The organism is Pseudochelatococcus sp. B33, assembly GCF_053570585.1.
Map to the genome: position 1 here is coordinate 1 of NZ_JBSEFH010000005.1, position 56673 is coordinate 56673.

At 66.0% G+C, this 56673-nt stretch carries 56 protein-coding genes and 1 tRNA gene (1 of these 57 only partly in view); 22 read left to right on the forward strand and 35 right to left on the reverse strand.

Going from position 1 to position 56673, the window contains the following annotated elements; translation table 11 throughout:
* The 27 genes from ACUSIJ_RS06395 to ACUSIJ_RS06525 form a co-directional block, all read right to left on the reverse strand.
* On the reverse strand, nt 1-670 hold a 670-nt coding region (locus tag ACUSIJ_RS06395), incomplete at its 3' end, for a hypothetical protein (RefSeq protein ID WP_449307551.1).
* Between the two features lie 319 nt (nt 671-989).
* On the reverse strand, nt 990-2195 hold the full coding sequence (locus tag ACUSIJ_RS06400) for a hypothetical protein (protein ID WP_449307552.1): 1206 nt from the start codon (nt 2193-2195) through the stop codon (nt 990-992).
* Between the two features lie 86 nt (nt 2196-2281).
* Nucleotides 2282-3574 carry an adenylosuccinate synthase gene (locus ACUSIJ_RS06405; RefSeq protein WP_449307553.1) on the reverse strand — a complete coding sequence of 431 codons (1293 nt, stop codon included), beginning with the start codon at nt 3572-3574 and terminating at the stop codon, nt 2282-2284.
* 140 nt (nt 3575-3714) lie between these two features.
* Nucleotides 3715-5298, reverse strand: coding sequence for a phosphoglycerate dehydrogenase (gene serA, locus ACUSIJ_RS06410; protein ID WP_449307554.1), 1584 nt, complete (start codon nt 5296-5298; stop codon nt 3715-3717).
* A 142-nt stretch (nt 5299-5440) separates the two neighbouring features.
* Nucleotides 5441-6613, reverse strand: a complete 1173-nt coding sequence (locus tag ACUSIJ_RS06415; RefSeq protein WP_449307555.1) for a phosphoserine transaminase — start codon at nt 6611-6613, stop codon at nt 5441-5443.
* A gap of 337 nt (nt 6614-6950) precedes the next feature.
* Complete coding sequence (locus ACUSIJ_RS06420) at nt 6951-7982, reverse strand: hypothetical protein (RefSeq protein WP_449307556.1); 1032 nt, start codon at nt 7980-7982, stop codon at nt 6951-6953.
* 235 nt (nt 7983-8217) lie between these two features.
* Nucleotides 8218-9588: an MBOAT family O-acyltransferase gene (locus tag ACUSIJ_RS06425; protein ID WP_449307557.1), complete on the reverse strand. Its 1371-nt coding sequence runs from the start codon at nt 9586-9588 to the stop codon at nt 8218-8220.
* A gap of 221 nt (nt 9589-9809) precedes the next feature.
* Nucleotides 9810-10640 (reverse strand): CheR family methyltransferase, encoded by an 831-nt coding sequence (locus ACUSIJ_RS06430; protein WP_449307558.1) that lies wholly within the window; start codon nt 10638-10640, stop codon nt 9810-9812.
* Nucleotides 10637-11872: a chemotaxis-specific protein-glutamate methyltransferase CheB gene (gene cheB, locus ACUSIJ_RS06435; RefSeq protein ID WP_449307559.1), complete on the reverse strand. Its 1236-nt coding sequence runs from the start codon at nt 11870-11872 to the stop codon at nt 10637-10639. Before cheB ends, ACUSIJ_RS06430 begins: the two co-directional genes overlap by 4 nt.
* Before the next feature lie 62 nt (nt 11873-11934).
* Nucleotides 11935-12411, reverse strand: coding sequence for a chemotaxis protein CheW (locus ACUSIJ_RS06440; RefSeq protein ID WP_449307560.1), 477 nt, complete (start codon nt 12409-12411; stop codon nt 11935-11937).
* Nucleotides 12408-15137 carry a hybrid sensor histidine kinase/response regulator gene (locus tag ACUSIJ_RS06445; protein WP_449307561.1) on the reverse strand — a complete coding sequence of 910 codons (2730 nt, stop codon included), beginning with the start codon at nt 15135-15137 and terminating at the stop codon, nt 12408-12410. The genes ACUSIJ_RS06440 and ACUSIJ_RS06445 overlap by 4 nt, the downstream gene beginning before the upstream one ends.
* A 209-nt stretch (nt 15138-15346) precedes the next feature.
* Nucleotides 15347-15799 carry a hypothetical protein gene (locus ACUSIJ_RS06450; protein ID WP_449307562.1) on the reverse strand — a complete coding sequence of 151 codons (453 nt, stop codon included), beginning with the start codon at nt 15797-15799 and terminating at the stop codon, nt 15347-15349.
* A complete protein-coding gene (flgN, locus tag ACUSIJ_RS06455) occupies nt 15796-16254 on the reverse strand; it encodes a flagellar export chaperone FlgN (protein ID WP_449307563.1) in 459 nt (152 codons plus the stop codon). Before flgN ends, ACUSIJ_RS06450 begins: the two co-directional genes overlap by 4 nt.
* Before the next feature lie 74 nt (nt 16255-16328).
* On the reverse strand, nt 16329-16952 hold the full coding sequence (locus tag ACUSIJ_RS06460) for a rod-binding protein (RefSeq protein ID WP_449307564.1): 624 nt from the start codon (nt 16950-16952) through the stop codon (nt 16329-16331).
* Between the two features lie 73 nt (nt 16953-17025).
* On the reverse strand, nt 17026-17424 hold the full coding sequence (locus tag ACUSIJ_RS06465; protein WP_449307565.1) for a hypothetical protein: 399 nt from the start codon (nt 17422-17424) through the stop codon (nt 17026-17028).
* Between the two features lie 6 nt (nt 17425-17430).
* On the reverse strand, nt 17431-18189 hold the full coding sequence (locus ACUSIJ_RS06470; protein WP_449307566.1) for a flagellar biosynthetic protein FliR: 759 nt from the start codon (nt 18187-18189) through the stop codon (nt 17431-17433).
* The gene (flhA, locus tag ACUSIJ_RS06475) at nt 18186-20276 is read right to left on the reverse strand and encodes a flagellar biosynthesis protein FlhA (protein ID WP_449307567.1); all 2091 of its coding nucleotides are present in this window, start codon (nt 20274-20276) and stop codon (nt 18186-18188) included. Before flhA ends, ACUSIJ_RS06470 begins: the two co-directional genes overlap by 4 nt.
* Before the next feature lie 118 nt (nt 20277-20394).
* A complete protein-coding gene (fliQ, locus tag ACUSIJ_RS06480; RefSeq protein ID WP_449307568.1) occupies nt 20395-20664 on the reverse strand; it encodes a flagellar biosynthesis protein FliQ in 270 nt (89 codons plus the stop codon).
* 134 nt (nt 20665-20798) lie between these two features.
* Nucleotides 20799-21224 carry a flagellar hook capping FlgD N-terminal domain-containing protein gene (locus tag ACUSIJ_RS06485; RefSeq protein WP_449307569.1) on the reverse strand — a complete coding sequence of 142 codons (426 nt, stop codon included), beginning with the start codon at nt 21222-21224 and terminating at the stop codon, nt 20799-20801.
* Between the two features lie 28 nt (nt 21225-21252).
* The gene (gene flbT / locus ACUSIJ_RS06490) at nt 21253-21726 is read right to left on the reverse strand and encodes a flagellar biosynthesis repressor FlbT (protein WP_449307570.1); all 474 of its coding nucleotides are present in this window, start codon (nt 21724-21726) and stop codon (nt 21253-21255) included.
* Between the two features lie 6 nt (nt 21727-21732).
* Nucleotides 21733-22080: a flagellar biosynthesis regulator FlaF gene (gene flaF / locus ACUSIJ_RS06495; RefSeq protein WP_449307571.1), complete on the reverse strand. Its 348-nt coding sequence runs from the start codon at nt 22078-22080 to the stop codon at nt 21733-21735.
* 75 nt (nt 22081-22155) lie between these two features.
* Complete coding sequence (locus ACUSIJ_RS06500; protein WP_449307572.1) at nt 22156-23943, reverse strand: flagellin; 1788 nt, start codon at nt 23941-23943, stop codon at nt 22156-22158.
* A gap of 2 nt (nt 23944-23945) precedes the next feature.
* Nucleotides 23946-25397, reverse strand: a complete 1452-nt coding sequence (gene flgK, locus ACUSIJ_RS06505) for a flagellar hook-associated protein FlgK (RefSeq protein ID WP_449307573.1) — start codon at nt 25395-25397, stop codon at nt 23946-23948.
* A gap of 106 nt (nt 25398-25503) precedes the next feature.
* On the reverse strand, nt 25504-27927 hold the full coding sequence (locus ACUSIJ_RS06510; RefSeq protein ID WP_449307574.1) for a flagellar hook-basal body complex protein: 2424 nt from the start codon (nt 27925-27927) through the stop codon (nt 25504-25506).
* A 130-nt stretch (nt 27928-28057) separates the two neighbouring features.
* Nucleotides 28058-29551 carry a flagellar protein export ATPase FliI gene (gene fliI, locus ACUSIJ_RS06515; protein ID WP_449307575.1) on the reverse strand — a complete coding sequence of 498 codons (1494 nt, stop codon included), beginning with the start codon at nt 29549-29551 and terminating at the stop codon, nt 28058-28060.
* Nucleotides 29552-29605: 54 nt separating this feature from the next.
* Nucleotides 29606-30334, reverse strand: a complete 729-nt coding sequence (gene flgF / locus ACUSIJ_RS06520; protein ID WP_449307576.1) for a flagellar basal-body rod protein FlgF — start codon at nt 30332-30334, stop codon at nt 29606-29608.
* 7 nt (nt 30335-30341) lie between these two features.
* A complete protein-coding gene (locus ACUSIJ_RS06525) occupies nt 30342-31829 on the reverse strand; it encodes a DUF1217 domain-containing protein (protein WP_449307577.1) in 1488 nt (495 codons plus the stop codon).
* A 364-nt stretch (nt 31830-32193) separates the two neighbouring features.
* On the opposite strand from ACUSIJ_RS06525, the gene motA reads away from it, so the two are divergent.
* The 17 genes from motA (at nt 32194) to ACUSIJ_RS06610 (ending at nt 45384) form a co-directional block, all read left to right on the forward strand.
* A complete protein-coding gene (gene motA / locus ACUSIJ_RS06530) occupies nt 32194-33087 on the forward strand; it encodes a flagellar motor stator protein MotA (protein WP_449307578.1) in 894 nt (297 codons plus the stop codon).
* 2 nt (nt 33088-33089) lie between these two features.
* Nucleotides 33090-34022, forward strand: a complete 933-nt coding sequence (locus ACUSIJ_RS06535) for a flagellar motor switch protein FliM (RefSeq protein WP_449307579.1) — start codon at nt 33090-33092, stop codon at nt 34020-34022.
* A gap of 97 nt (nt 34023-34119) precedes the next feature.
* A complete protein-coding gene (gene fliN / locus ACUSIJ_RS06540; protein WP_449307580.1) occupies nt 34120-34503 on the forward strand; it encodes a flagellar motor switch protein FliN in 384 nt (127 codons plus the stop codon).
* Between the two features lie 194 nt (nt 34504-34697).
* On the forward strand, nt 34698-35729 hold the full coding sequence (locus ACUSIJ_RS06545; protein WP_449307581.1) for a flagellar motor switch protein FliG: 1032 nt from the start codon (nt 34698-34700) through the stop codon (nt 35727-35729).
* A 240-nt stretch (nt 35730-35969) separates the two neighbouring features.
* Complete coding sequence (flhB, locus tag ACUSIJ_RS06550) at nt 35970-37070, forward strand: flagellar biosynthesis protein FlhB (RefSeq protein ID WP_449307582.1); 1101 nt, start codon at nt 35970-35972, stop codon at nt 37068-37070.
* Complete coding sequence (locus tag ACUSIJ_RS06555) at nt 37036-37527, forward strand: hypothetical protein (protein ID WP_449307583.1); 492 nt, start codon at nt 37036-37038, stop codon at nt 37525-37527. The genes flhB and ACUSIJ_RS06555 overlap by 35 nt, the downstream gene beginning before the upstream one ends.
* Before the next feature lie 243 nt (nt 37528-37770).
* Nucleotides 37771-38166, forward strand: coding sequence for a flagellar basal body rod protein FlgB (flgB, locus tag ACUSIJ_RS06560; RefSeq protein WP_449307584.1), 396 nt, complete (start codon nt 37771-37773; stop codon nt 38164-38166).
* Entirely contained in the window at nt 38163-38603 is a 441-nt protein-coding gene (flgC, locus tag ACUSIJ_RS06565) for a flagellar basal body rod protein FlgC (protein ID WP_449307585.1), read from the forward strand. The genes flgB and flgC overlap by 4 nt, the downstream gene beginning before the upstream one ends.
* Nucleotides 38603-38920, forward strand: a complete 318-nt coding sequence (locus tag ACUSIJ_RS06570) for a flagellar hook-basal body complex protein FliE (protein ID WP_449307586.1) — start codon at nt 38603-38605, stop codon at nt 38918-38920. Before flgC ends, ACUSIJ_RS06570 begins: the two co-directional genes overlap by 1 nt.
* A gap of 121 nt (nt 38921-39041) precedes the next feature.
* Nucleotides 39042-39833, forward strand: a complete 792-nt coding sequence (flgG, locus tag ACUSIJ_RS06575; RefSeq protein WP_449307587.1) for a flagellar basal-body rod protein FlgG — start codon at nt 39042-39044, stop codon at nt 39831-39833.
* A 114-nt stretch (nt 39834-39947) separates the two neighbouring features.
* The gene (gene flgA, locus ACUSIJ_RS06580; RefSeq protein ID WP_449307588.1) at nt 39948-40445 is read left to right on the forward strand and encodes a flagellar basal body P-ring formation chaperone FlgA; all 498 of its coding nucleotides are present in this window, start codon (nt 39948-39950) and stop codon (nt 40443-40445) included.
* A 2-nt stretch (nt 40446-40447) separates the two neighbouring features.
* Entirely contained in the window at nt 40448-41599 is a 1152-nt protein-coding gene (gene flgI, locus ACUSIJ_RS06585) for a flagellar basal body P-ring protein FlgI (protein WP_449307589.1), read from the forward strand.
* Entirely contained in the window at nt 41596-42126 is a 531-nt protein-coding gene (locus ACUSIJ_RS06590; protein ID WP_449307590.1) for a MotE family protein, read from the forward strand. Before flgI ends, ACUSIJ_RS06590 begins: the two co-directional genes overlap by 4 nt.
* Nucleotides 42123-42869, forward strand: coding sequence for a flagellar basal body L-ring protein FlgH (gene flgH / locus ACUSIJ_RS06595; RefSeq protein WP_449307591.1), 747 nt, complete (start codon nt 42123-42125; stop codon nt 42867-42869). Before ACUSIJ_RS06590 ends, flgH begins: the two co-directional genes overlap by 4 nt.
* A 22-nt stretch (nt 42870-42891) precedes the next feature.
* The gene (locus ACUSIJ_RS06600) at nt 42892-43416 is read left to right on the forward strand and encodes a flagellar basal body-associated FliL family protein (protein WP_449307592.1); all 525 of its coding nucleotides are present in this window, start codon (nt 42892-42894) and stop codon (nt 43414-43416) included.
* An 83-nt stretch (nt 43417-43499) separates the two neighbouring features.
* On the forward strand, nt 43500-44225 hold the full coding sequence (locus ACUSIJ_RS06605) for an EscR/YscR/HrcR family type III secretion system export apparatus protein (protein ID WP_449307803.1): 726 nt from the start codon (nt 43500-43502) through the stop codon (nt 44223-44225).
* A gap of 82 nt (nt 44226-44307) precedes the next feature.
* On the forward strand, nt 44308-45384 hold the full coding sequence (locus tag ACUSIJ_RS06610) for an esterase-like activity of phytase family protein (RefSeq protein ID WP_449307593.1): 1077 nt from the start codon (nt 44308-44310) through the stop codon (nt 45382-45384).
* Between the two features lie 67 nt (nt 45385-45451).
* Here the strand turns inward: ACUSIJ_RS06610 and ACUSIJ_RS06615 are convergent, their stop codons facing one another.
* Nucleotides 45452-45655, reverse strand: coding sequence for a hypothetical protein (locus ACUSIJ_RS06615; protein WP_449307594.1), 204 nt, complete (start codon nt 45653-45655; stop codon nt 45452-45454).
* A gap of 261 nt (nt 45656-45916) precedes the next feature.
* Between ACUSIJ_RS06615 and moeB the strand changes: the two genes are divergently transcribed.
* A complete protein-coding gene (moeB, locus tag ACUSIJ_RS06620; protein ID WP_449307595.1) occupies nt 45917-46654 on the forward strand; it encodes a molybdopterin-synthase adenylyltransferase MoeB in 738 nt (245 codons plus the stop codon).
* On the opposite strand, the gene ACUSIJ_RS06625 is transcribed toward moeB, so the two are convergent.
* Nucleotides 46648-47430 (reverse strand): NlpC/P60 family protein, encoded by a 783-nt coding sequence (locus ACUSIJ_RS06625; protein ID WP_449307596.1) that lies wholly within the window; start codon nt 47428-47430, stop codon nt 46648-46650. The genes moeB and ACUSIJ_RS06625 overlap by 7 nt on opposite strands.
* Before the next feature lie 2 nt (nt 47431-47432).
* Nucleotides 47433-48851, reverse strand: coding sequence for a leucyl aminopeptidase family protein (locus tag ACUSIJ_RS06630; RefSeq protein WP_449307597.1), 1419 nt, complete (start codon nt 48849-48851; stop codon nt 47433-47435).
* Between the two features lie 190 nt (nt 48852-49041).
* Here ACUSIJ_RS06630 and ACUSIJ_RS06635 point away from each other — a divergent pair, with 190 nt between their 5' ends.
* Nucleotides 49042-49503, forward strand: a complete 462-nt coding sequence (locus ACUSIJ_RS06635) for a hypothetical protein (RefSeq protein ID WP_449307598.1) — start codon at nt 49042-49044, stop codon at nt 49501-49503.
* Between the two features lie 144 nt (nt 49504-49647).
* Nucleotides 49648-49956 carry a hypothetical protein gene (locus ACUSIJ_RS06640; protein ID WP_449307599.1) on the forward strand — a complete coding sequence of 103 codons (309 nt, stop codon included), beginning with the start codon at nt 49648-49650 and terminating at the stop codon, nt 49954-49956.
* Between the two features lie 17 nt (nt 49957-49973).
* Here ACUSIJ_RS06640 and cobT read toward each other — a convergent pair whose 3' ends face one another.
* A complete protein-coding gene (gene cobT / locus ACUSIJ_RS06645) occupies nt 49974-51020 on the reverse strand; it encodes a nicotinate-nucleotide--dimethylbenzimidazole phosphoribosyltransferase (RefSeq protein ID WP_449307600.1) in 1047 nt (348 codons plus the stop codon).
* A 251-nt stretch (nt 51021-51271) separates the two neighbouring features.
* Between cobT and ACUSIJ_RS06650 the strand changes: the two genes are divergently transcribed.
* A tRNA-Gln gene (locus ACUSIJ_RS06650) sits at nt 51272-51346 on the forward strand.
* Between the two features lie 336 nt (nt 51347-51682).
* On the opposite strand, the gene ACUSIJ_RS06655 is transcribed toward ACUSIJ_RS06650, so the two are convergent.
* From ACUSIJ_RS06655 to ACUSIJ_RS06670, 4 genes are all read right to left on the reverse strand, one after another.
* Nucleotides 51683-52543, reverse strand: a complete 861-nt coding sequence (locus tag ACUSIJ_RS06655) for an antA/AntB antirepressor family protein (protein ID WP_449307601.1) — start codon at nt 52541-52543, stop codon at nt 51683-51685.
* Nucleotides 52533-52739, reverse strand: a complete 207-nt coding sequence (locus ACUSIJ_RS06660) for a hypothetical protein (protein WP_449307602.1) — start codon at nt 52737-52739, stop codon at nt 52533-52535. Before ACUSIJ_RS06660 ends, ACUSIJ_RS06655 begins: the two co-directional genes overlap by 11 nt.
* A 205-nt stretch (nt 52740-52944) precedes the next feature.
* On the reverse strand, nt 52945-54411 hold the full coding sequence (locus ACUSIJ_RS06665) for a primase-helicase family protein (protein ID WP_449307603.1): 1467 nt from the start codon (nt 54409-54411) through the stop codon (nt 52945-52947).
* Nucleotides 54412-55068: 657 nt separating this feature from the next.
* Nucleotides 55069-55638: a recombinase family protein gene (locus tag ACUSIJ_RS06670; protein ID WP_449307604.1), complete on the reverse strand. Its 570-nt coding sequence runs from the start codon at nt 55636-55638 to the stop codon at nt 55069-55071.
* 571 nt (nt 55639-56209) lie between these two features.
* Here ACUSIJ_RS06670 and socA point away from each other — a divergent pair.
* Nucleotides 56210-56673, forward strand: the 5' portion of a protein-coding gene (gene socA / locus ACUSIJ_RS06675) for a type VI toxin-antitoxin system SocA family antitoxin (protein ID WP_449307605.1). It continues 88 nt past the right edge of the window; the window shows 464 of its 552 coding nt (coding positions 1-464); it begins with the start codon at nt 56210-56212; its stop codon lies beyond the right edge, outside the window.

The following is a 56673-nucleotide window of genomic DNA, read 5'->3' on the forward strand; positions in this document are numbered from 1 at the left end:
CCCCCCCCCCCCCCCCCCCCCCCCCCCCCCCCCCCCCCCCCCCCCCCCCAACAAATACGTCCAGGGCGACGAGGGTAGCATCCCCTGCGGCGGCGCGCGCTATCCAGGCGAGCGACTTGATGTCGAGCATACGATCCGTGAAACCGTCCAGCAGGCGGACGCTGTGTGTGAGCTGGAGGGATGTCGCGCTCAGCGCATCGATCATGGCCGCGGTCGTCGCGGTGTATTGGGCGGCAAGATCCGCCGGCCGGGCGGCGCGAGGCTTGTGGAAAGCTTCCGACGTCCGCTCCTGCTGTTCCTTGAGGTCGCTGTACGCCGCCATCAGGTTGGCGGCCAATCCGCCACCTCCCGGCAGATCCGCCGTCTGCAGGATGGCGATCGCCCGTTCGATCGCCGGCATTTCGACAGCGCGGGCGGCCCGGATCAGTTCGAGATGACCCGACGGATCGTCGTTGCTCGCGAGAGCCTGGCTTACGTTGGCGGAGTCCACGCGCAGATTGTGCAGGGCGTCGAACAGATGCGACGTGACGCGGGTAGCCGATTCGATGCGGGCCTGATCGGCAGCCTGTTCCCACGACGATCTGGCGTCGAGCATCAGTTGAACGAAGCTTGCGGCAACAAGAGCGCCAATAACGATCCTGAGAGTGAGACTGACGGACAAATTATTCACGGCGACCCCTGCGTCAGACAACAGTCGAGTTACTATCCTCATAGTCTGGGAATAGTTTATATCTCTTTGCGACATATTTGTCCATATGCCGCCCGTGATTTGGGCGACATGACGCGTATCTTTCTTCAGGGGTTCATTTTCGTCGATTGTGCGCCGTGGAAACCGGTGGGACGCAAATTATGACCGGCGGCGCGTCCAAGGGCGGACGCGCATGCGGATATGCGGGCTATGCCCGCCTCCGAAAGCGCATGCCGCCTCCGGGGAAAGATCCGGCTTCAATCGAAGTGAACGCGATCCGGGTCGAATGGTGGCGAGGCTTTCAGCGCCAGCTATCGATGGCGTCGGTGATGATCTGACGCCCCACCGAGCCCTTGGCGAAGGTGATCGTGCCGATACCGCCATCGGCGAAGCGCACCGGCAGGTCGACCCAGTCGCGTTCCCGCAGCAGGTTGTAGTTGCGGTCGACGTCGGACGGCAGGTTGGACAGGCCGACCAGGAAGATGTTGTCGGCCACGGGTATGGTGAGGCCGACCAGCGCCACGCCCCGGGGCTCCTTGTCGATGCGCAGCTGCGGAATGGCCATGTCGCGCACCACCCGCTCCGGCTTGTCCGCCGCGTTGATGAAGGTGACCTCGATGGTGTGCGATGCCGGCAGCGACGCGTCGTCGTTGGGCCGGATCACCAGCGAGAACGACAGGCCGGCCTCCGGCAGCGTGACATCCGTATACAGCACGGCCGACCGCGAGCCCTTCCCTTCCAGGCGCCATACGACCTGGCCGGAGGTGATGTTCGGCTGCTCGGGATTCTGGTCGTCGAGCTCGAACAGGAAGGCACGCTGGGCGATGACCTCGGCCTGGCCGCCGGCGCCGGACGTCGTCTGCTGCAGCGGTTGCGCGGCCGGCTCGGCCGCGGGCGTGACGTCTCCCTGCTGCGCCGGCTCGTCGTCCGGCGGCGCGCCGTTGACGCGGTCGGTGATCTTGCTGTCGTCCTCCGTCTGCGCTTCGGCGACCACGACGGACTCCTCCTCGGCCGGCGGGGGCGCATCCGCCCGCAGCCACCAGGCAGCGCCGCCGATGCCGGCGAGAACCAGCGCGATAACGGCGATGGCGATGCCGCGGCGCGAGGATGCCCCCTCCCGCGGCTCCCGGCGCGCGGCAACGCGGGGACGTCCCCGCCCCGCATCCGTCGCCGCCGCTTGCGCTGCCGCGGCCTGCGCCCCGTCATCCGCCTCGGAGGCGGGCGTTTCATCCGCTGCGAAACGGTCGAACGACAGCAGTTCCCCGCTCGGGAGGGGCGCGCCCGAGCGCTCCGCCTCGATACGGGCGATGACGGTTTCCAGCGACGCCTGCTCGCGCATCAGCCGTGCCTGCTCCTCGAGGACCTCGGCCTCGGGCAGCGTCGGATCGATGGCCTCGCGCCTGCGTTCGTAGAGACTGCGAATATGATTATAAACCGCAAGCCGCGCCTCGGGCGTGTCCGGCTGGCTATCGATCGCCCGATTCAGCAAGTCATACAAATTCGTCATCAGCTCTCAACCGCCTCGCGGGCGGCCTCATCTGTCCCGATATCCCGGCCGCCATGCGGCAGCCTTCAACCTTCCAAGGGCAGCCGTCAACCTTCGAAGGGATTGTGCACGAGGATAGTATCGTCGCGTTCGGGGCTGGTTGAAAGAAGCGCAACCGGTGCTCCGATCAATTCCTCGATACGACGCACATATTTGATGGCCTCGGCCGGCAGATCGGCCCAGGATCGTGCGCCGGCGGTGGATGCCGACCAGCCCTCGATGGTCTCGTAGACCGGTTTGACCCGCGCCTGCAGCGCCTGATTCGCCGGCAGATAGTCGATGATGCGCCCGTCGAGCTCGTAGCCGACGCCGATGCTGATCTCCTCGAATCCGTCGAGAATGTCGAGCTTGGTGAGCGCGATGCCGTTGATGCCCGAGGTGCTGACGGTCTGGCGCACCAGCGTGGCATCGAACCAGCCGCAACGGCGCTTGCGGCCCGTCACGACGCCGAACTCGCGCCCGCGCTGGCCGATCAGCTCGCCGGTCTCGTCGAAGAGCTCGGTCGGGAACGGTCCCTCGCCGACGCGCGTCGTATAGGCCTTGGCGATGCCGAGCACGTAGCCGATAGCCCCCGGTCCGAGGCCGGAACCGGCCGCGGCCTGCCCCGCCACCGTGTGCGAGGAGGTGACGAAGGGATAGGTGCCGTGGTCGACATCGAGCAGCGCGCCCTGCGCCCCCTCGAACAGGATGCGCTTGCCCGCGCGCCGGTCGTTGTCGAGCGTGCGCCAGGTCGTGTCCATGTAGGGCAGCACCTTGGGCGCCAGCGCGAGCAGTTCGGCGACGATGGCCCCGGCGTCGTACTCGGGCAGCTGGAAGCCGCGCCGCAGCGCATTGTGATGCGACAGCAGCCGCTCCACCTTGCCCGGCAGCGAATCCGGGTCCGCGAGATCGGCAAGCCGGATGGCGCGCCGGCCGGCCTTGTCCTCATAGGCCGGGCCGATGCCACGCCGCGTGGTGCCGATGCGCGTGCCGGCGTTCGAGCTCTCGCGCAGCGAATCGAGCTCGCGGTGCAGCGGCAGGATGAGCGACACGTTCTCGGCAATGCGCAGATTGTCGGCGGTGATCGCCACGCCCTGCGCGCTGAGCCGCTCGATCTCGTCGACGAGCGCCTGGGGGTCGAGCACGACGCCGTTGCCGATGACGCCGCGCTTGCCCGGCCGCACCACGCCCGAAGGCAGCAGCGACAGCTTGTAGGTCTCCTCGCCGATGACAAGCGTGTGACCGGCATTGTGCCCGCCCTGAAAGCGCACCACCACATCGGCCTGTTCCGACAGCCAGTCGACTATCTTGCCCTTGCCCTCGTCGCCCCACTGGGCGCCGACCACGACGACGTTCGCCATTTTCCGCCTCCCCTTCGCGAGCCTGCGGCCCGCCAGCAAAGCAAACCCCGGCGCAAGAGAAGCACTCTTGGGCCGGGGCTCTCGTATACGTCATGAAAGATCGCGCCCGCAAGGTCAAGCCCCGAGCCGGGCGCGCCCGTTCAGAACGTCAACTGGTGCGCGTGCTTGACACCCGGAATGGTATGCACCGCGTCGAGCACCGGCTGCGGCACCTTGCCGTCGACCTGCACCAGCGCCACCGCCGAACCGCCCTCGGCGTCCCGGCCGAGCGCGAAGGTGGCGATGTTGATGCCGGCGTCACCCAGCGTCGTGGCGAAGCGGCCGATGAAGCCGGGCTTGTCCTCGTTCGAGACATAGATCATGGAGGGCGCGAATTCCGCGTCCACCTTGATGCCCTTGATGCCGACGATGCGCGGCCTGCCATCCGCGAACACCGTGCCGACCACCGAGCGCTCGTACTGATCCGTGATGACGGTGAGCGTGATCAGCGCGTCGTAGTCGCCCTGCGCCTCGCGCGTCGTCTCCTCGATGACGATCCCCCGCTCGCGGGCGATGGCCGGGGCCGACACCACGTTGACGTCCGTCAGAATGGGGCGCAGCAGGCCCGCGACCGCCGCCGAGGTCAGCGCCTTGACCTTCAGATGGGCGACAGAGCCCTCATAGGTGATGCGCACGGTCTTGAGACCGCTCTCCGTGAGCTGGCCGGCGAAGGAGCCGAGCTTTTCGGCGAGCTCGATGAACGGGCGCAGCTTCGGCGCTTCCTCGGCCGTGATGGAGGGGAAGTTGATGGCGTTGGTGATCGCGCCGCGCAGCAGGTAGTCGGAGATCTGCTCCGCGACCTGCAGCGCCACGTTCTCCTGCGCCTCCGTGGTGGCCGCCCCCAGGTGCGGCGTGGCGACGACGTTCGGGTGGCCGAACAGCGGATTCTCCTTCGCCGGCTCCACGGTGAACACGTCGAAGGCCGCGCCCGCCACGTGGCCGCTGTCGAGGGCGGCGCGCAGCGCCACCTCGTCCACGAGCCCGCCGCGGGCGCAGTTGATGATGCGCACGCCCTTCTTCGCCTTGGCGATGTTCTCGGCCGAGAGGATGTTCTTCGTCTTCTCGGTCAGCGGCGTGTGCAGGGTGATGAAGTCGGCGCGCGCCAGCAGGTCGTCGAGCTCGACCTTCTCGACGCCGAGATCTAGCGCCCGCTCGGGCGACAGGAACGGATCATAGGCGATGACGCGCATCCTGAGGCCCACCGCCCGCTCGGCCACGATGGAGCCGATGTTGCCGCAGCCGATGATGCCGAAGGTCTTGCCGGTGAGCTCCACGCCCATGAAGCGGTTCTTCTCCCACTTGCCGGCCTGCGTCGAGGTGTCGGCGGCCGGGATCTCGCGCGCCAGCGCGAAGGTGAGCGCGATGGCGTGCTCGGCCGTGGTAATGGAATTGCCGAAGGGCGTGTTCATCACGATGATGCCGCGCGCGGTCGCCGCCGGCACGTCGACATTGTCGACGCCGATACCGGCGCGCCCGATCACCTTGAGGCGGGTGGCCTTCTCCAGAAGCTTCGCCGTGACCTTGGTGGCGGAGCGGATGGCGAGACCATCGTATTCACCGATGATGCTTTCGAGTTCGTCCTTGTCGATGCCGGGGCGGAAATCGACGTCGACGCCGTTGTCCCTGAAAATCTGGACGGCAGCGTCCGACAGCTTGTCGGAGATGAGCACTTTGGGAGCGGTCATGGCATGAGCCTTTCTACGTGGCCTTCTATCGGGGCCTTATGTGCGGGCGGGCAACACCTCTCACCCGTGATGACGATCTGGGGCGGGAACGGAGGCCCGGCGCGGCCGCGCCTCCCGATACATCGAACTGGGAACTGCCGTATCAGCCGGCAAGCTTCGCCTTCTCGGTGGCGAAGGCCCAGTCGAGCCACGCCGTCAGCGCCTCCAGATCGGCGCGCTCGACCGTCGCGCCGGCCCAGATGCGCAGACCCGCCGGCGCGTCGCGGTAGGCGCCGATGTCATAGGCGACGCCTTCCTTGTCGAGCACCGCGACGATGCCCTTGGCAACCGTGGCGACCGCCTCCGGCCCCTTCGCCACGACGTCCGCATCGACGATCGACAGGCACACGGAGGTGTTCGAGCGGGTCGCCGGGTCCTTGGCCAGCGGCGCGACCCACGGTGTGCGCTCCACCCAGTCGTAGAGCACCTTGGCGTTGGCGTCGGCGCGGGCGATCAGCCCGTCAATGCCGCCGACGGACTGCGCCCATTGCAGCGCGTCGAGATAGTCCTCGGTGGCGAGGAGCGAGGGCGTGTTGATGGTCTCGCCGACGAAGATGCCCTCGATCAGCTTGCCGCCCTTGGTGAGGCGGAAGATCTTCGGCAGCGGCCAGGCGGGCTTGTAGGTCTCGAGCCGCTCCACCGCGCGCGGCGACAGGATGACGATGCCGTGCCCGCCCTCGCCGCCCAGCACCTTCTGCCACGAGAAGGTGACGACGTCGAACTTCTTCCAGTCCAGCGGCTGGGCGAAGGCGGCGGAGGTGGCGTCGTTGATGATGAGCCCCTCGCGGTCGTCGGGGATCCAGTCGGCGTCCGGCACCTTGACGCCGGAGGTCGTGCCGTTCCACGTCAGCACCACGTCGCGCGTCCTCGCGTCCACCTGCGCCAGATCGGGCAGTTCGCCGTAGGGCGCGCCGATGACGCGCGCGTCCGCGATCTTCAGCTGCTTGACGACGTCGGTGACCCAGCCCTCGCCGAAGGACTCCCAGGCGAGCAGGTCGACGCCGCGCGCGCCGAGCGTCGACCACAGCACGGCCTCCACCGCGCCGGTGTCGGATGCGGGCAGGATGCCGATGCGGTAATCGGCCGGAACCTGCAGAATGTCACGGGTGAGATCGATCGCCAGCGTGAGCTTGGCCTTGCCGATCTTGGCGCGGTGCGAGCGGCCGACCGCCGCGTCCTTCAGCGCCTCGACGCTCCAGCCGGGGCGCTTCGCCGTCGGACCGGAAGAGAACGCGGGATTGACCGGCCGCGCGACGGGCTTTGCAATATCTGTCATGTTGTATCCATCCTCTCAGATGGGCGCTTCCCGTTGGGGGGAAGTGTCCCGCGCATGGGGATACAGGACTTGCCGGCGGCACGCAAGCGGCGGGACCCGACAAACCGCCTGTCCGCATGATTTTTTCGCCGATGTGTCTGCAATGCACGTTCCGATTCCATCGGAACGTGCATTGCAGATTCTTGAGTTTGCGCGGCTTTGTCGACGAAAAGTGGTGCCCACTTTTCTGCACGCCACGCTATAGCATCAAGCTGAAAAGTGTGTGCACTTTTCGGAAGAACTTGATGCGTAAACAAATGGATAGAGCGGCGGAACGATTTAGTTCGAAGCCGCCGCTCTATTCCGTCAGAAGCGACCGGATGCGCGCCGCGAGCTGGTCCTCCAGCAGGCGCGCCAGCTTGCCCTTGTAATGGATCTGGTCGAAGTAGTCGTCCGGATTGCCGGTTTCGGGCCGTTCTCCCCGCCAGTCGATGACGAAGGTGCGCGGGCGCGCCTCGGCCAGCGCCGACAGGGCCTGGTGGCAGGCCTCGTCGGTCCGTCCCTCCGGCGTGTCCGGGCGTGGCTGGCCGGTGACGAAGGCAGGCGGCTCCATGAGGGCGACCACGGTCTCCTGCGGCAGCGCCCCGAGCATCGCGCCCAGCGCGTCGAGCGCCGGAAACACGCCGGTCTCGTTCACGACGTCCTCGGGCTTGTACTCCATCAGCAGCGCGCGCCTCTCCTCGCCCTCGAAGCCGTGCGACTCGTAGATCGGGTCATAGTCCCAATAGCCGTCCGGCCGGGCGCGTTCGCGGCCTCCCGCAACATATTCGATGCGGCGGAAGCCTTCCTGCAGCACGGTGAAGCGCGCCAGCCCGCGCAGATAGGCGAGCGTGTCGTTCTCGTAGAGCCAGAACGGGAACGGATTGACGGTGGCGAACGCGCTCTCGCCGCCGTGGCACCAGAAGATGTCCGTGCCGATGACGAGCGCCGCGGGCGGCGTCTCGCGATGGCGAAGGAACCAGTCGAGCAGCGTCAGTTGCTCCTTCGGGCGCGTGCCCGGCACGGTGAGCGAGGCGAAACGCGCGCCCGTCAGCGCCGTCAGCCGCTCGGGATTGAGCGCCTGCATGCGCGAATTGCCGATGATGATGGAATCGAACGCCGGATCGCGCGCGCGGCTCGCGTGCTCGGTGCGGGTGCCCTGCGCCCGCACGCCCGGCGGATCGATGAGCCGCACCCGCCCCGATCCGTAAGGGTCGAGCAGATAGAGCCCCAGCGTCAGCGCCGGGAACAGCACCATGACCGTGGCCACGAGCGTCACGGCGAACGCCCGCCAACGCCCGCGCGCCGCCGATTCCATGCCCCGCTCCTCCTGCTGCAAATCCTGCTGCAAGCCGTTTGTCCCGTGTCGCCCCGAAATCCTAGCACGACCCAGAGGCTGTTAGTGACCATGGATGAGGTCTGGACGTCGGCGCTTCCAATGAAACGGACTGGCGGTGAGGTGACACTGGCCGACTGCAGCGTTGCATCGCTTGCCGATACACAAGTATCGGCTGCGCAATGCTCCTTGCATTCGGACAGTTTGACCTCATCCAGACCCCATCCATGGTCACTGACAGCCTCCAGCCTCAGAACTGGAAATAGATGAACTCGTAGTTCGCGTCATCGCCGATCTTGAACAGGACGATCACGAAGACGACCGCCGTCAGCACCGCGACCCACCGCGCCGGCGGCAGGCGCTGGGTGAAGGTCCAGGCCGTCGGCCCGACCAGCGCGACGAGAGCCGCCAGCGCGACGGTGCGCCACTTGAAGGGCTCTCCCGCGACGCCGGAGCCGAAGAGCGCCTCGAACATCGTTCCGGCCACCTCGAAGGTGGGCGCGCGGAACAGAATGAAGGTCAGCGCCAGGAACGCGAACGTCAGCGCCCAGCCGACGACGGGCGGCATCGGCAGCCCGGCCCTGCGCCACAGCGCCCCCGTCGCAAGGCCCACGCCGTGCGCCATGCCCCAGACGATGAAGGTCAGGCCCGCGCCGTGCCAGAGCCCGCCGAGCGCCATGGTCATGAACAGCGCGAAGAGCTGCACCGCAAGCCCGTGCCGGTTGCCGCCCATGCCGACATAGAGATAGTCGCGCAGGAAGCGCGACAGCGTCATGTGCCAGCGCCGCCAGAAGTCCTGCAGGGAGGTGGCGCGATAGGGCGTCTCGAAGTTCTGCGGCAGCACGATGCCGAACATGAGCGCGATGCCGAGCGCCATGTCGGTGTAGCCCGAGAAGTCGAAATAGATCTGGAACGGAAACGCCAGCGTCGCCTGCCACGCCGCCGCGGTGCTCACCGCCCCGTTCGCCGCCGCCTCGTAGGCCGGGTTGACGTAGACCGACAGCGGATCGCCGATGAACACCTTCTTGACGAGACCGATGGTCAGCAGCATCAGGCCGCGCGCGAAGCGCTCGGCGGCGTCCGGACGCTGGTAGGGGCGCTCGTCGAACTGGTGCACGATCTCGCTCCAGCGCACCAGCGGCCCGGCCAGCACCTGCGGGAAGAAGGCGATGTAGAGCGTATAGCGCAGCAGCCCGAGCTGCGGCGCGCGCCTGGCCTTCAGGTCCGTCAGATACATGATGTGGTGGAAGGTGAAGAACGAGATGCCGAGCGGCAGCGCCAGCGCGAGCGGCGTGAGCGGCTCGCCCGTCAGATCCGCCGCGAGCCCCAGCACGAAATCGGTGTACTTGAACACGCCGAGCACCAGCAGGTTGACGGCGATGGCGCCCCAGATCAGCGCGCGGCGCCCGAGATGCCCGAACGCGTGCGCGACCCACCAGTTGACGAGGATCGAGATGCCGAGCAGCGGCAGGAAACGCCAGTCCCAATACCCGTAGAACGCGAACGACAGCACCGCCAGCAGCGGCAGCCGCCACTGCGGCGCGTAGCGCTCCGCCGCGAAATGCAGAGCGAGGGCGCAGGGCAGGAACGCGAGCAGAAAGGCAAACGAGTTGAAAAGCATGCGGCGGGCTGATTGGAGTGAATCTGAATTCTGCCACTCCATAGGCGATCTGCAGCCGGGAATAAACCCCGCGCCGGCGGGGAAACGCATCACGCTCACATCATGGCAAGCGGATGGTGAACGGCGGGCGCGGCAGGGCGGGTTCAGCGGCCCTCGGCACGGGGCGCTTTCCGATCGACATCAGAAAGTTACAAGGCACGAGCCGGCTTCGTGAAATCGGCTCATGGCTGGGTGGAGAGCCGGTACAGCCCCCTGCGTTCCGGCACGGCCTGGAAGGCATCCGTCAGGCCGACGATGGTCTCCGCCGCGCCGAGCATCATGAACCCGTCCGGCGCGAGAATGCGGGCGATCCGGCCGAGCACGTCGGTCTTCGTCCCCGGATCGAAATAGATCAGCACGTTGCGGCAGAACACGATGTCGAACCGGCCGAGCGAGGCGAACGGATCGAGCAGATTGAACTTGCGGTAGGTCACCATTGCGCGGATGGCGGGCGAGATTTCCCAACGCTCGCCGGTCTCGTCCGTCCTGCGGATGAAGTATTTCGCCAGCAGGTTCTGCGGCAGGCCGCGCTGGACCTCGAACGGCGTGTAACACCCCGCCCTCGCCCGGTCCAACGCCTGCGCCGAGATGTCGGTGCCCAGGATCTCGATGCGCCAGCCGGCGATGCGCGGCGCCATTTCCTGCAGGCACATGGCCAGCGAATAGGGTTCCTGCCCGGTCGACGCCGCCGCGGACCAGATGCGCAGATGCCGGGTCGACGCCCGCGCGGCCAGAAGGTGCGGCATCATGACCTGGGAGAAATGCTCGAACGGCACCCTGTCGCGGAAGAACAGCGACTCGTTGGTGGTCATCGCCTCCACCACCGCCTCGCGCAGCGCCATCGCCTCCGGCCGGCGCAGCCGGGTGATGAAATCGGCGAGCCCCGAATTGCCCGCCTCGCGCGCCACCGGCGACAGCCGGCTTTCGACGAGATAGTGCTTGTCGCCGGGCAGCACGAGGCCGGACTTCTCCTTCACCAGACGGGCGACAAAGGTATAGTCGTCGTCCTTCATCGGCCGCTTCCACGCAACAGTTCGCCGAGCTTGAGGCCGATCCGCGCCAGCGGCAGCACCGCCGCCGCCGCGCCCGCCGCCCTCACCGCCCCCGGCATGCCCCAGACGACGCTCGTCTCCTCGTCCTGGATGACGACGCTGCCGCCGCCGCCGCTGATGGCGCTCGCGCCGAGGCTGCCGTCGTTGCCCATGCCGGTGAGCACCACCGCGAGGCTCGCCGCGCCGAACACCTGCGCCACGGAACGGAACAGCGGATCCACCGCCGGGCGGCAGAAATGCTCGGGCGGCGTGTCACGCAGCCGCGTCACGACGCTGCGCTCCTCCTTCTCGATGACGAGATGCAGCCCGCCCGGGGCGACATAGATGTGCCCGGCCAGGACTTCCTCGCCGTCCTTCGCCTCGGCGGACGGCAGCCCCGTGGCGCGGCCGAGCTGTTCGGCGAGCAGCGCGGTGAAGGTCGGCGGCATATGCTGCACGATCAGCACCGGCACCCGCACCAGCGCGTCCTTGCACGCGGTCAGCACCTGCACCAGCGCCTGCGGGCCGCCAGTCGAGCTGCCGAGCGCCAGCACGCGCGGCGGCACGCTGGAGAAGGGCCGCAGCGGCGGCACGCTGGAGAAGGGCCGCAGCGGCGGCCCGTTGCCCGCCGGCCGCTTCGCCGGCGCGGGGCGCGCGTCGGACGATCGGCCGGCCTGGACATCCCGGGCCGGCGCATCGGCCCTCGCCGGCGGGAAAGCGGCCTCCCGGCGCGGCTCCGGCGCGGGCGCGGCGGATGCGGGTGGCGCGGCCGGGACGGCGGCGCGGCGGCGCTTCGCCTGCCCGCCGAGCTGGGCGACGAGTTCCACCAGCTCCCGGCGATAATCGGCGGCACTGGCGATGCGGCCGCTGCCGTCGGGCTTGGCGATGCAGTCCGCCGCGCCGAGCGTGAGGGCACGCAGGCTGATTTCCGCCCCCCGGCGCGAGAGCGTCGACGACACGAGCACGACGAGCCCGGGACGGCGCTGCAGCAGCAACGGCAGGGCCGTGAGGCCGTCCATCTCCGGCATCTCGATGTCGAGGATGACGACGTCGGGCTGCGAGGCGGTCACGTCCTCGACGGCCATCCTGCCGTTGGCGTGGACGGCGACGACCTCGATGCCCGGCACCTCGCCGAGCCAGCGCGCGGTCAGTCCGCGAATGACCGCCGAATCGTCGACCACCATCACCCGAATATCATCTGGCCTGCCAGCCATTCAGAACCCCCAAACCGCCGACACGCCCCCGCACGCCCCGCCCCTCGCGCAACCTCTCCGGATCAGGCGGAGGCGTGGTCCTCCTTGATGTTGGCCAGCACGGCCTCGACGTCGAGCACCGCCATCAGTTCGGCATCGAGCGAGAAGACGCCGTCCGTCATGGCGCCCCAGCGCGGATCGAGATTGGGCGGCTTGGCGGCGAGGCGTGCCTTGTCGAGGGTCAGCACCTCGCCGACCTCGTCGACCAGCAGGCCGTAGGTCTCGCCCTGATAATCGACCCCCACCGCGATCACGCGCCCCTCCGCGCCGCGCGGCGGAAAACCCAGGCGCCGGCGCATGTTGACCGCGGTCACGATCCGCCCGCGCAGGTTGAGCACACCGTCGATCTCGGCAGGCGCCAGCGGCACCGGCGTGATGCGCTGGGGCACGAAGACGTCGTGCACGGCCCAGATCGGCAGCCCGAACAGCTGGCCGGCGATGCGGATCGTCACGAACTGGATCTGCGCGTCGTCGCGCACCGTTGCGAGCTGGGTGCTCATGACAGGACTCCGTTGCGGTGCACGGTGAACTCCTCCAGGGCGGCCAGCAACCCGGCCTTGTCGAACTTCGCGATGTAGTCCGTGAAACCCGCCTGGCGGCCGCGCTCGATGGCCTCCGGCGTGCCGAGGCCGGAGAGAGCCACCACCGGCCAGCCGGCGGTATCGGGATTGGCGCGCAGCTGCTCGGCGAAGGTGAAGCCGTCGACCTCCGGCATGTCGATGTCGCTCACCACGACATCGAACCGCGCGCCGGCGTCGAGATGCGTGTAGGCCTCCGGCACGCTGCCGCACGCGGTCACGTCGTAGCCGGCGGCGCCGAGCACAGGCGCGAGCATGTTGCGGAAGAACGCGCTGTCGTCGACGAGCAGCAGGCGCGGGCGCCGCGCGCCGGTGATGGCGGCGCGCTGGGTCGTGACGGCGGCGAAGGTCGAGGGCAGGAAATGGCCGATGTCCAGGATCTCCGTCGCCTTGCCCCTGACGACGGCCGTGCCGACGACCCCCGGCGCGCCGGAGCCGAACTCGATGGTGAAGTCCTCGTCGACGATGTCGACGATCTCGTCCACCACGAACCCGATGGCGCGGCCCTGATCGGTGAACACGAGCAGCGGACGCTCCTTCTGGCCGTTGTGGCGCGAGGATTCGTCGACATAGACCAGCGGCATCAGCGAGCCGCGATATTGCACGAGATCGTGGCCGGTGACGCGCTCGATGCGGTCGGCGTCGAACACTTCGAGGCGGGTCACGAGCGACAGCGGCACGGCCTTCGGCTCGGCCGTGCCGGCGCGGAACACGATCAGCGACATGCCCTGCCCGGCCGCCGACGTGACCGCCGTCTGCGCCTCCTCCTGCGCCGCGGCGGAGGTGAGGCCGACGGCGATCGCCTGCGCCACGCTGTTGGGGTCGATGATCATGATGACGCTGCCGTCGCCCAGAATGGTCGTGCCGGAGAACATCGACACGTGCCGCAGGATCGACGATACCGGCTTGATCACGATCTCCTCGGTATGCAGCACGTTGTCAACGCCGATGCCGAACGCGCGGTTGCCGACCTGCATGACCACGACGAAGCTGTCGCGCGCGCCGCCGGCGCCCTGCCCCGCCTGCGCCTGATCGCCGATGCCGAGCAGCTGGTCGAGATAGATGATCGGCAGCAGCCTGTCCCGCAGCCGCAGCACCGGCGCGTCCTTGAAGCGCTCGATGCGGTGCTCGCTGCCTTTCTGCACCCGCACCAGCTCCACCACCGCGAGCTGGGGAATGGCGAAGCGCTCGCTGCCGGCTTCCACGATCAGCGCCGAGACGATGGCCAGCGTCAGCGGGATCTTGATCAGGAAGGTCGACCCCTGCCCCGGCCGCGACACGACGTTGACCGATCCGCCGATCAGCTCGATGTTGGTGCGCACCACGTCCATGCCCACGCCGCGTCCCGACACGCTGGTCACGGCTTCGGCTGTGGAAAAGCCGGGATGGAAGATGAAGGCGTGCACCTGGGCGTCGGACAGCTTCTCCGCCTCGATTTCGGACACCAGCCCGTTCTTGATCGCCTTCTCGCGGATGCGGGCGGTGTTGAGGCCGCGCCCGTCGTCGCTGACCTCGATGATGATGTGGCCGCCCTCGTGATAGGCCGACAGGCGGACGGTGCCCACCTCCCGCTTGCCGGCCTTCAGCCGCTCCGCCGGGGGCTCGAGCCCGTGATCGGCCGAGTTGCGGATCATGTGCGTCAGCGGGTCCTTGATCATCTCGAGCACCTGCCGGTCGAGCTCCGTATCGGCGCCCAGCATCTGCAGATCGATCGGCTTGCCGAGATCCCGCGACAGGTCGCGCAGGATGCGCGGCAGCTTCTGCCACGCATTGCCGATGGGCTGCATGCGCGTCTTCATCACCGCTTCCTGCAGCTCCGCCGTCACCTGCGACAGGCGCTGCAGCGGCACCTTGAATTCCGATTCCTCGTGCCGGCGCATCAGGTCGAGGAGCTGGTTGCGGGTGAGTACCAGCTCGGAGACCATCGTCATCAACTGTTCGAGCGTATCGACATTGACCCGGATCGACTGCGCCGGACCGCCACCGCGGCCGGCCGATGCGGCATCGTCGCCGGACGAGGCCGGCGCTTCGCGCGACGCGAGCGGCGGCTCGGCGCGCGCCGGCACGCCGGAGGCCGGCTTGGCGGCGGACGCAGCAGCGGCGGACGCGCCCTTGCCCGCATCCGTCGCTGGCGCGGCGCGTGCCGGCCGCGGGTCCACGGGCGTTTCCCGGAACAGACGTTCGAGTTCGTCGAGCTCCTCGGCTGCCGCCGCATCCGTTTCCGCCTTCAAGGGCGCCGGTGCGGGGGCGGGCGCCGGCTCGACCAGCAGCACCTTTTCCGCCATCTCCTCCAGCGCGCCGATGAGGTCGGCGTCGCTGCCCTCGCCCTCGACGCCGTCGTTGGTTTCGAGATCGTGGACGATGGCCTTGATGCGGTCGATCGAGTGCATCACCAGATCGACGGCGTCCGGCTTCACGGGGGCGCCGTCGCGGAACCGCCCCATCAGCGTTTCGGCGGCGTGCGCCACCGACCCGAGCCGCGCCAGCCCGAGAAAGCCGCTGGTTCCCTTGATGGTGTGCACGAGCCGGAAAATGTTGCCCAGAATGTCGGCGTTGTTGGGATCGCGCTCGAACTTGACGAGCTCCGCGTCGACGAGATCGAGGCTTTCGTTGGTCTCCGTCAGGAACTCTTGCAGCAGGTCATCCATATCGGCCTCTCCTGGAACGCAACGCCGGAGCACCCGCCGGCGACGCTGGCCGGCGCATGCTCCACAATTCTTTCTCCGCAGCGTCCCGCCGGTCGAACAACGACATCCGGCCGGGAATCGCCCTGAAAACCCCTTGATCTCAGTCTTTCACCCTCATCCCCGGCGAGCCCGCCCATGGCCGGGTCCGCCCGCGACGGACCGGGGGCGCGTCATTGCATGATGTCCTTCTTGTCGACGTAGTTGAATTCCTCGATCAGCACGTCCCTGACGATCTCCGCCCCGAAGACCTCGTTGACCGCCACCTTGATGTCGGCGGTCAGCTTGTCGATGTCCTTCTTGTTGACGCCGTCGAACTTGCGGCCCGAGTCGTCGTAGATCAGCCGGAACGCGCGGTCGATGATCAGCGGCTCGGGAGGGATCGATATCTCGCGCACCGTGCGCGCGTCGGCGGTGTAGACGAACTGCGCCACGACGTAGCCCTTGACCTCGTTGTCGGCGACGATCGGCACGTTGATCAGCCGCAGCTTGCGGAACTCGAGCCCGACCAGATACGCTGACTGCGGCTCCTCCGGCACGTGGCTCGACGACCACTGCGCGGCGCTGTAACTGGAGATCAGCGTCACGATGCAGACCCAGAGGCCGATAAGCACGAGGCGGATCATCGGCCGTATCTTCCAAACGGACCGGCCTCCGCATAGGTGCCGTCAGACTCGGACGCGCGCATGCCGTCGGCCACCAGCGACGCCACCTCGCGCGCCGCCTCCACGTAGCGTCTGAGCATCGCCTCGTTATCGGCGAGCCGCGCCTTGACGCCGGCGAGTTCGCGCAGGAACGGCTCCCCGCCTTCCTCGGCGGCGAGCGCCTCCACGTTCAGCGCGCGCGAGAGGCGGGTGAGGTCGAGCAGGCACTGGCTCTTGCGCCGGGTGATCTCGTCGAGATCGGCCATCCGTCCCTGCTGCAGCGCGTCGCGTTCCGCCTCCAGAACGGCCTCGAGCCGGGTGAACACCTGCCCGAGCGCCCGGCGCGCGCCGCCGCCGGTCCTCGCCCCGCCGGACTTCCTCTGGCCACGCTCCGCCGCGCCGCCGTCGATCACCGTGTCCTCGCTCCTGCCGCTCATGCCATCTCACCATCATGCCATCGACCCCGGTCCGCGACCGGCGCCGAATGCGTTTCGCTCAAACGTCCCCGTCTTCACACCGAACCAGCCGGCATCGAACCGCCCGGGGCGAGACCGTGTGCCGCCGCGACCCCGCCCCCGACGCCGCTGGCGGACCGCAGCGCATCGGCGGCGGTCCGCGCCTGCCCGTCACCGGGATGGACCCGCTCGACCATGCGCGCGATGCCGATGCCGCCGGCGCGCGCCAGTTCGGCGGCCACCTGCTGCGCCAGGAACGACTTCCACGTGTCACCGGCAAATCCCCTGCCGAACCAGGCCTCGCCTTGCTTCGGCAGGATCGCCTCGACGAATTTCTGCAATGTCAGCGCCTCGAACTGCTCATAGGCGCTGCCCTCGCGCAGGCGGTCGGCATTGAGCAGTCCGTCCGCGAGCCTGACATCCGTCGCGCCCGAAAAGCCGTCCCGCCCGTCAAGCCGCAGCCGCGCCCGTTCGGCATCGAGCGGCAGATGCACGCCGCGCGGGCGCTCCGTCCCGTCCGCGGCACCGAGGCCGTCGGACGCGAAGGCAAGCGCCACGTCGCGCGCGACGGCGGCATAGTCGACGCCGCTCTCCAGCCTGCCCACCGCCGCCTGAAACCGGGCGGGGTCGGCGGCGCGCGCCACGTCCATCACGATATCGGCAGGCAGGCTGACAGCCATGACACCTCGCTCATGACACCTCGCTCATGACGCCCCGCAGGGCGAATTCGCCTGCGATCATAGGCAGCCGACCTTACGTGAGGCTTTCGCCTTTCTTCGCCGCGCCGGCCTCGACGATGTGCTCCAGGCCGGTGCGTTCGTCCTGCGCCTCGGCCTCGCGCGCCATGGTCCGGGCCAGCCGCTCCGTGCGCTTGAGGCGCATCGACTCGCCGACGATCCGCTCCTGCAGCGCCTTGCCGGTCTCGCGCAGCGCCTCCTCCTCCTGCGACAGGCGCGACAGGCGGCGCGCCATCGAGCCGACGAACAGCCCGTGATGCACCGATCCATCGTTGAGATGGCCGATCAGCTGTTCCTGCGCCGCGCGCAGGCCCGCCTCGTCGCGGCGCAGGATGGCGAGCTTCCATTCGCTCAGGCGCTTCAACTGGCGCTGGACCTCGACGACGCGTTCGATCTTCTTCAGCCGGTCGTTCACGATGCCTCACCCGTATATCAGCCAGCGCGAAAATCCCTTCATGAACTCGCTGAGCATCTCCTGGACCAGGAAATAGAGCAGAATGACGCCGCCCGCGATCACGAACGGAATGGAGATGAAATACACCTGGATCTGGGGCGTGAACTTGTTCACGAGACCTATGGTGAAGTTGACGATGACCGAATAGACGACGATCGGCGCACTGATGCGCAGCGCCAGCAGGAACGAATCCGCGAACTGGTCCGCGAGCCCGACGAGCGACAGGCGCGCCTGAAACAGCAGCCCCGGCGGCAGATTGGCGTAGGACGCCCTCACCGCGCGCAGGATTTCCCAATGCAGATCCGCCGCGAACACCAGCATCGCCGCCGAGAGCGAGATGATGCCCGCCACCGGCGGCAGCGGCTCCATCTGATCGAAGGAGACGCCGGAGGGGTTGCTGATGTTGAGCGCCATGGCGATCAGCACGGAAAGCGTCTCCAGCGCCAGAAACATCAGGCGGCCGAGAAAGCCAATCCAGATGCCCGACAGCGCCTCCGATATCAGCAGCAGCACCAGGAACGAGAACGACTGCCCCTGAAACACCGGCGCAACGGCGTCGAACAGCAGCGGATAGAGCGTCAGCGTCACGGCGAGGGCGACATAGAGCCGGATGCGCACCGGGATGGAAGCGTTGGACAGCCCCGGCATCAGCATGAAGCACCCGCCGATGCGGCACATCAGCAGCATGGCGCCGATCACCGCGTCCGACACCGAGACCGGAATCAAGAGATGGCTCCGAGATTCTCGATCTCCGTCCCCCTGGCGATTTCGACGTGGGACAGCACGGCGAGCGCCGGGAACATCCGCTCGATGATCATGCGCACATAGGGCCGCGCGTCGGGCGCCGCGACGAGCACGAAGGCCTTGCCGGTGCCGAGATGCTTGCGGATCGCCACCGACGCCTCGGCGCTGAACTCCTCCACCAGCTTCGGCTCGATGTCGAGCTCCAGCACGTCACCGCGCTGGTCGCGCTTGATGCTCTGGTGGAACACGAGGTCCCAGCGGTTGCCAAGACGCAGCACGCGCAGCACGCCCTCGTCCGACAGGTCGCCGCAGATCTGCTGCGCCATGCGCAGCCGGACATGCTCGACGATCTGCTCGGTCTTGCGCACATGCGGAATGATCTCCGCGATCGCCTCCAGGATGAGGTTGAGATTGCGGATCGACACGCGTTCGGCCAGCAGCAGCTTCAGCACCGCCTGCAATCCGGAATACGAAATATGCGCCGGGCAGATGTCGTCGATCAGGCGCTTGTATTCGGGATCGAGCTGCGAGAACAGCATCCGCATGTCCTTGTAGGACAGCAGCAGCGGCAGATTGTTGCGGATGATCTCGCCAAGATGCGTCAGCAGCACCGACAGGCTGTCGATAGGCGCGAGGCCGAGCCGCTTGGCGTCGTTGGCGTAGATCTCGTTGATCCACATCGCCTTCATGCCGAAGGCGGGTTCCCGCACCTCGTCGCCCTCGATGTCCGGCTTGCGGCCGTCGCCGATGATGACCAGAAAATCGTTGAGCCGCAGTTCCTGCGTGGTCACGATCGTGCCGTGGATCTTGATCTGATACGCTTTCGGCGGCGTCGACAGGCTGTCCGTCAGCTTGATCTCGGGCACGATGAAGCCGTATTGCTGGGCGAACTTGCGGCGCATCTTCGAGACGCGGTGGATCAGCTCGCCCTGGTTGGCCTTGAGACGCACCGAGAGCTGGCGCCCCATGCACAGCTCGATCTCCGCCGTCTTCAGCGTCTCGCGGATCGCCTCGCGCGTGTCGACCTTCTCCAGCGCCAGCTTGTTCTGCGCCTCGATCTCCTCGCGCGCCTGCTGCTCCGCCCGGCGCTTGGGGATGATGTAGCCGACGAAGGCCATGATGCCCGCGAGCGTGACGAACGGCAGCACCGGCAGGCCGGGGGTCAGCCCCATCAGGCCCATGAGCCCGGCCGCCACGAACAGCGCCTTGGGATAGGCGCTGAGCTGGCCGAGCACCGCCTGCTCCGCCGATCCCTGCGTACCGCCCTTCGACACCAGCAGGCCCGCGGCCAGCGACACGATGAGCGCCGGGATCTGCGACACCAGGCCGTCGCCCACCGTCAGCTTGGTGTAGACGTCCGCCGCCTGCGACAAGGGCATGCCGTGGCGGGTGACGCCGATGATGATGCCGCCGAAGATGTTCACCGCCGTGATGATCAGGCTCGCGACCGCCTCGCCGCGCACGAACTTCGACGCGCCGTCCATGGAGCCGAAGAACGAGCTCTCCTCCTCCAGCTCGCGGCGGCGGCGCTGGGCCTCCTTGTCGTCGATCATGCCCGCCGAGAGGTCCGCGTCGATGGCCATCTGCTTGCCGGGAATGGCGTCGAGGGTGAAGCGCGCGCCGACCTCCGCGATACGCGTCGCGCCCTTGGTGATCACGAGGAAGTTCACCGTGATGAGGATCAGGAACACCACGAGCCCGATGACGAAATCGCCGCTCATCACGAACTTGGAAAAGCCGTGGATGATGTAGCCGGCCGCGGTCACGCCCTTGTCGCCGTCAGCCAGGATGAGGCGCGTCGTGGCAATGCTGAGCGCGAGCCGCAGGATGGTCGCGATCAGCAGCACGGTCGGAAACGACGAGAACTCCAGCGGTTTCTGGATCCACAGCGCCACCATCAGGATCAGCACGGAGAGCGCGATCGACAGCGCCAGCCCCACGTCGATCAGAAAAGGCGGAACCGGCAGGAACAGGATGAGCAGGATCGCGACGATGCCGATCGCGAACGTGACGTCCCGGCCCTTCTTGCCCTGGGTCGCATTCAAGCTGTTGACGAACAGTTCAGCCATTCGGTTCCATCATTTCCCCACCGATACCATCGGCACCGTTCACGCGCCGCGCGGGCCTCGCCGAAGGCCGACGACTTGACGAGCGACGAAACAAGGCCCCGTGCACGCGCTCCAAAGCTCAGTCGAAGCCCGTCACGATCCTTCCGTAGACCTGCTCGGTAAACATGAAGATCCGCGCGCCCATGAACGACCCGGTCAGGGCGGTGACCGCCAGGATGGCGACGATCTTCGGAATGAAGGTCAGCGTCATTTCCTGAATTTGCGTCAGCGCCTGAAACAGCGCGATGATAAGCCCCACCACCATCGCCGCCGCGACCGCCGGCCCGGCGGCGACGAGAATCGTCCAGATGGCGGATTGGACGAGATCGAGCGCATCGGCCTCATTCATGTCCCGTCACCCCTTTCGCCACAAACGGCCTGCACACAGTCGACACGAGCGGCGAGCTCCCTGTCGCGACAGATATGGCGCCTGCCGGACACGGTGCTCAAGCCGCGATGCCCCTTTTCAACAGGCTTTCCGGCTTACGATACTGTAACGCCCATGCCCACGAGGACCGTCTGGCCGTCGGCAAGGGTCGCGTGCGTTCCGTCTTCCGCGACCTGGACCGAGACGACCTCGCCGGACACCGTGCCATCAGCGGATGTCAGCGTGCGGCCGATCAGGCTGTTGGCCTGGGACAGCGATTGGGCCGTCAGCAGCGCATCGAGGGAGAGCCATTGGGCCGTCAGCAGCGAGTCGAGCTTCTCGTTCGTGGCCACGCTCTGCTCCACCTGGGAGAACGTCGCGAGCTGCGCCAGGGATTGGGTTGCGTCGAGCGGCGCCGTCGGGTCCTGATTCTTCAACTGCTCCACGAACAATCGCAGAAACGCCTCGTGGTCGAGCGTCGTCTGGCTCTTCGCCCCCCTGTTCGTCGTGGCATTCTGTCCGACACCGGGTACCGAGACCATCGCACCATCTCCATCTCTATCGGGCGCCTCAGGCCACCCTGCTGCAGGCCATCCTGCTGATCGCGGCTTCCTCTCCGCCGACTTCCTTTCCGCGGCCGGTCTCCCGCGCGGCATCCGGGGAGAGCGCCTGCGTCTGCGGCTGTTCGCGAGGGAAAAGGCCGCGCACCACGCGAAGCGCCTCGAACGGACGTTCCTCGAGGATCAGGGCGCGGACGTCCGCGAGCCCGCTCGCGATCGTCTCGTCGCCGTATGTCTCCTGCATGGGCGGGAGCAGCGACAGGACGGACGCGCGCGTTTCGTGCTGCGAGGCGGGGTTGATCAGCATCGACTGGATGATGAAGTAAAGCTGCCGCAGCGGAGTCGTCGCATCCTCGAGCTGCATCACATGCGCCTCGAGAAGAAACGTCGCGTCGTTGAGCAGTTCGAGCGTCACGCGCCGCTCCGACCGCAGCACCGCGCCGTTGACGAATATCCGCTCTCCGGCTTTCAGGCTCAATCGCATGTCCGCTCACTTCAATCCGTCGCGCACGAGCTTGTTGACGCTGATGATGCCCGAGATGTCCTTGGCCTCGCCGTATTGCACCCGGCGCGCCTCCTGCAGGATCCATCCCCCGATCGAGATCAGCGATCCGCGCAGGTCGTCCGACAGCGCGTTGTCGGGGTGGATGAGATCGTCGATCAGGAACTGCCAGAGCTCCGTCACGCGGGTGAGCGCGAGCTCCGCCTCCGGCGTGCCGAGCCCCTTGGCGGCGGCATCCTCCAGCAGCTCGATCACGATATCGAACGCCTGTTTCTCGCTCGAGCGGGCGATCTGGGGATCGCTTTCCACCATCTCGCCATATGAAAGCATGTACATCGTTCTATACCCTACGGTCAGCGTCCGTGATTACGGTTTGGCAAACGGTGTGAGCAGCGTCCTCCCGATCCCTGCTCACGCGATATAATTCAACAGGCTGAGCTTCTGCAGCCGCGCTGTCAGCGCATATGACAGGTTCAGTTGCAGCTCGACCGTGTCCAGGGAAACCTTGGCCGCGACGGGGTCGACGCCCTCGAGGTCGATGAGGTTGCGCTGGAGCAGCGTCTTCTGTGTCGCAAGGCCGTCATTGACGGTCTTGACGCGCGCCTGCGCCGAGCCGACGTCGGCCTGCATGAGCGTGACGGCATTCACCGCCTCGCCGAGCTGCACGATGGCGTAGTCGATCGCCGCCTTGAACGCCTCCTCGTTCATCTGGTCCGCAGGCAGGGAACCGAGCACCGCATAGGCCTTGGCCAACTGCCTGAACGCCGCATTGTTGGCGTTGACCGAGCTTTCGATCAATTCCGTCTGCGAAATCCGGCTGGTCAGATTGGTGTCGGAGGCGGACGACCAGTTTTCTGTCCAGTTCGTGTCGTCGAATGCGCGATCGAAGCGCGCCAGGGGCTTCAGGCCTTCAATCGACGTGATGTGGAGCGTTTCGGCGGCCCCCGGCGTGGCGCCCACGATGGTCAGCACGTTGGCATCCGGGCCCGTGCCGAAGGATGCGCTGGCCACCCCGCCCAACGCCGAGAGCTGGGTGATCAGGTCGGCGGCGTCGGTGAACGTGATCTCGCCGCTCTCGCCGGCGTGGGTGCCGCCCAGAGCCAGCGTGATGGTGCCGCCCAGCGACAGGTCGGCGTTGCCGAAATCCTGCACCAGCGTCGGCAGCACGGCGACGCCATCCGCGCCGCTCGCGGGACTGTTGACCGCCACCGTGGCCGCCGGGACGGCAGGAGCCGAAAACAGGTCGGCGACCGCGGTGATATCGAGCGATTCGGCGGCCCCCGGCGTGGCGCCCACGATGGTCAGCACGTTGGCGTCCGGACCTGTGCCGAAGGACGCGCTGGCCACCCCGTCCAACGCCGAGAGCTGGGCGATGAGGTCGGCGGCGTCGGTGAACGTGATATTGCCGCTCTCGCCGGCGTGGGTGCCGCCCAGAGCCAGCGTGATGGTGCCGCCCAGCGACAGATCGGCGTCGTCGAAGTTCTGAACCAGCGTCGGCGGCGTGTCGATGATGCCGATCGCGGGTTCGTCTGCGGCATCGGCCCAGCCCCAGACCGCCGTCGCCAGGGCGATGAACTCCGGTGTCTCGACGAGCGGATCGAGCGTTGCCGGATCGACGGGATCGAGGAAGAGGCCGAACTCCCGCGCGCCGATGTCGTTCACCGTCGCGGTGCCGGTATTGCCGCTCGCGGTCCAATACGTCTGAAAGGCCGCGCGGAAGTTGGCGAAGGCGGCGTCGACCTGCGCCGTCCCGGCGCCGAGGTTCATCGGCTCCGTATCCGTCTTGATGCCGCTGAAGAGCTGCTGGCCGGCATAGGCCGAATTCAGCTTGTCGGTCAGCGCTTTCAGGGTGCGCTCCGCATCGGCCCTGATCGTCGCGGCGCCGAGCTCGTTGGTGGGCAGGCCGACGAGCGTGGCGAGCGTCTTTTCCGCCGCCTCGCGGATTTCGGTGAGCGCCGCCTGCGTCATGTCGAGCCGGCCGGAGGTGAGGCCGTTCGAGGTGATGAAGGTTTCGACGCGGCCGAGCTCCTGATACAGCACGGTGGCATGGCCCGTCTTCGCGCCCAGCACGAGGCCGACATCCGCGTGGCGCGCGTCGACGACCTCCTTGCCGAGCCGCGCGATCTCCGCCTGCGCGGCGCGCGCCTGGAGACGCGGGCCGTTCAGCAGGTTGTAGGTGGAGATGAAGTTCGAAGCCATGGTCACCTCACAGCGTCCAGCAGGGTCTTGAACAGGGTGTCGACGACGGCGATCAGCCGCGCCGAGGCGACGTACTGCTGTTCGAGCTGCAGTTGCAGCGCCGTCTCGTCATCGAAGTTCACCCCCCGGGCGTTCGACAGCGAGGTCGTGACGAGCTGCAGCACGGCGTCGTTCGCCCTGGCGGCCGAATCGGACGCCTGCCGGCTGCTCTCCACCCAGCTCACGGTCATGGCCGCATAGTCGAGCGCGCTCTTGCCGTCGAGCCGCGCGGTATCCTTCGCGTCGAGCTGTCCGAGCAGGCGCGACAGCTGGCCCGCGAACGCGGGCGCGCCCTCGGTGTTGTAATCGTAGGCGCCGTTGATGCCGTCGCGCAGCAAGCTCGGCCGGCCAGCCGGATCGGCCGCGGGATCGACCCGCGGATTGACGGCGATCGCCCTGGCAAGCCCGGTGATATCGGCCGGCGGATCGACTGGCAGATCGGCCGCATCGTCGCCGTTGATGAAAAGCCCCGGCAGGGGATCCTCGACCGGCGGATCCGCCGGGTCGACCTCGCGGAACGCCTGGATCAGCCCGAACGCCAGCGTGTCGAGCTGATTCGCGTAGGCTGCGGCCACGTCATTGTGCAGTTCCACCAGGCCGGCGAGCTTGCCGTTCCTCAACGGCATCTGGGGCACGTCGCTCTTCAGCCCCGCCACCTGCACGCCGTCGATGAACACCCGCACCGGCTGGCCCGCGGGCGTATCCGCCCGCACCTCGCGCGCGCTCGTCTCGAACAGGGTCACGCCGCTGTCCGTATAGAGCACCATGTCGTTATTGGCACGCATCACCACTGAAATGCCGAGGTCTTCCGACAATTGGGCGACGATCGCGTCGCGCCGGTCGAGCTCGTCGGTGATGTCCGCGTCGGTGACGCTTCCCTGCACGATCGCCGTGTTCGCCCGCTCGAAATCCTTCAGCAGCGTATTGATCCGGTCGACGGACATCTTGACATCCGCCACGGCGCCGCTGCGCACCTCGTCGACGACCGCGGCGGCGGCGTTGAGGGCGCGCGCCAGATCCTTGGCGCTCGTCACCGCCGCCCGCGCCAGATTGTCGTCGGCGGGCGCGTTGACGTATTCGGTCAGCTTGTCGGTCAGCGCGCCGAGCCGGCCGACGAGCGAGGTGCCCGCCCGGGTATCGCCGACCGTCTCCGAAAAGCGCGTCAGGCCGGCGAGCAGAGCCTGCTCGCGCGCCGAAACCGAGGTCGATTCGAGATAGCGCTCGTAGAGTCGCGCGTCGCCCGCGCGCACGGGACCCGCCACGTAAACGCCGCCGTTCAGCATCACGAGCGGCGAGAGCTTGCGCGAGTAGTTCGGATCGTTCGCGCCCGCGACGTTGCGCGCCGAAACCGCGATGCGCTTCTGGCTCGCCTGCAGCGACAACTGCGCAGAATTCAAGGCTGCATTCAGGCTCATGACCTCGATACCTTAAAAAAACCTTCCGACGAAGCGGGCCGGACAGCGGCGGCACCTGCCGGCCCCCGGCCCGTTCAAATCCGCATGGTGTCTGCAAGAACGCCGACTACCGCTTGAGATTGACCAAAACTTCCAGAAGCTCGGAACCGGTCTGGAACGCCTTGGAATTGGCGGTGTAATTGCGCTGCGCCTCGATCATGGTCGCCAGCTCGTCGGCGAGATCGACATTGGATGCTTCCAGCGTCGATCCGGCGATCGAACCGAAACGGCCGGTATTGGGGAAGCCGACGAACACGTCGCCGGATTCGAGGGTGGGCGAGAAGACGCTGCCCGAGAACGTTGCCAGAAGATCGGGGCTCGGCACGTCGGCAAGCGCGATGCGATAGGCGCTCCTGGTGGTGCCGTCGCTCATGAGCAGCGACACGACGCCATCGGCGCCGATCACGACATCGGAGACGACGCTCGGCGGATTGCCGTCGGCGCCGGCGAACACCGGGGTGAACTCCTGCTTGAGCTGGCTCAAGCCCGAAAGATCAAGGGTGAACGCCTGCCCGCCGGGAATGGTCAGGTTGAGCTCGGCCGGCGTGGTGAGGAGCGCACCGGTGGAGCCGCTGAAGGCGAAAGTGCCGCTGACGAGCGGCGCGCTGCTGTAGGGGAAGTCGCCGGACGTGCTGTCGGCCTTGTTAAAAGCGGTAATCTCCCACGTGTCGTTGCCGGTCTTCGTGAAATAGAGATCCAGCGTCACCGCCCCGCCCAGATTGTCATAGGCATCGAGCGAAGCCTTCGAGGTGAAGACGGAACTGGCGTTGTTGGCGGACGGCAGAGCGACGGCGCCGGCAACGGGCGTCACCACTGCGGCATTGGCGTCGACATTGCCCTGGAACACCCCGTGGGTCGACGGCGTGGCCTGGATGGTCGCGGCGTTGACGTTCACACGCTGCAGCGAAAACTGCCCCGAAAGGCTTGTGGTCGCGGGCGTGCCGTCGAACGAGGCGGCGAGCGGCGCGTAAGGCGACGCGCTCTCCTGGAGCCCGCCGATATTGACGGCGACGGTCGTACCGCCGGGAACGGGAACGTTGATCACCTGCGAGGACGTCAGTGCGCCGCTGGTGTTGAAGTTGAGCGTGGAAGTGGCGAGGACGCCGCCGCTGTAGGGGAACGGCGCACCCGGCCCGGTCGAGGCCCCGGCCCGGTCGAAGACCGCAATCTCCCAGGTGCTGCCGGTGGGGGAACTGGCCGTCTTCGTCAGATGGATGTCGAGCGTCACCGGCTCGCCCCGGCTGTCATAGACCAGCACCGAGGACACCGCCGTGGAGACGGAGGAGGCGCTATTGGCAGCCGGCGAATCCGCGACATCCACGCCGCTCTGCGGATTGTTCACCGGCACCGTGGTCGCCGGCACGGCCGCCGACGCGAAGAGATTGGCGACCGCCGTGATGTCGAGGGTATCCGTAGCGGCCACCGCTCCCGGCTCGCCGACGATGGTCAGCACGCCACCGGCGATGCTCGCGCTGCCAATGCCACCCAACGCATTGAGCTGATTGAGGAGGTCGGCCTGACTGGTGAAGTTGATGACACTGCTGTCGCCGGCATGGGTGCCGCCCACCGCCAGCGTGATGCTGCCGCCGAGCGACAGATCGGCGTTGCCGAGGTTCTGCACCAGCGTGGGGGGGGTGACCGTGTCGCCGGCCGCAGGGGTGTTCACGGCCACCGTGCTCGCCGGGACAGCCGCCGCCGAGAACAGACCGCCCACCGCCGTGATGTCGAGCGATTCCGTCGCGCCCGTCTCCGCGCCGACGATGGTCAGCTCGTTGCCGACGAAGGTCGCGCTGGCGACGCCGCCCAACGCATTGAGCTGGTTGATGAGGTCCGTCTCATCCGTGAAGTTGATGACGCCGCTGTCGCCGGCATGGATGCCGCCCACCGCCAGCGTGATGCTGCCGCCGAGCGACAGATCGGCATCGCCGAAGTCCTGCACCAGCGTCGGCGGCAGGGGCACCGGCGACACCAGCGGGGCGTTGCTGGGAAGGTTGGCCGCGAACGTGCCCGATGTCGTCGCCGTTCCCGGCACCACCGTCGACGTCGCCGCGGCGCCGGACTGGGCGCCCAGGATACTGTTCAGGGTCACGCTGGGGTTGATGTTGCCGCCGACAAGGTTATAGCCGAGCAGATAGTAGCCGGCGCTGTTGACCAGGTTCCCCTCGCCGTCGGGCACAAAGGAGCCGGCCCGTGTCAGGAAGGACCTGCCGTTCGCATCCTGGACGAGGAAGAAGCCGTTCCCCTGGATCGCGATATCCGTCGCCGAGGCCGTTCCCTGGTAACCGCCGGACTGGGTGATGAGATTGCGGACGATCGTTTGGACGCCGCCGCCGTTGTAACTGCCCTTGCTCGACCCGAGCACGAGATCCGCAAATTCGGTCGCCACCCTCTTGTAACCGATCGTGGAAGCGTTGGCGATGTTCTGCGAGACCGCATTCAGCCGGTTCGCCTGGGCCTTCATTCCCGATACGCTCGTCTGCAGAATTCCCATCACAAGCTCCGTTGCTGAAAGGTCATGCCATGCGAGTAAACATCACCTGCCTTGCGTGAGGCTCGCCTCGCTGCGAGGCCGGTTTTTACTTGCGATATACTTTTCGCTGACCATTGGGGAACCTTGCCGCTCAGCCGGGACGCAGCGCATTCGCCAGTTCCTGGAACGGATCCTCGCTCATCGGCGCGTCCATATCCTGCCGCAGCGCGTCGTAGATGCGCGGCACCAGCGCCACCGCCTGGTCGAGCTCGGCGTCGAGGCCCGGCTGGTAGCCGCCGACAAGCCGCAGGTCGCGCGTGTCCTCATAGCGCGCGATCATCGCCCGCATGCGGCGCAGCAGGTTGCGCTGCTCCGGCGTCCACGACTGCGTGGCGAGGCGCGAGATCGAGCTCAGCACGTTGCCGGCCGGATAGCGCCCCTGATCGGCGATGGCGCGGTCGAGCACGATATGGCCGTCGAGCGTGCCGCGGATGTTGTCGGCCACGGGGTCGTTGTGGTCGTCACCGTCGACCAGCACCGAGAACACCCCGGTAATGGTGCCGCTGCCCTCGACGCCGGGGCCGGCGCGCTCCAGCAGGCGCGGCAGGTCGCTGAACACGCTCGGCGCATAGCCGCGCGCCACCGCCGGCTCCCCCGCCGCCAGTGCCACGTCGCGCGCCGCATGCGCATAGCGCGTCACCGAATCGATGATCAGCAGCACGGACTCGCCGCGATCGCGAAAATATTCCGCGATCGCGGTTGCGGTGCGCGGCGCCATGCGGCGCATCATCGGGCTCTCGTCGCCCGTCGACACCACCACCACCGCCCGGTCGCGGTTGTCGGCGAGCGGCCCCTCCAGGAACTCGCGCACCTCGCGGCCGCGCTCGCCGACGAGCCCCACCACGATGGTGTCGAAGCCCCTCGCCCGCGCCATCATGCCGAGCAGCGTCGACTTGCCGACGCCGGAGCCGGCGAAGATCCCGATCCTCTGCCCCAGGCACAGCGGCGTGAACAGATCGAGCAGCCGCACGCCGGTCTTCAGCGGCATCTCGACGCGGGCGCGCGTCAGTGCCGAGGGCGGCGGCGCGTCGACCGGCATCTCGCGCGGCCCGGGCTGCAACGGCCCCTCGGCGTCCAGCGGCTGGCAGAACGCATCGACGACCCGCCCCTTCCAACTATGATCCGGGCGCACACCCATCGCTCCCTGACGGAACACGCCCGAGCCGATGCCGGCTTCCACCTGATTGCCGAACGGCTTGACGGTCGCGCCGGACTGGTCGATGCGCACCACCTCGCCTGGCAGCCCGCCGTGCTCGAACACGACGCGGTCGCCGAGGCGCACCTGGCGCGACAGGCCCACGACGCGGCAATAGCCGGTGGTGATCTCCTGCACCGCGCCGCCCGTGCGCACCAGCGGGAACTGCTCGCTTTCGGCGGCGATGACATCCTCGATGCGCCCGAGCGCCGTGCGGCGGCGGCCGTTGCCGGCGCGCACCCTATCCGGCCCGGCCTTGCCCGCGCCTTCCCTGCGCCGGGCGGCCTTCGCCGGCGCAGGATCGGCGGACGGCATATCCCCGTCGCCGCGGGCCGGCGTTTGCCCGGATGCGGCCACTTCCCCCGTGGCGGTTTCGGCGGTGCTGCTCATCTATTGCCGGTCAATCAAACTGAATGGCGTGCGCCGTCTCTCCGCTGGCCCGGTTCAGGACGTCGGCCCGAGATCGCGGATCACCTGCTGCAATTCGTTGCTCAGCGAACTCGTCGCCGAAGCCGCGTATTCGAAGCGGCGTTGCCCGTCGATGAGCCGCGTCATCTCGATGACCGGGCTCACGTTGGAGCGCTCGACGTAGCCCTGCACGACGCCGGAGGTCACGAAATCGTCGACCGGCGCGACCGCATTGGCGGCGACCGCCACGGAGCCGTCCAACGCCCGGTAGAGATCGGCGCCGGGCGCGATCTGGAACAATCCCAAGGCGCCGACGATGTCGCCGTCCTGGGACACCGTGCCGTCGGAGGCGATCGATATCTCGCCGCCGGCCGGATTGACCGCCAGCGGCGCGCCGCCCTCGTCGAGCACCGGCAGGCCCGTCACCGTCTGCACGTCGCCCATGTCGGTCATGGTCAGGCGCCCGTCGCGGGTATAGCGCACGCCGGCCGGCGTCTGGACGGCGAACCACCCGTCGCCCTTCACGGCGATGTCGAGCGCGTTGCCGGTCGGCGTCAGAGGGCCGGGCTCGCGGGTGATGAAGGCCTTGCCGCTGCCGGCGAAGGCGACCGGCACCCGGCCGGTGCGCGACAGGACGCTCTCGAAGGTCGTCGCCTCGGCCCGGAAACCGGCCGTGTTGATATTGGCGATGTTGTTCGCCACCATCGTCAGCTGGCGCTCGCGCGACACCTGGCCGGAGAGCATGACATAAAGGGCTTCCTGCATTTTGTCCTCACCGCACCAAAGCCTGACGCGCCTGCAGCAGATCCTCGGTGATGTCCACCGGGCCGCTGTCATAGAAAAGCGAAAGCATGGGCGAATTGGCCCCCGCCTCCACGTCCGCGAGCAGCAGGAAGCGCCGGATCAGCTTCTCGACCTTCTCGGGATCCTGAAAATCCTCGATATTGACCTGGCTGGTGATCAGACGCGCCTGCGCGTCGATATCGGCGGCGGCGGATTCGGCGGGAATGCCGAACGCCGTGCGGATCACCGCGGCCAGCGCCTCGTCGGCCAGGATGTCATAGGCCGATTTGATCTCCGCCGCCCGGCGCTGGAAGTTGAGCGCCAGGCGCACGTTGTTGTCCTCCCGGCCGACATCGAGCTCCAGCACCTGCCGGATATAGGCCTGCACCGTCTTCCGGGCGTCGCGCACCAGCGGCGCGGCCGTCGGCGTCCCGTCGCTCTCGAAGGCGAAGACCGCCTTGAAGGCCTCGAAATTCTCGCGGTCCTTGGTGCTCGTCAGCGGCAGCGCCCGTGTGTCGCCCTTGAGCGCGGCCACGATCGCCTTTTCCTGCCCGGCCAGATGGCCGAGGTCGAACGCCCGCAGGCCGATCGACAGCACCTGCCAGTTGCCCGCCAGATCGTCGGCGGTCTTGATCGCGTCGAGCCCGTCATAGAAGGCGGCGACGTCGTCATCCACGCGCGCCGCCAGCTTCTCGCCGAGCTTGGGCGCCTCCAGCCGGTAGCCGACGATCACCGCCTCCCGGCCCTCCTCCCCGCCGGAGGCCATGAGCGCATCGAAGAACTGGCCGAACTTGTGGCGCCCCTCCGCATCGGTGATGCCGATGGTCTCGAGGCCCGAAATGTAGAGCCCGGCGCCCCCGGCGGCGCGCGCGGCGATCTCGTCGGTGACGACCTTGCGAACCGCGTCGAGCTGGAACGTCTGCCGGTCGAGGCCGAAAGCGTTCAAGGTGAAAGTCAGTGCAAGATCGCTGGCGAGGAACGCATCGAAGCTTCCGATCCTGTCCATCTCGATTCTGTATTCGAGAATCGTCGCATCGATGTTTTCGGAGCTCTGCTTGCCGATATTCTTGCCGATATTGTCGAGATTGTCGCGATAGCGCTGCGACACCGTCAGGGCCGAGGCATGGAGCACGGGCGGCGCCACGCCGCCGTCGCCCACCTGGAACGCCCCCGCGAGATCGAGATAGCGGCTGTCCGACATCTTCCCCGCGTAGCTCTCCGATCCCGTGCCCTCACTGACGACCCTGCGCATCAGTGCCCTCGCATAGGCCAGCTCGTCCATGCCATAGGCCTTGACGGCGAAACCGTAGGTGCGATCGTCGTCGAACAGGTCGTCGACCGTCCGGATGCCCGCCGCCGCCTCGGTGAAGCGGGCGATATCGCGCGCCACGACAGGCTCGGCCGCCTTCCGCGCGAGGGCCTTGGGCAGGTCCCTGACGATGGCCTGGTAGCTGAGAAACGACGAATAGATGGCCACGACAAGCCTCCGGCATTGGATCATCTAGCTCAAGCAGCGGACCGGTATCCCGACTGACGTGTGAGCTTACCGCTCGAAGCTTGTCCGTAGCTTCCCAGATTCCCCCGATGTTGCAGCGCACTGCGGATCAGCCTCGCGCAAGCTTGGGCGCCTATCGTGGACTGCCTGCTGTGTCCGAATGCCCGCAATGTCAGCATGTTTCCGTGTCCGGAACGCCTCCGTCTTTCGCAAGCGTTGCAGCCGAGGACGCGAAACCGAAGACGTTGGGATCGTCCGCAGCCGCGGCCGGGGAGCCATGACGACGGAAGAAACGAACCAGAAGACAGCGATTGGACCTGACACTTTGGATTAAGGAGTACGGCCAGTGGGTTTTGTCATCGGTGTGATTGTGGCGGTGGGCTCCATGCTCGGCGGGTTCGTGGCCATGGGTGGCCACGTGGGCGTCATCTGGCAGCCTTGGGAATTCGTGATCATCTTCGGCATGGCGGCGGGTGCGTTCATCGTCGGGCATCCCTGGAGCGTGCAGATCGACACGGGACGCGCCACTATGGAAGCGTTGCTCGGCAAGGTGCCGAAGGAAAAGGACCACCTCGCCCTGCTGGGGCTCCTGTTCGCGCTCACCCGCATGGTGCGCACGCGGCCGCGCAGCGAGATCGAATCGCATGTCGACGATCCGGCCAATTCGCCCGTTTTCGCGAACTTTCCGACCGTTCTCGCGAACAAGGAACTGACCAACTACATCTGCGACTACGTGCGCCTCATCATCATCGGCAACGCCAAGCCGCACGAGATCGACGCGCTGATGGACGAGGAGATCGCCACCATCCGCCGCAACAAGCTCAAGCCCTATCACAGCATGACGAGCGTCGCGGAGGGGCTGCCGGCGCTCGGCATCGTGGCGGCGGTGCTCGGCATCATCAAGGCGATGGGCGCCATCGACCAGGCCCCGTCGCTGCTCGCGGGGCTGCTGGGGGCGGCGCTGGTCGGCACCTTCACCGGCATCTTCGCCTCCTACGGCATCTTCTCGCCGCTCGCCGCCAAGATAAAGTCGACGCGCGAGAAGCAGTGCCAGCCGTATCTCATCGTGAAGCAGACCCTGCTCGCGTTCATGAACGGGGCGATGCCGCAGGTCGCTCTCGAACACGGGCGCAAATCCATCAGCTCCTACGAGCGTCCGTCCATCGACGATGTCGAGAACGAGATGTTGAGCTCGAACAACCGCTCCCACGGCGACCAGGATCAGCAGGAGGCCGCCTGAACATGAATGCCGCTGCCAGCGCCGACGGCAAGGTTCACGACCGTCTGCTCGATTCCACCGGCCTGTCGCTCGACAGGCTGCCGATGCTGCACGTGATATTCGACCGCATGGCGACGATCTGGGTCGACGGCTTCCGTCATCTCGCGGCCTCGCCGGCCTATTGCTCGCTGAGCGCGATCGAAAGCGGCCGCGTCAACGAAATCCTCGAGCTTTACGAGTCGAACGCCATCGCCGGCGTGTTTCAGGCGGTGCAGTGGGACAACCAGGTGCTCGTCGGGTTCGACCGGGACTTCATCTTCACCATGATGGAGGTGCTGCTCGGCGCCGATGGCTCGGAGCCGCCGATCGACGACGAACGGTCGTTCTCGACCATCGAGCTGCGCATCGCCAACGTGATCTTCGAGCAGCTCGGCCGGGCGATGCGCACGGCCTTCTCCCTGGTGACGAACACCCACTTCAAGCTGGAGCGCAGCGAGACGCGCATGGACTTCGCCGTGATCGGCCGGCGCAACAGCCAGGCGGTCGTCGCCAAGTTCCTGGTCCAGTCGCTGAACAGGGGCGGCGAGATCTTCGTCCTCATTCCCCAGTCGGCGCTGACGCCGATGCGCCAGAACCTGGTGCGGGTGCTCTCCAACGAACCCACCGTCCGCGATCCGCGCTGGAGCAAGCAGATCGAATCCGAGGTCCAGCGGGCGGAGGTGTCGCTCAGGGCCGTGCTGGAAAAGCGCTACCTGACGCTGGAGGAAATCGCCAGCCTCGAAGTGGGGCAGACGATCCGGCTGCAGGCCAATGCGAAGACGCTCGTCACCCTCGAAAGCGACGACCAGCCGTTGTTCCGATGCTTTCTTGGGAAATCGGACGGCTCCTATAGCCTTCGCATAGAAGAGACCGTCGACAACAAGAAAGACATCATAGAGGACATCCTGTCGCAATGATTGACAGTCCATGCCGGTGCTGCCCCCACGATTGCCCGGCATGGCCGATGGAACGCCCGCTATAGTCAAGATGCATGAAACACGGATTCGAAACGCGATGGCCCAGGACACAGATGAGCTGAACACGGCGGCGGCGGAGGAGGCGGACGTCTTCTCCCAGAACGGCTTCTCACCCATATCCGGCGACGATCATCAGCGCCGGTCGGGCAGCGAGGCGCGCAATTTCGACACCATCAAGCGCATCCCCGTTCTCGTCCAGGTCGTGCTCGGCTCGGCGACCATGCCCGTGTCGGCGCTGATGAAGCTGGGGCGCGGTGCGATCGTGCCGCTGGACCACAGGGTCGGCGAGCCTGTCGATGTCGTCGTCAACGGCCGGATCATCGCCCGCGGCGAGGTCGTCGTCGTCGAGGACGACAATTCGCGTTTCGGCGTGCAGCTCACGGAGATCGTCGGCCCGTCGACCGACGAGATCGGTCTGTAGTCCGGAGCGCAGGTTCCGGTCGAATGGAATCGTTCGATCGATCGGAATGCGCTCAAGGGAAAGAGGCGAGCGGGTCGCATAGTGGCTGAATCGGAGCCTGTTGCGCAACCCGCTCTCATTTCTATTGTTTCCAGCACCTTGCGTTTGCTTCGATGCCCACGTTGAACGCAAGCTGCCTAGCCCGGTGATGCAGTATGAGCGTGCAAGGACAGGTCACCCGCAAGACCGTGACGCTGAAGACGGGCGTGGACCGCGTCGCGGCTCTGCTGCTGACGGTCGGCAACCCCACGGCGGGCCGGCTTCTGCAGCATTTCACCTCCGAAGAGATCAAGCTGATCACGCGCTCGGCGGCAGTTCTGGGATCCATTCCCCCCGACCAGCAGACGCGGCTCACGGACGAGTTTTCGGACCAGTTCAGGGCGGGCATGCACCTTTTCGGCACCGCGCACGAGGTGGAGAAGCTGCTGAGCGGCGTCCTGCCGGCCGAACAGATCGCCGATATCATGGCCGACGTGCTCGGCAACTCGAGCCAGTCCATCTGGGAGCGCATTTCCGCCGTTTCGGAAAACATCCTGTCGAGCTATCTGCTCAAGGAGCACCCGCAGACGATCGCGCTCATCCTGTCGCGCGTGAAGCCGGCGTGCGCGGCCAAGGTCATGGTTCATTTCCCCACCAAGCTGCGCAACGACGTCACGCGCCGCATGCTGGCGTGCAAGCCGGTCGTCGACGAGGTCATGCGGGTGATCGAGAGCACGCTGCACGAGGATTTCATGACCAACTTCTCGCGCAACATGGGATCGGACACGCACGCGAAGATGGCGGACATCATCAACAAGATGGACCGCGACCACATGGAAGATCTGCTGCAGAACCTCGCGAACGACAAGCCCAAATCGGCCGAAATCCTCAAGGGTCTGCTGTTCACCTTCGACGATATCGTCAAGCTCACCCCGGCGGCGCGTTCCACCCTGTTCGACGCGGTGCCGCAGGAAAAGGTCATCGTCGCCCTGCGCGGCACCGATGCGGCGTATCGCGAGATCGTGCTCAGCGCGTTGCCGTCGCGCACCCGCCGCGCGGTCGAATCGGAGCTTGCCGCCGGCCAGCCGGTTCCCCAGCGCGAGGTGCTTGAGGCGCGCCGCTTCATCACCGATCTGGCGCTCGACATGGCTGGCCGGGAAGAGATCGACCTGGCCTCGGAAGCGGACCAGGACATGTTCATGCAATAGAGCATGTCATCGTTTCGCGGAAACGCTGACATGCTCTAACTCTTTGATTTTGAGCGAACTCTTATCGGTCAAATGGTTCCATTTGGTCGGAACGCGCTCTAGCCCGGCGGAGCGGACCGCGCGGGCGAGACCGGCGCGAACGGGGGCCGGACGGCCCCGGCGGCCTAACGACACCCTCCCGCAGAGAGGGGCGCGCCCAGGAGGCCGAACCGAACAACGGATTGGGGACGGGATACGCCAATGTCAGACTCTGTCGATCCCGACAGCAAAACCGAAGAGCCGACGGAGAAGAAGATCCACGACGCGGTCGAGAAAGGCAATGTGCCGCAATCGCGCGAGATGGCGGTCTTCTTCTCGATCGGCTGCATAGCGATCATTCTCTACCTGTTTCTCTACAATTCCACGGTCATCCTTAACGAGTTCCTGACGTTCTTCATCGATCAGCCGGCATCCGTCACCCTCGCCGACGGGAACGACGCGTCCGCGATGCTGCAGCTCGTCGGTATCAGCGTGGCGGCGTTTCTGTTTCCCATCGTGTGCATTCTCATGGTCGGCGGCATTCTGGCCTCCGCGCTGCAGAACGCGCCGCGGCTCGCGCCCGACCGCATAGAGCCCAAATGGTCGCGCCTGTCGCTGCTGTCCGGCTTCAAGCGGATTTTCGGCCTGAACGGCCAGGTCGAATTCGCCAAATCGGTGGCGAAGCTGCTGATCGTCACGGTGGTCTGCACCATTCTGCTGAACTCCGAGCGGCACCATGTCGTGAACGCGATGTTCAGCGATCCGGCCCATATCCCCGAGATCATGCTCGATCTGGCGATGCGGCTGGTGACGGCGATCTGTGTCGCGACGGTGCTGCTCGTGGCCGGCGATCTGGTGTGGTCGCGCTTCAAGTGGCGCAAGGACCTGCGCATGACGCGCCAGGAAATAAAGGACGAGATGCGCCAGGCGGAAGGCGATCCGATGGTCAAGGCGCGCATGCGCTCCATCGCCCAGGACAGGTCGCGCAAGCGCATGATGAGCAACGTTCCCAATGCCTCGCTCGTGGTGACCAACCCGACGCATTTCGCGATCGCGCTGCGCTACGTGCCGGAGGAGGGCGGCGCGCCGGTGGTGCTGGCCAAGGGCAAGGATCTGATAGCGCTGGCCATTCGCGAAATTGCGCAGAAACACGACATCCCGCTGATCGAAGACAAGGCTCTCGCAAGGTCCATGTACGATCATGTGGAGGTAGACAGGTCCATCCCGCCGGAATTCTACAAGGCAGTAGCCCAATTATTCTATTACCTCTATCAGCGGAACGGTGGTAATGCAGCAATCACAAGGACGCCTCAAGCCCCATAACAGCCCTACGCTCAGCAACACGCAGGAGGCGGAACGCCTCATCTGCCTCAACATACGGTCGTTCATCGCGGATCTCTGCCTGACCGACCGCTCCTTTCTCATCACCAATATCCTCGACGGGAACCACGACGCGATCAACGACATCGTGGAATCGTCGTCGGAGATGTTCTTCAAGCCGGGCACCCTCTGCTACGCTTATGGGTCCCGTCTGGCGGAACGCTTCAATGCCCCGCCGGCCATTTCGATGGATATGCGCTTCGTCCGCAAGGCGGTGTTCGTCTCCTTTCTCCTCCACCTCGAAGACGATTTCATCGGTGTGTCGCTGGTGGACTTTCAGCAGCGCAGCAGCCAGCAGGGCATGGCGCTGAGCGAGCTGTCGGACGCGTTCTACGACGCGCGCATTTACGACCGCTTCGCCGCAACGGCGCGCCGCGCCGACCGCAGGCCGCTTCATTAGCGGCTCGGTGCCCGCGGGACCGACGGCGCGCGCGACAGGTTCGGACAAGGTTATCGGCATAGTATCCGGCCATAGAGCGCTATTGCTCCTGCCGACCCGGCGGAGAAGACAGCCGCGAGCTTGCAACAGCGTCCTATGACGACATCAGTCGGGCCCGTGCGCCCCGGCTGGTCATGGCCGGGTGCGCCGAACACCGCCTGGGTGATCGGTGCGGGCCGTCCGGCGCCGCATCGGGAGTGAGGAATGGATCCGGTTTACCTGTTCGATCTGGCGTCGAAAAAGGCGGATTGGCTCACCACGCGGCAAGCCGTGCTGTCCCGCAACGTGGCGAACGCGAATACGCCCGGTTTCCGCGCCCAGGACATCGAGCCGTTCTCGGCGACGCTGGACAAGACGGCGCTGTCGCTGGCGAGGACGTCGGCCAACCATATCGCCCTGCAGCCGGACCAGATGCGCGCCGCCCGCCCGACCCCCAACAACGGCAGGGACGGCTGGGGCATCTATCACTCGGGCAATTCGGTCAACATCGAGGAAGAGCTGCTGAAGGCCGGCGAGGTCTCGCGCCAGTACGGCGAGGCCACGGCCGTCGTGAAGAGTTTCCATAAATTTGTTCTCTCAAGCGCCAGGACGCAAGGATGAGCTTCCCTCAGACAGAGCAGATCGACGCCATTGCCGTTTCGTCCAAAACCGCGGCGTCGGCGATGCGCGCCCAGTCGGCGCGCCTGCGGGTCATTTCCGAGAACATCGCCAATGCCGAGACGACGGCGAACGTGCCGGGCGGCGATCCCTATGCGCGCAAGACCATCACCTTTCGCGAGGAGCTCGACCGCAATTCCGGTGCGGAGATGGTGCGGGTACGCAATATCGGGGTGGACCGGACGCCCTTCGAGGTTGCCTACGACCCGGGTCACCCGGCGGCGGACGCCAGGGGCTACATCAAGAAACCGAACGTGCATCTGCTCATCGAGCTCGCTGACATGCAGGAAGCCACCCGCGCCTATAGCGCCAACGTGCAGATGATCAAGTTCGCCCGCACGCTCTCGTCAATGACAATCGATCTGCTGAGGACAAGCTGATGGTCGCCGCTGTTACTGCTATCGATGCGCTTCAAGGCGGCGTTGCCGGCCTTGCCCCCGTCGGCGGAATCCGCACGGCGGCCACCGCGGCGAGCGCCGTGGTCGACTTCGCGTCCGTGCTCGGTTCCCTGATCACGGATACCGCCCAGAGCCTGCGCGCGAGCGAGGCGATTTCGGCAGAGGGCCTTCAGGGCCGGGCGTCGACGCAGGCCGTCGTCGAATCGATCATGGAGGCCGAGCGGTCGCTGCAGACGACCCTGGCGGTGCGCGACAAGGTGGTCGCCGCCTATCAGGAAATAAGCCGCATGGCGATCTGAGGCGCCCCGCGCGCAAGGCGGCCGCGGGGCCGTCCCGGCGGGCGCTCGATCGCAAGCATACCGGTCATCGGCATCCGATCCCTGTCGGACGGGCGCCCGAACGAGGTTACTGGAGACTGTCATGGGTGTTCTCGCTATCGCCGCCACCGGTGCTGAGGCGCAGCAGACCAATATCGAGGTGATCGCAAACAACATTGCGAACATCAACACGACGGGTTTCAAGCGCTCGCGGGCCGAGTTCTCCGATCTGCTCTATCAGTACCTGCGGCTGCCCGGCGTTCCCAACCAGACCCAGGACGGCGCGGTGCCCGAGGGCGCGCGGCTCGGCGTCGGCACGCGGGTGGCGGCCATCCGCAACGTCCACAAGCAGGGCGCGCTGGTGCAGACGGGCAACGAATTCGACATCGCCATCACGGGCCGCGGCTGGTTCCAGGTGGTGGGCCCCAACGACGAGATCCTCTACACCCGCGCCGGCGCGTTCAACAAGAACGAGAACGGCCAGATCGTCACGCTGGACGGCTTCGAGATCGAGTCGCCGGTGGGCGAGATCCCGGAAGGAACCCGTCAGGTCATCATCAACGAGGCCGGGCAGGTGTTCGCGCTGGTGGGCGACGACGGCGTGCCGCAGGACCTCGGGCAGCTCAACATCGTGACCTTCCCCAACGACGTCGGTCTGGAGCCGCTGGGCAACAACCTGTTCCGCGAGACGCTGTCGTCGGGCGCGCCGGTGGTGGGCGTGCCGGGCGAGCCCGGCTTCGGCACCATCCGGCAGACCTACCTCGAATCCTCGAACGTCGATCCGGTCAAGGAGATCACCGAGCTGATCAGCGCCCAGCGCGCCTACGAGATGAACTCCAAGGTCATTCAGGCGGGAGACGAGATGCTCGCCACCATTTCCAAGGGGATTCGCTAAGGGGATTCGCTGAACGGCGTGACCGCCGGCCGGCGACGGGTCGTTCCATATCTGGGTGTCGTCATGTTTCTAGTGTCCGCAGTTCGCAGATTGCTTTTACCTCCGGAGCGCCGCGTGTCGCAGGCGCGCCGGTGCGGACGGGCGCTGATCCTCGCAGCGGCGCTGGCAATGGCCGGGCCGGCTGTTACGGAACCGGCCCGGGCGCAGAACGCGGCTGCGGCACCGACGACATTCGCGGCGCCGGTCGTCACCATCTATCCGGGAGACGTCATCGGCGAGAACATGGTGGCCGAGCGCGAGTTCACCCAGTTGCGGCCGGTCCGGGGCGGCTATGTCGCCTCCGCGGAATCGCTGATCGGCAAGGTCGCCCGGCGCACGCTGATGCCGGGCCTCGCGATTCCGCAGAACGCGGTGGAGAACGCCAAGCTCGTGCAGAAGGGCACCCCCACCCAGCTCGTGTTCGAAGACGGCGCGTTGATCATCACCACGCTGGTATCGCCGCTGCAAGCGGGCGAGCTCAATGAAGCCATCCGCGCACGCAACATCGACAGCGGTCTCATCGTCTACGGCATCGTGCAGGAAAACGGCACGCTGCGGGCGGCTGGGGGCTAGCGATGATCCGGTTTCTCCCGAAGGTCCGATTTCTCCTGAAAGTCCGGTTTCTCCTGAAAGTCCGGTTTCTCTTGGCGACGCTCATCGCCATTCAGCCGGGGCTTGCCTTCGCCAACACGCGCATCAAGGACATCATCACCCTGCAGGGCGTACGCGACAACCAGCTCGTGGGTTACGGCCTGGTGATCGGTTTGCAGGGCACCGGCGATTCGCTGCGCAACTCGCCCTTCACCGAACAGGCGCTGCAATCCATGCTGGAGCGCATGGGCATCAATGTGCGCAATGCGACGTTGCGCACCCGCAACGCGGCTGCCGTGATGGTGACGGCGGACATCCCCGCCTTCGCCGGCACCGGCACGCGCATCGACGTCACCGTGTCGTCGCTCGGGGATGCGCAGTCGCTCAAGGGCGGCACCCTGCTGGTCACACCGCTGATGGGCGGCGACGGCATGAACTACGCGGTCGCGCAGGGGCCGCTCGCCGTGTCGGGCTTCACCGCCGCGGGACAGGCGGAAAGCTTCACCCAGGGGGTGCCCACGGCGGGCAGAATACCCAACGGCGCGCTCGTCGAGCGCCCGCTGCCGGGCCGCTTCACCGACATCGGCCAGTTCGTGCTCGAGCTGCGGAATCCCGATTTCAACACCGCCTCGCGCATCGCCGACGCCATCAACCGCTACACACGCCAGCAGTTCAAGACGGCCACGGCGCAGGTGCGCGATCACCGCAGCATCGTCGTGCAGCGGCCGCAGAACGTCAACGCCGCGCGCTTCATGGCGGCGATCGGCGATCTCACCGTCAACCCCGACGTCCCCGCCAAGGTGGTCGTCGATCAGCGCACCGGCACCATCGTCATCGGCCGCGATGTGACGATCTCCACCGTCGCCCTCACCCACGGCAACCTCACCGTGCGGGTGACGGAGCTGCCGCAGACGTCGCAGCCCGCGCCGTTCTCCGACGGCGAAACCGTGATCGAGCCCCGCACCATGGTGTCGACGGAAGAGCAGAACGGGCGGCTCGCCATCGTCAGCGGCACGAGCCTGCAATCGCTGGTGCGCGGCCTCAACCAGATCGGGCTGAAGCCGACCGACATCATTTCCATTCTGCAGACCATCAAGACGGCGGGCGCCTTGCAAGCGGATCTCATCGTTCAATGACCATGTGCGCACTTTCGAGAGTCCTCGTCCTGCTGGCGTCAGTGCTGCCCGTCGCGGCGCAGGCGCAGACGCCGGCCGGGAACCCGCCGGCGCCGTCCGCCGAGGCGGGTTTGCCCGCCGCCCCGGTCAATCCGTATTGCGAGGCGGTCGTAGACGCGGCCTCCGACGCCCGTTTCGCGTGGCAGGCCAAGACGCTGGAGGCCATGCGCGTCGATATCGAGGAGCGGGCGGCGAAGCTCGAACAGAAGCGTGCCGAAACCGAGGAATGGCTCAGGCGCCGGCAGGAATTTCTCGACAGGACGGAAGAGCGGCTCGTCGCCATCTATGCACGCATGCGCGCCGACGCAGCCGCCGCCCAGATCGCGGTCATGCAGGACGACGCGGCCGTCGCCCTCCTGTCCAAGATCGACACCCGCAGCGCCAGCGCGATCCTGAACGAAATGGAGCCGGGCCGGGCGGCGCACCTCACCAATGTCATCACCGGCGTTCTGAAGCGCACGGCCCAGAACAAGACGAGGGCACCATGAGATCGCAGGCGCAACCCCTCCGTTCGCCCAAGGGCGCGCCGCGGCTGCACGCTGCGGCCCTGTTCCTCATCGGCGCTTCCTCGCTCGGCGGCTGCACCGCCATGAACGATCTGGGCCGCGAGCCGACGATGACCTCGGTCGGCACCGGCCTTGCCGTGCCGCGCGCGCCGCTTCCGGGCAATTTCCCCACCTGGAACGGCCACGCCTATCATTCGCTGTGGGGCCAGTCCGGCGAGGCCCTGTTCCAGGATCCGCGCGCGACCAATGTCGGCGACATCGTCACCGTCATGATCTCGATCAACGACCAGGCGAAGTTCGACAACACGTCCGAACGCCGCAGGGACTCGAGGGCCAACCTCGGGCTCGACCTCGGCTTCAGCACGCCGAGCCATTCCACCAGCCTGTCGGGGGACGGGGCCGTGACCTCCAACTCGCGCTCGAAGGGCGAGGGCAAGATCGACCGCTCGGAAAGGCTGCGCCTGTCGATCGCCGGGGTGGTGACCGAGGTGCTGCCCAACGGCAACCTGATGGTCAGCGGATCGCAGGAAGTGCGGGTGAACTACGAGCTCAGGGTGCTGAACATCGCCGGCATCGTCCGCCCGCGCGACATCTCCCGCGACAACACGATCGCCTACGAGAAAATCGCCGAGGCCCGGATTTCCTACGGCGGACGGGGGCGGTTGAGCGAGATTCAGCAGCCCGCCGTCGGGCAGCAGCTCTACGACAACCTGACACCGTTCTAGCCAATGATGCCCACGTGACAGCATGACCGATCTTACCGTCGTCGAGACGCCGACAGATCCCCCCAAGAAGGCCGAGGGCGCGCGCGCCGTCATCCTCGCCGTCGTCGTGCTGACGATCCTTGCGATCCTGCTCGGGGGCGGCATCGGGTTTCTGATGTCGAGCAGCATCGAGCAGAATGTCGCCCGCAAGGAGAAGAAGGTCGAGGCCGCGCGCTGGGCGCCACCGCCGACACGCTACAACGACGACATCGTGCTGGTGAAGCTCAATCCGATCACCACGAACCTCATGGCGCCCGATTCCATATTCATCAAGGTCGAGACATCGCTCGTCGTGCCGAGGGAGGTGGCCGCGAACGCCGAGGCGATGGACGCCCTGTCGGCCGAGATCTCCCAGGACATCCTCATTTTCCTGCGCACCGTCACGCTGGCCCAGATCCAGGGTCCGGCCGGGCTGCAGAACCTGCGCGAGGATCTCAACGACCGGGTCAACATCCGCTCGGAGGGCAAGGTGCGCGAACTCATTCTCGAAACGATGGTCGTCCAGTGAAGCTGCCCCGCATCGCGGCACTCCTTTCCGTTCCGCTTTCCGTTCTCGTCCTGCCGGTGCTGGCGCTGCCCGCCCGCGCCCAGATGCCGGACCTGTCGGGCCTGATCCCGGCAGGCGATGCGTCGGCGGCCGGGCGCATCATCCAGATCGCCGCGCTGCTGACGGTGCTGTCGATCGCGCCGGGCTTGCTGATCATGGTGACGAGCTTCACGCGCCTGATCATCGCGCTGTCCTTCCTGCGCTCCGGCCTCGGGCTGCAGAGCACGCCGGCGAATATCGTGCTCACGACGCTGGCGCTGTTCATGACGTTCTACATCATGGCGCCCACCTTCGACCGGGCATGGCAGGGCGGCGTGGCGCCGCTCATCGAGAACCGCATCACCGAGCAGGAGGCCTATGAGCAGATAACCGAACCGTTCCGGGAATTCATGCTCTCCCAGGTACGCAGCAAGGATCTGCGCCTGTTCGCCGATCTCGCCGAGGTCAACTTCCCGCAGCCGCAGACCGAGCAGCCCGCCGCCGTTCCCGGCGCGCCGGGCCCCGGCGGCGAGGCGGACATGGAAGAGGTGGAGCTGCGCATCCTCATCCCCGCCTTCCTGATTTCGGAGCTGCGGCGCGGCTTCGAGATCGGCTTTCTGATCGCGCTGCCGTTTCTGGTCATCGACATGATCGTTGCCACACTGGTGATGTCGATGGGCATGATGATGATGCCCCCCACCGTCATCGCGCTGCCGTTCAAGGTGCTGTTCTTCGTCCTGATCGACGGCTGGAACCTGCTGACGAGCGGGCTCGTGCGCTCGTTCTTTTGACGCCGTGAGGCGAGACAGAAGCCGCATTTTCTCTATACTGCCGGCACACACCTGCCCTTTCATCCCCTAGACGGAGCAAACGATGGTCCGGCTTATCCACCTTATTGCCGCGTTCGGTATCGTCACGAGCGCGGCGCTGGCGCAGAACGCACGGGAGCCGGTCGGCCTCATCGGCGAGATCCGCCTACCCACGGAGATCGCCATCGGCGGCTTCCCGTTCGGCGGCATATCGGGGCTGGACTACGACCCGCACAGTGGCCTGTTCTACGCCATATCCGACGACAGGGCCGAGTTCGGCCCGGCCCGCTTCTACAAGCTGCGCCTCGACTACACGGCGGCCGGCATCACGAAGCTCGACATCGTCGACACCGTGATGCTGCGCACCGAAGGGGGCGCGCCCTTCGCCCGCGGCGACGTCGATCCGGAAGGCATCAGCCTCGATCCGCGCACGGGTCTCCTCGTGTGGGCGAGCGAGGGGGATCTGGCCGGCAATCCGGCCATCATCGAGGCGGGCATCGACGGCTACCTGCGCCGCCGGTTCGAGCTGCCGGCCTACTACCTGAGCAGCGCCGAGGGAACCGGCATCCGCGACAATGCCTCGTTCGAGGGCCTGTCGCACACGCCCGACGGCAAGGTGCTGTTCGCCGCGCTCGAAAGCAGCCTGCGGCAGGACGGCCCGCCCGCCACGCTGGACGAAGGCAGCCTCGCGCGCGTGCTCGCCTTCGATCCGCAAACGGCCAGGCCCGTCGCCGAATACGCCTATCGCACGGCCCCGGTGCCGCGCGCCGCCACCGGCCTGAGGCCCGCCGACAACGGCGTATCCGCCATTCTCGCGCTGGATGAGAAGCGGCTTCTGGTGGTGGAGCGCAGCTTCGCCGCCGGCTACGGCAACACGATCCAGGTTTTCGAGGCGTCGCTCGATGGCGCGACCGACGTGCTCGGCCGCGAGCGCATCGCCGGCTCGGCGTTCGAGCCGCTCGCCAAGAAACATCTCTTCACCCTCGAGGAGGGCACCTTCGGGCTCGATATGGACAACATCGAAGGCATCACCTTCGGGCCGGACATCGACGGCCGCAGGACGCTGGTGCTGGCCTCGGACAACAACTTCAACCCGCGCGGGCAGGTGACGCAGTTCATCGTGCTGGCCTTCGATCCGTAAGCTCGATGCCCGGTGCCCGCAGACGATTTCGGCCCGCCAGTCTCGTCGTCGATGAGACGCGGGCGCCTCAGGGCTCGACGGTGGAGTGGTGCAATCCGCTGGTGCTGTGCGTGTCGGCCGGCGAGGCCGATTCCAGAGGGGCGTGCGCGAGCACGGCGCCGACGACGGCGGCGATGATCACGACGGAAAACACCAGCGCCCTGAGAGCCGCGGCGAGACGGGACGAAGCCGTATGGCCGGAAGACTCCGTGTTCCTGGAATAAGCTGCCATTGCACGTCACCCCTTTCCCAACCCCATGAAGAATCTCACGAAAACGCGCATCAACGAATGGGAGACGGCGATTGTCAACAGCAAAAATCGCTGCCCGGCGCCGGGCGCGCGCTGGAGCGCGTTCCAATCAAATGGAATCGTTTGATCGATAAGAATGCGATCAAAATCAAAGAATGAGAGCCTTTCAGCGTTTCCGTGAAATGATGAAAGGCTCTAGGCCCTCCTCCTTGCCGGGCAAGGCCTGCGGGTATAGACAGGGGCATGGCCTTTTCGGAAGACGAAATCGAACGCTACGCCCGCCACATCGTCATGCGTGACGTGGGCGGGCCGGGACAGGCGAAGCTGAAGCGCGCGCGGGTGCTCGTCGTGGGCGCGGGGGGCCTCGGCGCGCCGGTGCTGTCCTATCTGGCGGCCGCCGGCGTCGGCGTGCTCGGCATCGTCGACGACGACGCGGTGTCGCTGTCGAACCTGCAGCGGCAGGTCATCCACGGCACGCCCGACATCGGCCGCCCGAAAACCGACAGCGCCCGCGACGCCATCGCCCGCCTCAACCCGCATGTTGCTGTCACCGCCCATCCGGTGCGGCTCGACGCCGGCAACGCCGCCGCGATCATCCGCCAGTACGATGTCGTGGCCGATGGTTCGGACAACTTCGCCACGCGCTACCTCGTCGCGGACGTCTGCGAGGCCGAGAAGAAGCCGCTCATAGCCGGGGCGCTCGGCCAGTTCGACGCCTCGCTGACCACCCTGCGGCCGTTCGAGACCGGCCCGGACGGGAAGCCGAACCCCACCTACCGCGCGCTTTTCCCCGATCCGCCGCCGCCCGGCACGGTGCCGACCTGCGAGGAGGCCGGCATTCTGGGCGCGCTGCCGGGCGTCATCGGCAGCCTGATGGCGATCGAGGTTTTGCGCGCCATCGTCGGCTTCGGCGAGCCGCTCGTCGGCCGGCTCTTGATCGTCGACGCCTTCACCATGCGCTTCGAGACCATCCGCTACTGAGCCGCCCGCCGGCGGAAGGCGGCATCATGGCCCGTGTCCCGGCGGATGCGCGCCATTGCCTCCGCGAGCGGCTCGCTGACGACGAGCATGTGATGGCCGCTCGCGTGCAGCAGCGTATCCGCATCCCGCAGGATGCCGACATGGCCGGGCCAGAACGCGAGATCGCCGCGCTGCGGCGTTTCACCGTCCGGCAGCGGCTCGCCCAGTTCCCGCGATTGCGGCCCGCTGTCGCGCGGGGCGGAAACGCCCGCTGCCGCGAGCGAGAGCTGCACCAGCGCCGAGCAGTCGATGCCGAGCGCCGACTTGCCGCCCCACAGATAGGGCACGCCGAGGAACCGCTCGGCCACAGTGACGAAATCGCTCTCCCAGGCGGCCGCGACCGGCGCGAGATGCGCGCCGTAGACGAAGCCCTCGCCGAAATCGCCGCGAATGCGGGCGAATTGTTCCTCCGCCGCCAGCGCGCTTACCCGCCCGGTGAGCGGAAGCACGGCAAGCGGCGGCAGCTTGATCGACCGCCCGGGATAGACGAAGGTGCGCGGCACGACGACCCGATGCGTCGCCTCGACCGGCTCGCCCAGCGCCGAGGCCGGCAGATAGCCGGCGTAGCCGTCGGAGAGCAGGGTGACGCGCACCCAGCCCTCGCCGTCGTCCCCTGCGGCCTCGACCCGTTCGCCGATCAGCGCCTCGGTGTCGAGCGCGGCCGCCGAATGCGGCTCGCGCCGCAGCGGCGCGAGCGGGGCGATGACCTGCCGGTGCGCGAGTTGTTCGGGAGCCATGCTCATGCCACCCCGTAGCGGTTCTTCAGCCATGCGTAGACGAGGCGCGCCGCCTGCACCTCGCCCCCCTCCGGCCGGCCGGGCTTCGCGGACGGCGTCCAGCCGTAGATGTCGAAATGCACGTGCGGCACGCCCTTCGTGAAGCGGCGCAGGAACAGCGCCGCCGTGATCGAGCCGGAAAAGCCGCCGCTCGATATATGGTTGACGTCCGCGACCTTCGACGCCAGCAACTTGTCGTAGGGCGGCCACAGCGGCAGGCGCCACACCGGATCGTTGACCGTGAAGCCGGTCGCGGCGATCTCGGCGGCAATGGCGTCGTCGTCGGTGTAGAACGGCGGCAGCTCCGGCCCCAGCGCCACCCGTGCCGCGCCCGTCAGCGTGGCGTAATCGACGATGAGGTCGGGCTCCTCCTCCCCGGCGAGCGCCAGCGCGTCGGCGAGCACCAGCCGGCCCTCGGCATCGGTATTGCCGATCTCGACCGTGAGCCCCTTGCGGCTCGGGATCACGTCGCCGGGGCGGAAGGACGCGCCCGATATGGCGTTCTCCACCGCCGGGATGAGCACGCGCAGGCGCACCCTCACCCCGGCGTCGAGCAGCAGATGCGCGGTCGCGAGCGCGCTCGCCGCGCCGCCCATGTCCTTCTTCATCAGCAGCATGGCGCTGGAGGGCTTGATGTCGAGGCCGCCGGTGTCGAACGTCACGCCCTTGCCGACGATGGTGACCTTCGGCCAGCTCTCGTCGCCGGCGCAGATATCGATGAGGCGCGGCGGCTTCGCGGAGGCGCGGCCCACCGCGTGGATCAGCGGAAAATTTGCTTCCAGCAGCGCGTCGCCGACCGTCACCGAAAACCGCGCCCCGTGGCGGGTAGAGAGCGCATGCGCCGCGTTGGCGAGTTCCTGCGGCCCGAGATCGTTCGCCGGCGTGTTGATCAGGTCGCGCCCCAGCGCCACCGCCTCGGCCAGACGGCTGACCTCGCCCGCGTCCACCCCCTCCGGCACGACGAGACGCACCTGCGGGACGGGATTGTCGCGGTATTTCGCGAAGCGGTACGCGCCGGTGAGCCACGCCAGCGCGGCCGCGTCCAGCGCGTGCCGCGGCACGCCCTCAAGACGGTAGACGCCCTCCGGCAACAGCTCCGGCAGCTTGCCGTAGATGAACGGATCGTCTGCGGCCGTGTCCCCGTCGCCGATGCCGAACAGCACCACCGCGACGTTGCCCTGTGCATCGGGCAGCAACACTGCCTTGCCGGCCTCCGGCCCCTTGCCGTCGGCCGCGAACCCTTGCGCGGCGGCGAACCCCCGCGCCAGCGGCGCGAGCGATGCGGCGACATCCCGCCAGCCCTGCTGCGAGACGGCATGGACGGCGACGGGAGCCGGGGAGAGGGAGGCGCTATCGGCCTCGGTGACGAGCAGCGGATGCATGATGACCTTCTTGAACGTGAGCGGCTATCACTTCAGCCTACTTCAGCCGCGCGCCGACCGATACAGCCGCGCGGCGATTTTCACCAGATCCGTTTGTTTCCCCTCGCAATCGCAACACCATATGCAATACTGTTATCGTATCAAGCTATGCTGTACTCGGCGCAACATACGCATACGCGAGGAACCACCGATGACCGATAACGCGTTCAACATCCCCCCGGCGGCCGAATTCGCCAAGCGTGCGGCCGACAAGCGCGCCGAGGAAGAGGCGCGCCGCCGGCACCTGCACGAAACCGGCGATACCCAGCGCGAGGAGCTCGTCGCCTCTTTGCTGAAGCCGAAGGAAGTCGTCGTCGAGGAAGCGCTCAGGCGCGTGTCCGTGCTGGTGCGCACCGCGAGCGAGCACGGGCTGAACGAAGTGCTGACCGGCCGTTTTCCGTCCGAGACGCTGGCCGACCACGGCCGCGCCATCCTGGCCGGCGATCCGGAATGGCCGGAGACGCTGCAGGGTCAGCCGCGCGTGCTCTACGAGCTCTGGCGCGACCACCTCAAGCCACTCGGATACGGGCTGCGCGTGGAAATCATCAACTACCGCAACGACCTGCCGGGCGATGTCGGCTCGTTCCTGTTCTGGGGCGTCGATATATCCTGACGGGGCGACGGTCCGACAGAACGCGTTCCGATCAGAATTCACTCAAAATCAAATCTCCCGGTGCGTTCCGGCCGCCATCAGTTCGGCGTTTTTGACGGCGACAGGATGTGCGGATCAGCGGATGGAATCCGGGAGATTAAGACCATGGCGCGACACGAAATGGTGCGGACAGCCGGGCTGATCGGCGCAACAGCGGGGGCGCTGCTGCTCGGCGGTTGCCTGTCGAGCGCCGAGATCGCGCAGCTCAATGCCGAACAGGATATCGAGCGCTGCACCGGCTACGGCTTCAAGCCGGGAACGGAAGCCTTCGCCAAATGCCGCTTCGATCTCGACCAGCGCCGCGACGCCGAGCGTGATGCCCTGCTCGCCTCGACGGCGTGGGGCGGGTTTTACGCCCTGCCCCCCGGCCCGTGCTGGCACTCGCGGTGGGGTCTGCGCTGCGATCCGTGGTGAAATCAGGGGGCGGGGCTTCAAGCCGGCCCCGAGACTCCTGCCTGCTTGAAGGTGGCCATTTCCCCGTGACAGGCGGCGGCGGCCTTGACGATACCCGCCGCGAGCGCCGCCCCGGTTCCCTCCCCGAGGCTGAGGCCCAGCGACAGCAGCGGCTTCTTGCCGATGCGCTCCAGCACCTCGGCGTGCGCGCCTTCCGCCGATACGTGGCCGGCAAGGCAATGGTCGATGGATGAGGGATCGACGGCGTGCAGCACCGCCGCCGCCGCAGTGATCACATAGCCGTCGAGCAGCACCGGGATGTGTTCGAGCCGCGCGGCGAGGATGGCGCCCGCGGCCGCCGCGATCTCCCGCCCGCCGAGGCGGCGCAACACCTCCAGCGGATCATCGAGCGCGCCGGCGTGACAAGCGAGCGCCGCCTCCACGGCCGCGATCTTTCGCGACACGCCCTCCTGGCGTGACGCAGCGGCGGCGCTGCCGAAGGTGCCGTTCCCGACCCAGTGCGCCGCCGGCCCGCCGTAGAGCGCGGCGTAGACGGCGGCGGCGACGGTGGTATTGCCGATGCCCATCTCGCCGAGGCTCAGGAGATCGGTGCCGCCGGCGATCGCCTCCATGCCGAAGGCGAGCGTCGCGACGCAGGCTTTCTCATCGAGCGCCGGCTCTTGCGTGATGTCGCCGGTCGGCAGGTCGAGCGCGAGGTCGAAGACCTTGAAGCCGAGATCGTATGTGGCGCAGATCTGGTTGATGGCCCCGCCGCCGGCGGCGAAGGTCTCGAGCATCTGCCGCGTCACGGCCTGCGGATAGGCCGACACCCCGTGCGCCGCCACGCCGTGATTGCCGGCGAACACCACGACGAGCGGCCGCCGCACGGCGGGCTTGGGACTGCCCTGCCAGGCGGCGAGCCATTCGACGATGGCCTCCAGTTCCCCGAGCGAGCCGACCGGTTTCGTCAGTTCGCGGTTGCGCGCCCGCACGGCCGCCACGGCGAAATCGTCCGGGCCGGGCAAGGTGCGCAACAGCCCGCGGACATCGTCGAAAGGCATTCCGGAGGTGTTAGTCGGCTGCATCTTTCCATCCTGCGCGTGGAATCGTTTCAGGCTGCGGCTCTCCATAGCAGGCCGCCGCAGCGGTGGCGAGACGTTTGCCGGCGCCGGCACGCCGCAACCCCCGGCCGGATCCCGCCGCTCCGGCGTTCCACAAATATATCCCTGCCGGGGTGCGCGGCGATTGTGTTATCGCACCCCGGGCACTATGATCCGCCGTCCTCGACAGATTCGATCTCGGGGATTTTTGCGTTCACCCCCTGCGGGACGAACGTTGGGGCGTCGCCAAGTGGTAAGGCAGCGGATTTTGATTCCGCCATACGGAGGTTCGAATCCTCCCGCCCCAGCCAAATTTTTTCCACAGCCTTGACAGCCTTATTTTCAAGGGTTTAGCGGGAGCCTTTCGGGCCTTGGTAGCCCAGCGGTAGCCCAAAACGGTATCCCAAAGATGGGCTAGTTGATCGTGTCGGACGTACCTACCAGCATCCCGAATTCTTCTGCCATTTGTTCCAGACAAAAATGGGCCTGCCCGGTGTCGCGAACCCCCGCGCGTAGAACGCCTCCCCGATCAACGGGACTGCGATATAAACGGTTCGGAGGAGTCCCTGAATCTCCAACTCAAAAGCGTTAATTCTGATCCGCATGGTGAATGCCTCCTTTCTCCGTGGTGCTGCCGTACCCCTGCGCTACCGCCCGGACCTTGCCTGCATCAACTTCCCGTGCTCCTTTTCTTCCTCTTTCCAGCGCCTACCGTCTTCTCCGTAAGTGCCACCGGGTTCCCACTTCCGCACGTCTGCGGACCCGTGCGTCATCCCTAGCTGGTCCCGTTCGATCCGCCTAAGCGCCTGTGCCGGATAGATGCCCAGCGCGTCGGCCAGCGACTGCGCAGCCAGTTCCAGCGCCTGCTGCTTCGCCAGTTTCTCCCGCCATTCCGTATCCTTGGCGGCTTTGGCAATCGCCTCCCGGTGTGTCTGGTCCAGTAAGTCCATGCGCCATGCACACCACTTCCTGACGTGTTTAGCGGGGCCGGAGTTGGTTATCATGGCGACCTCGCGGGCCGCGCCAAGAGTGAGGAGGTAATTCTGCTGCGGGCGTCCGCCTCTATCAGTGGGGGTTTTACTCAAACTTGAGTAAAAGTCCTTGCCCGCCCGCAACCCGCAGTCATCCACGCGGCGTTTCCAGAAGTCGTTGAAGCGCGTGTCCGTCTCCAACAACTCCCAAAGCCGCCTCGCGTCTACGCACGGCCTGCCCTGTTCGGCTTCCTCCACATCAACAATGCCCGAAAGCAGGCGATGAAGCTCCCACGGGACTTGAATATCCCGCATCTCCATCTCCTCCCGCTCCCGCCGATGATATGCCTCCTCCATCTGCCGTGCATGCGCCCGCAATCCGGCCGCCTCGCGCCTGTCCTCCTTGTCGGGGAAGTAGAATTTCCGCCCGTCCAGCATCGTCGCTTCCGCTACGGCGTTAGCCTGCGCAGTCAGCGCCTTTGCTTCTTCGAGTGTTGGCGCATTCATGATCCCGTAGCGCATGTCTTCAATCTTCATTTCCAAACTCATTTCTCCGTAGGCTGTCATTTCTTTTGCGTATGGTCTTCTCGGCTATGCGCGGTGTTTTCCTGCTGCGGAACGCTGCAAGGACTGCATCCCTTTCCACCGGGACGCGGTGGACGTGAGAAGACGTGTGCGATTTTCGCTCTATCACGTCCATCGCGTCCTCCTTGAAACTGTTGATTTCATTCATTCTTTTCTCATTGGACGCGATGGACATGGCGTTCTTGCGCTTCCTTTTCCTGTGCGGGCGCGAGGGGATTCAGCACCAATCCTTTGATATCACTCATTTTTTCGGGTTTATATCCTGTACTTTGTCGAGACAGAAGCTAGGCTTTCCAATGACTTATCAAAGTTGACGTAGCGATTAAGCTGCATTTCAATCGCGTCTTGCGGGCCTAAAATTCATCTTCCGCGCTCTCTTCCTCCGGCCATTTCGGATGCGTGTAGAATGCCACCTTCTGGTCGTCCACTGTCCGCCTGCGGCTTTTAAAGCCCGCCTCCTTCAAGCCTTCCCCGATGATACGCCGATTATAGCTGTACTGCCCAAGTCCCTTGTCCCGAAGGTATGTCTGGACATGCGTAAAGGTAAACGGGTTTGGCAGGTCCCTCCAAAGCTCCCCGGTTGCCATCCGCTCCCGCAGGAACGCCTCTACCGGATTCCCGCTCTCCCTGATGATCTCTTGTTTTGCGTCCGTCATCGGGGGTGCGGCGTGGGCCGCAAAGGCGCCGATGTCCCGCGCCGTGAGGAAATCATAAATCGCCTGCATCCCCTCATCGCTCTTTATGAAGCCGTTAAGCTGATCATAGAACGCCTGTTCCCTCTTCCCCTGCCGACATTCGACAACCAGAAAGCGCCTGTCCTCGGCTTCAAGGGACAGCGGGGTCAGGTGATTGGAGAACATGAGGAACCGGGCAAGGTTTTCGGTCTCCATCGCAGGCCCGTATTTGATATCCACGGACGCTCGTTCTTCAGTTATCAACGGTTTGAGTCTGTTCGACAAATTCCAGTTACCGGCCTCGTAAACCTCATCAATGACGACCGCCAGCGCCCCGACAAGCCACCCCGAATGCGTCCCTTTGAGGTCTTGCGGGAACACGGTGCGGGCGTGCGTAGCCCCGACAAGAGCCTTCAACACCCTGCCGAGGGTGCTCTTGCCGACGCCATGCACCTTGCTGACTATCAGGACTGCATGGGCTGGCTTCTCCCAAGGCTTTTGAACAAGATGCGCCATCCAGTCGAGGACATGCCCGGTGATCTTCGGATCGTCATTGCAGAGGAGCGCAACCAGATCGAGAAACGGGCGTGGCGCTTCAATCTCCGCGCTCTGCTGGCAAGCTCCACCTGTGTCCGTGTGGCTGGCCCATTTCGGTGCCAGATAGGTATTCAGAATGGTCTGTCCAAGCTCATTCGTGAACACCGCAGGCTCCCCCGGTGCAAACCCAGTCGTCGTCGCATGGACAAGCCCCGCCGCATCCACCATCGGGATGCTCGGTTTCCACTCCGCCGCCCGTCTGCCCTTCTTCGGAAGCTTGTAGTTCGCCACGATCTCTTTGGCGAAGGCTTTGGATGTCAGCGGGTTCTTCAAGGGGTCCGCCCGGTAGACGTAGCGGTCCCACGCGGACAGGTATGCATACCGCTCCACGATCTCTTTGAGCGCCTGCTTTTCCGCCCGTCCCTGGGTCTCTGCCGTCTTTCTATTGCCTCTCGTTCCTGCGCCTGCCTCTTCAGCGCATTGAACCGTTCCGTCTGCATTCTGACTTTCCACGGCATGGCTGTTGTCGCCCTCCTTCTTCCGTTCGTGATCATTACGAGCGTCGGAAGGGAGCGCGGGGGCAGCTCCGGGGAATGGAATGAGGCTCATGCCGTGTCCTCATCACCGCCGTTGAAACCGTTCAAAATCATTCATTCACTCCTATAACCGTCACGCGGGATTGCGTGTGGTCACTAGAGTGGGCTACCGGACTCCCATCGTCAAGTAATTATTGAAATATTTTCTGTATTAAAGTCACAATTCAAGTCACATATCGCGCTATATCAACGGCAACACTATGTAACACAATCTTTCCCGAGAAACTATAAGTCTCTTGTGACTCGATTATTGTCAAAAACAACTGATAAAAGCCAAACAAGGTCATTAATACTGACCTATTTTGCTTCTGAAAGGTGGCGTCACGCCACTTTTCCCGCCCGTCGACACGCTAACTATGTCAGATTTCCTGACTTTTTAGAGCGATGCAAAGGCTCCGCATGGGTGCCTCTCTCCCCTAGAGTGGCGCCTAATAGCTAGCTATGGATGGCTACCGCTGGGCCTCCCGCAAAATGCTCCGCAGCCCCCAAGGCTTGCGCGGACATCCAAGAACGCCCCGCTGCTTAACAGATAAACGACCGCATACAGGAAAATAGACCAATCAATAGGAATAAAAGTGGCGTCACGCCACCTTTCGCCAGCCAAGGAGGTTCAGCCGTTATCGCCCCGCCTCGTCAACGCCGCTTCGGTGGAAGCTGTCACTGCACTCCTTCATCCATTCTTGGCAGCGCTGACGATCCGCCCAACGCTCGCCCTGCCGATCCCGAGCGCCTCCGCCGTTTCCGTGTAGCTCTTGCCCTCGCCAATCAGCCTCATGACCGCCTCCGCCTGCGCCCTCGCGGTCGGCTTCCGGCCCTTGTACTTGCCCTCCGCCTTCGCCTTGGCGATGCCTTCCCGCTGCCTCTCAAGCATGGTCTCGCGCTCGAACTGCGCAAAGCCGGCGAAGATGGTGAGGATCAACTTGCCCGAGGCGGTCCGGGTGTCCACCGTGTCGCCCCCGAGATTCAGGATGCGCAGCCCGACGCCCTTGGCTTCCAGCTTTTGGACGATGGCCCATAGGTCGAGTGTCGAGCGGGCAAGTCTGTCCAGCTTCGCCACGACGATGGTGTCTCCGGCCCTCGCGAAGTCGATGCAGGCTTCCAATTCCGGGCGGTGACTGGCAACGGAGGAAACATGCTCCCGGTAGATACGTTCGCACCCTTGGGCAGCAAGGTCCCGTTCCTGCGCCTCCAGTCCGGCGAGTTGGTCTGCGGTGGAGGTTCTGGCGTATCCGATGAGCATGATAAAAGTCTCACTGTGATTAAAGATGCAGTGAGCCTATGGGATCAAAATTCCAATGTCAATCCTATTGAGACTGATTAGAGGCGCTTACGGGTTCCTGTGGGCCGGACTCACTAGGGGAGGATCGTATGAGACTGCCTGCCCGCCCCCCGTTCGCTGCGCCGCCCTACCCGTAGCCGGAGTACGAATAGCTCTCCCATCCCTGCAATGCCCCTTGCGAACTCACAGGCGGTCCGTAGGACTCACAACGGGGCGGGAGCTAGGGTGGTTGTGCGGGCAGGGCATGGCGACTCCCTGCCGGCTTCTATGCGCGATTGTGAGCCTGTGGCCCCCGCCCCCGGCATGGGGGTAAATCGGTCCCGCGCTCTTTAAGAAAGGGAGTTCGGATTTTTGCACCAAAATATCCCAAGCTCTGCGCTTTTTCAGACTTGTCAACGTGTCCGCCGCGCTGATATACATCGTCATGTGGTTGGTATAAAAATTATTGTTTTTCAATGGTTAAGAGGTGATTGCAGTTCGCTGAACGAGCGACATCACCCTTTATAAGGTAAAGGAAGCCAGAAGTGCGGCTATGAACGATAGTCCACACGATCCGAGAGCCGTCGCTAACCTGATGCTCGATGAGGCGGACCGCTCGGAGACACAGGTTTCTAACCTTGTGCTCCAAAAGCTCCTTTATTTCGCTCACGCTATTTTCCTGATCGAAACCAAGCGTCCCCTCGTTAGCGGCTATTTCGAGGCTTGGAAATACGGCCCGGTCCATCCGGCCGTGTATTCCGCCTTCAAGTCAGCAGGTAGTAGGCCAATTGACTTCCGGGCAACTCGGCAGAACATTTTGACTGGCGAGCGAAGCGAAATCGAATTGCCGACTGACCCAATCATTCGCAAACACATCCGGCGCATCATAAACTCCTATGGCACACTATCACCGGGGCGTCTGGTGGATATCTCACACGCCAAGGATGCACCGTGGCATTATATTGAGGACAAAGGTCGAACATCGGTTGCATTGGGATTGCGAATCCCTGATGATGT

Coding starts and splice junctions, on each gene's coding strand:
- ACUSIJ_RS06400 (WP_449307552.1), bottom strand. CDS start 2,195: ATGACGAATTTGTATGACTTGCTGAATCGGGCGATCGATAGCCAGCCG.
- ACUSIJ_RS06405 (WP_449307553.1), bottom strand. CDS start 3,574: ATGGCGAACGTCGTCGTGGTCGGCGCCCAGTGGGGCGACGAGGGCAAG.
- serA (WP_449307554.1), bottom strand. CDS start 5,298: ATGACCGCTCCCAAAGTGCTCATCTCCGACAAGCTGTCGGACGCTGCC.
- ACUSIJ_RS06415 (WP_449307555.1), bottom strand. CDS start 6,613: ATGACAGATATTGCAAAGCCCGTCGCGCGGCCGGTCAATCCCGCGTTC.
- ACUSIJ_RS06425 (WP_449307557.1), bottom strand. CDS start 9,588: ATGCTTTTCAACTCGTTTGCCTTTCTGCTCGCGTTCCTGCCCTGCGCC.
- ACUSIJ_RS06430 (WP_449307558.1), bottom strand. CDS start 10,640: ATGAAGGACGACGACTATACCTTTGTCGCCCGTCTGGTGAAGGAGAAG.
- cheB (WP_449307559.1), bottom strand. CDS start 11,872: ATGGCTGGCAGGCCAGATGATATTCGGGTGATGGTGGTCGACGATTCG.
- ACUSIJ_RS06440 (WP_449307560.1), bottom strand. CDS start 12,411: ATGAGCACCCAGCTCGCAACGGTGCGCGACGACGCGCAGATCCAGTTC.
- ACUSIJ_RS06445 (WP_449307561.1), bottom strand. CDS start 15,137: ATGGATGACCTGCTGCAAGAGTTCCTGACGGAGACCAACGAAAGCCTC.
- ACUSIJ_RS06450 (WP_449307562.1), bottom strand. CDS start 15,799: ATGATCCGCCTCGTGCTTATCGGCCTCTGGGTCTGCATCGTGACGCTG.
- flgN (WP_449307563.1), bottom strand. CDS start 16,254: ATGAGCGGCAGGAGCGAGGACACGGTGATCGACGGCGGCGCGGCGGAG.
- ACUSIJ_RS06460 (WP_449307564.1), bottom strand. CDS start 16,952: ATGGCTGTCAGCCTGCCTGCCGATATCGTGATGGACGTGGCGCGCGCC.
- flhA (WP_449307567.1), bottom strand. CDS start 20,276: ATGGCTGAACTGTTCGTCAACAGCTTGAATGCGACCCAGGGCAAGAAG.
- fliQ (WP_449307568.1), bottom strand. CDS start 20,664: ATGAATGAGGCCGATGCGCTCGATCTCGTCCAATCCGCCATCTGGACG.
- ACUSIJ_RS06485 (WP_449307569.1), bottom strand. CDS start 21,224: ATGGTCTCGGTACCCGGTGTCGGACAGAATGCCACGACGAACAGGGGG.
- flbT (WP_449307570.1), bottom strand. CDS start 21,726: ATGCGATTGAGCCTGAAAGCCGGAGAGCGGATATTCGTCAACGGCGCG.
- flaF (WP_449307571.1), bottom strand. CDS start 22,080: ATGTACATGCTTTCATATGGCGAGATGGTGGAAAGCGATCCCCAGATC.
- ACUSIJ_RS06500 (WP_449307572.1), bottom strand. CDS start 23,943: ATGGCTTCGAACTTCATCTCCACCTACAACCTGCTGAACGGCCCGCGT.
- flgK (WP_449307573.1), bottom strand. CDS start 25,397: ATGAGCCTGAATGCAGCCTTGAATTCTGCGCAGTTGTCGCTGCAGGCG.
- ACUSIJ_RS06510 (WP_449307574.1), bottom strand. CDS start 27,927: ATGGGAATTCTGCAGACGAGCGTATCGGGAATGAAGGCCCAGGCGAAC.
- fliI (WP_449307575.1), bottom strand. CDS start 29,551: ATGAGCAGCACCGCCGAAACCGCCACGGGGGAAGTGGCCGCATCCGGG.
- flgF (WP_449307576.1), bottom strand. CDS start 30,334: ATGCAGGAAGCCCTTTATGTCATGCTCTCCGGCCAGGTGTCGCGCGAG.
- ACUSIJ_RS06535 (WP_449307579.1), top strand. CDS start 33,090: ATGAATGCCGCTGCCAGCGCCGACGGCAAGGTTCACGACCGTCTGCTC.
- fliN (WP_449307580.1), top strand. CDS start 34,120: ATGGCCCAGGACACAGATGAGCTGAACACGGCGGCGGCGGAGGAGGCG.
- ACUSIJ_RS06545 (WP_449307581.1), top strand. CDS start 34,698: ATGAGCGTGCAAGGACAGGTCACCCGCAAGACCGTGACGCTGAAGACG.
- flhB (WP_449307582.1), top strand. CDS start 35,970: ATGTCAGACTCTGTCGATCCCGACAGCAAAACCGAAGAGCCGACGGAG.
- ACUSIJ_RS06555 (WP_449307583.1), top strand. CDS start 37,036: ATGCAGCAATCACAAGGACGCCTCAAGCCCCATAACAGCCCTACGCTC.
- flgB (WP_449307584.1), top strand. CDS start 37,771: ATGGATCCGGTTTACCTGTTCGATCTGGCGTCGAAAAAGGCGGATTGG.
- flgC (WP_449307585.1), top strand. CDS start 38,163: ATGAGCTTCCCTCAGACAGAGCAGATCGACGCCATTGCCGTTTCGTCC.
- ACUSIJ_RS06570 (WP_449307586.1), top strand. CDS start 38,603: ATGGTCGCCGCTGTTACTGCTATCGATGCGCTTCAAGGCGGCGTTGCC.
- flgG (WP_449307587.1), top strand. CDS start 39,042: ATGGGTGTTCTCGCTATCGCCGCCACCGGTGCTGAGGCGCAGCAGACC.
- flgI (WP_449307589.1), top strand. CDS start 40,448: ATGATCCGGTTTCTCCCGAAGGTCCGATTTCTCCTGAAAGTCCGGTTT.
- ACUSIJ_RS06590 (WP_449307590.1), top strand. CDS start 41,596: ATGACCATGTGCGCACTTTCGAGAGTCCTCGTCCTGCTGGCGTCAGTG.
- flgH (WP_449307591.1), top strand. CDS start 42,123: ATGAGATCGCAGGCGCAACCCCTCCGTTCGCCCAAGGGCGCGCCGCGG.
- ACUSIJ_RS06600 (WP_449307592.1), top strand. CDS start 42,892: ATGACCGATCTTACCGTCGTCGAGACGCCGACAGATCCCCCCAAGAAG.
- ACUSIJ_RS06605 (WP_449307803.1), top strand. CDS start 43,500: ATGCCGGACCTGTCGGGCCTGATCCCGGCAGGCGATGCGTCGGCGGCC.
- ACUSIJ_RS06610 (WP_449307593.1), top strand. CDS start 44,308: ATGGTCCGGCTTATCCACCTTATTGCCGCGTTCGGTATCGTCACGAGC.
- ACUSIJ_RS06615 (WP_449307594.1), bottom strand. CDS start 45,655: ATGGCAGCTTATTCCAGGAACACGGAGTCTTCCGGCCATACGGCTTCG.
- moeB (WP_449307595.1), top strand. CDS start 45,917: ATGGCCTTTTCGGAAGACGAAATCGAACGCTACGCCCGCCACATCGTC.
- ACUSIJ_RS06625 (WP_449307596.1), bottom strand. CDS start 47,430: ATGGCTCCCGAACAACTCGCGCACCGGCAGGTCATCGCCCCGCTCGCG.
- ACUSIJ_RS06630 (WP_449307597.1), bottom strand. CDS start 48,851: ATGCATCCGCTGCTCGTCACCGAGGCCGATAGCGCCTCCCTCTCCCCG.
- ACUSIJ_RS06635 (WP_449307598.1), top strand. CDS start 49,042: ATGACCGATAACGCGTTCAACATCCCCCCGGCGGCCGAATTCGCCAAG.
- ACUSIJ_RS06640 (WP_449307599.1), top strand. CDS start 49,648: ATGGCGCGACACGAAATGGTGCGGACAGCCGGGCTGATCGGCGCAACA.
- cobT (WP_449307600.1), bottom strand. CDS start 51,020: ATGCAGCCGACTAACACCTCCGGAATGCCTTTCGACGATGTCCGCGGG.
- ACUSIJ_RS06655 (WP_449307601.1), bottom strand. CDS start 52,543: ATGAAGATTGAAGACATGCGCTACGGGATCATGAATGCGCCAACACTC.
- ACUSIJ_RS06660 (WP_449307602.1), bottom strand. CDS start 52,739: ATGAATGAAATCAACAGTTTCAAGGAGGACGCGATGGACGTGATAGAG.
- ACUSIJ_RS06665 (WP_449307603.1), bottom strand. CDS start 54,411: ATGAGCCTCATTCCATTCCCCGGAGCTGCCCCCGCGCTCCCTTCCGAC.
- ACUSIJ_RS06670 (WP_449307604.1), bottom strand. CDS start 55,638: ATGCTCATCGGATACGCCAGAACCTCCACCGCAGACCAACTCGCCGGA.